This window comes from Agromyces sp. NPDC058104, from assembly GCF_042884835.1.
Lineage (GTDB): Bacteria > Actinomycetota > Actinomycetes > Actinomycetales > Microbacteriaceae > Agromyces.
The window spans coordinates 1-41,998 of record NZ_JBHVTD010000001.1; the positions used below are offsets into that span (position 1 = coordinate 1).

A 41,998-nucleotide genomic window follows, 5' to 3' on the forward strand; every position below is an offset into this window, starting at 1 on the left:
CGATCGGCGCCGACGATCGCCCGCGCGACCTCGGTGCGGCCGGCGCCCATGAGGCCGGCGAAGCCGAGGATCTCGCCGGCGTGGACGTCGAAGCTGACGTCGCGCAGCAGGTGCCTGGTGCTGAGGCCGCGCACCGAGAGCACGGGTTCGCCCTCGGGATGCCTCGGCGCGGGCCGCTGCTCGCCGGAGATCTCGCGGCCGACCATGAGCGAGATGATCTCGCTCGGCTCGGTCTCGGCGGTGACGCGGGTGCCGACGTAGCGGCCGTCGCGCAGCACGCTGATGCGGTCGGAGATGCGGGCGAGCTCCTCCATGCGATGCGAGATGTAGATGACGCCGGTCGCGGGGGTGCGGAAGCGTTCGATGAGCTCGAAGAGCACGTCGACCTCGGCGTCGTTGAGCGCGGCGGTCGGCTCGTCCATGATGAGCACCTTCGCGTCGAACGAGAGCGCCTTCGCGATCTCGACCATCTGCTGGCGGGCGACCGTGAGCTGCTCGACGCGCTCGGCGGGGTCGAGCGCGAGCCCGAGCCGGTCGAAGAGCTCCTGCGCCCGGCGGTTGAGTGCCCGGTCGTCGAGGAACAGCCCGGCCTGGCGGTGCTCGCGGCCGATGAAGATGTTCTGCGCGACCGTGAGGTCGGGCATCAGGTTGAACTCCTGGTGGATGATCGAGATGCCGAGCTCCTGCGCGTGGCGGGGCCCCTCGATCGTGAGCTCGGCGCCGTTGAGCCGGAACGTGCCCGCGTCGGGCGTGTAGATGCCGGCGAGCAGCTTCATGAGCGTCGACTTGCCCGCGCCGTTCTCGCCGACGAGCGCGAGCACTTCGCCGTGGTGCAGTTCGAGCTGCACGTCGGCGAGCGCCTGCACCCCGGGGAACCCCTTGCTGACGCCCTCGAGCCGGAGGAGCGGAGCGGTGCCGGCGGTCATCGTTTTGCTCCCCTCGGACGTTCACTGTCGACGACGCGGTTGCGCCGCATGAGAGCTCGATCGGGCCCCGGCTCGGCATCGCGGAGGACGCATTCTGCTGCGCCGCCGTGGCCGGGCCTGTCGTGCTCGGCGAGCCGTCCGCGAGTGTGGGTCAGGTGGATGCCGCTGCGCACCGGGACCTCTCTTCCTGATGAGTGTGTGGGAACGAGCGTATCGAATCATTAGATGATTCGCAAGAAATTCGCTTGATATCGCTACTAGTCGGCATCTATCATCAGGATTCATTCAATGATGAACGATGGGAGCCCGGCTCGTGGGTCATCCACTCGAGCGGCCCCAGGGATGAGGACGAACGTGAAACTGTTCGAGGAAGTCACCATGAACCGCCGAGGCTTCATCGGCGCCGCGACGATCGGGGCCGGCGCGGCGCTCCTTCCAGCGAACGCGGCGGCAGCGCTGCCGGTTCGCACCACGATCGCCGGGTTGACCGTCCCCGCGATCGGCTCGGTCGACACGAGCCCGGCGACGAATTGGGCCGATGGCTTCGTCTCCGGCAACGGCGAGATGGGCGCGGTGTTCCACGGGGCACCGGAACTCGAGAAGGTGGTGCTCAATCATCACCTCTTCGTATTGCCGAACGGCACTCGTGAGATCCAGCCGCCCGATGCGGCGGGCCGGCTTGACGAGGTGCGGGATCTGGCGCTGTCGGGAGATTACTGGGGTGCCGCGTCGCGCTTCGCTGGCGACTGGGAGCTGCGCTGGACGCAGAGCTACCACCCCGCGTATGAGCTGCGGATCGACGGGTCCGGCATGCGAGGAGCGAGCGGGTACGCCCGCTCCGTCGACTACGAGACGGGCGAGGTCGTGCACACGTGGAGCACGGCGCAGGGTGTGTGGCGCCGCCGAGCCTTCGTGTCCCGCGCGAACGGGGTGATCGTGCATGAGCTCTCCGCGCCGGCGAACGGGCGGATCGACGTGACGCTCAGCATCGGCACCGACCTTGAGGGAGCGCCGAAGACGGTCACGTACGCGCGCGAGGCTACGGTGAGCGGGCGGAACGGATACCTCGGCCTCCGAGGCGCCTATCCGGCAGGCCAGGGTGCCTTCGGGTTCGAGGGGGTGACCCGTGCGACGATCGTCGGCTCGGGCTCGTCGATCAAGGCACAGGGCCAGACGCTCGCGATCGCCAAGGCGACAAAGGTCACCCTGCTCACGAAGCTCGCCCGGTACGAACGCCCGAACGAGTGGGACGCGAAACCGGTGCACGCGCTGCTCGGCGTGCTGCTCCCCGACTACGACGCGCTGCTTCGGAAGCACATCCCCGAGCACCAGGCTCGGTTCGGGGCATCGCGGCTTCGTCTCGACGTCTCGGACGCAGACCGCGCACTCACGACCTCTGAGTTGATCGCACGTCAGAACGCGGATCGCTCGAAGGTCGATCCCGCCCTTGTGGAGCGCATGTTCGATTCCGGTCGCTACTTCTTCGCGAGCTCGAGCGGTGTACTGCCACCGCGTCTCACCGCGATCTGGTCCGGCAGCTGGGATGCAGCCTGGGCCGACGACTTCACGACCGATGCAAACGTGAACCTGCAGGTCGCCGGCGGCAACATCCTCGACCACGGCGACGCGATGGATGGCTTCTTCGACCTCGTGCTCGGACAACTCGATCACTGGCGAGTGAACGCGACGAGGCTGTACGGTGCGCGCGGTTTCCTCGCACCGAGCCGCACCGACGGCGAGTACGGCTACATGCTTCACTTCAACGGAGGCGATTTCCCGGGCCAGACGTGGACCGGCGGCGCCGACTGGATGCTCTACCCCCTGCTCGAATATGCGCAGGTCTCCGGCGATGAGACCTTCTACCGTGAGAGCCTCGCGCCCGTGCTCATGGAGCTCGCGCTCTTCTACGAAGACTTCCTCAGTCGCGTCGACAGCGCCGGAAAGCGCATCTTCGTGCCGTCAGTCTCGATGGAGAATTCACCGTCGAACACCGGCCAGATGCTCTCGATCAACGCGACCGGCGACATCATGGCCGGCAAGCACGCGCTCCAGGCCGCGATCGATGCCGCGAACGCGCTCGACATCGAACAGGGTGCGGGCGAGGGCATCGCTCGGTGGACAGCCCTTCTCGCGGAACTACCCGAGTACCGCGTCAACTGGGATCACGATCTTGCCGAGTGGTCGTGGCCCGGCTTGAACGACCGATACAACCACCGCCACGTGCAGCACATGTACGGCGCGTGGCCGCTGCACGAGGTGAACCCCGAAGAGCGCCCTGACCTCGTTCACGCTTCTCGGCACGCGCTTCTGAAGCGCGGAGACGAGAACAACTCAGCGCACGGCGCCCTGCACCGCGCCCTCGCCTCCGCCCGCCTGAAGGACGGCGAAGGGGTGAGCGCGAACCTCCGGAAGATCCTCGGAAACAACATGGTGTGGAAATCGCTCATGACCTCGCACAACCCCGATCTGCACCTCTACAACGCCGACGCGGCGAACGCCATCCCGGGCGTGCTCGCCGAGGCCCTCGTCTACACTCGCCCCGGCGTGCTCGAGCTGCTTCCAGCCCTACCGACGGAGTTCGCGAAGGGGTCGATTACCAGGGTGCGCGGTCGCAACCGCGTGCTGGTCGAGAGTCTCACGTGGGACATCACGGCCCGTACCGCAACCGCGACATTCGTCTCCGACATTGACCAGGAACTCACAGTGATCTGCCGGCGCGGCGCGGTCGCCTTCGTCGCCGACGGCGCGACGGTCACGGAATCGCCCCTCGGCGGTCATGCCCGTGTTCTCTCGATGACCGCAGGGTCCAGGGTGTCTGTTTCGTACGAGCTGCTGCCCACGCTCGTCCGCGTCGTCAACATAGCGAGCGGCAAGGTCATGGACATCGCCGGCGCATCGGGGTCCGATGGCGCGGGGGTCATCCAATGGCCATGGACCGGGGCGGGAAACCAGCGATGGCACCTCGTGTCCGGGTACGACGGCTCGTTCCGGCTCTTCAACGTCAAGAGCGGCAAGGTACTCGACAACCCCGGGTCATCGATGACCGACGGAACCCGCCTCGACCAGTGGTCGGACGGCTTCAGCCCGAACCAGTGGTGGCGACCGGTACCGGTCGGCGATGGCGGGTACCGGCTCGTCAACTCCGTGAGCGGACACTGCGTCGCCGTCGAAGGCGCTTCGACCAGCGACGGCGCTCGGCTGGTGCAGCGTGCGATCGAGGAGAGCGATTCGAGCCAGGTCTGGAGGCTCGAAGCGATCTGACCGGAGCTCGAATTCCCCGAATCCGAAGCCGAAGCCGAAGCTGAAGCTGAAGCTGAAGCATCAATACTGAGGAGCACAACGATGAGAATCACCCCCATTACCCGCGCTTGCGCGGTCGGCGCAGGAACAGTGCTGCTCCTCGGCGTGGCTGGTATGGCCGCAGCCGAGGAGCACCCCGGCGACCACCACCTCGACGTCAACGTGGAGATCGAGGACTCCACCGGACCGGGTGTGCTCGCAATGACCGTGGCGAGCACCTCGATGACGCTCACCGAGCACGGCTCGACCGCGGTTGAGCGTCAATTCACCGGCACCCTACCGACGGTCACTGTGACCGACACCCGCGACCCCTCCGAGATAGCGCCCGGCGCTTCTTGGTATGTGGTGGGCACCTCGAGCGACTTCACGGGTGAGGCCGGGCAGCCGACGATCGGCGCCGGCCACCTCGGTTGGGCCCCGCGTCTCATCGACGGCGGCGAGTCGGGCGTCGTATCCGAGGGCGACGTGGTCGACACGGTGATGGACGATGACGACCCGGATGCCGAACTGCCCTTCGGACTCGTCGATCGTGAGCTCTTGGCGATGGGGTACGACTCTGCGCAAGTCCGTCCCGAGGGCCAATGGACGGCGACCGCCGACCTTTTCCTGCGTACCCCCGCGAATGTCGCGCCCGGCGCCTACACCTCGAAGCTCACGCTCTCATTGTTCGAGTAGGTCCGCCGAAGATGCACCGCCGCCATTCAGCCCGTCTCGCCGCGCTCGCTCTTCCGCTCACACTCTCCAGCGTGCTCGTTGCGCCGACCGTCGCGCTCGCGGAAGAGGTCGCCGGGGCAACCGACGGCACGACGCTCAACACCTCGGCGCCGGTGACGTGGTCGGTCGCGCCGGCCGACGCCGACGGCGCCGACGGTCGCGCCTGGGTCGAGCTCCAGATCGATCCAGGCGCGACCGCGACCGATCGCCTCGTGGTGCACAACCTCGGCGATCAGGATGTCGTGTTCAGACTCTCAGCGGCAGACGGCTACTTCACCGCGACCGGTCGTTTCAACATGCTGCCCTCCGACGAGCGGTCTCTGGACGCCGGCACGTGGATCACGATCGACGAAACCGTGACGGTCTCGGCGGGCGGCACTGTCGTCGTGCCGTTCACGGTGACCGTGCCCGAGGATGCGACGCCGGGGGACCATGCCGCGGGTGTAGCCGCGTCAATCACCTCGGTCTCGGCTGGCGACGGGGCCAAGCTCGGCGTCGAGAGCCGCGTCGGGTTCCGCGTCATGACCCGGGTGACCGGAGAGATCGAGCCCGGCCTCGGGGTCGCGGCTGACGGCGACTACCGCATCTCGTGGAACCCGTTCGCACCCGGCGATCTCGACGTCAGCGCCGTGCTCGCGAACACCGGCAACATACGGCTCGCCGTCGATCCCGCGATCACGTCGGGCGGCGAGCGTATCGCGATCGACGGCGTCACCGACGGGCAGTCGGTCGAGTTGCTGCCGGGAGACCGACGCACGGTGCACTTCGCGGTGCCCGCCGTATGGCCGCTCGGCGCAATCGGCCTGCCGCTGCGGGTCGAGGCCGTGACAGTCGAGCCCGACGGCTCGTCGACCGCGATCGAACCAGTCGAACACCAGATCACGGTGTTAGCGCTGCCGGTACCTCAGCTCGCGTTGTTGCTCGCCGTCGCCCTCATCGGCGTCGGTGTCGGTTTCGGTCATCGACATCAAAGACGCCGAGTCGAGCGCATGCTCGCGGATGCCCGTGCAGCAGGGCGTCGAGAGGTGTTCTCCGAACGGGAATGACGCGATGCAGCGCGTTCGCGTTTCCGAAGTGTATCCTCTCGCGCGGACACGTGACCGTCCGGCTCTGGCCGCGGCGAGGCATCCTTGTTAGCTGAGAGCGTCATCGGCTACTCGTTCGGCAGCGGCGCGCAGTTCCGCGACAAGCACCAGCAATTCAGACCTGAACGGCCAGCGCGGTATGGCCGAGCAGGTCGTCGAACTGTTCCTGGGATCGCCATGCTGGGCCTCCCTTTCGGCACGCTCGTACGTGACCAGCCTTGCCGTGAGAAGGAGGTGCGCCGACGACGCCGTGCCGCTCGACCGCGCCTTCAGCGCTGAAGCGCCGGCTCGACAGCCGTTGTGCCCTGCTTTTGCCCATCCTCGAGTTCGTGCATCGCGAGAACCTGATGAGCACGTGCCTCCCGCGCCCGCACGCGCAGGAGACGAACGAGGGTGACGGGACCTGCTACAAGAAGCTTGAACGCGTTCCACACGCAGAGCAGCGCGAGCACGCTGTACCACTCTTCGCCGCGCTCGGTCAGCCCGGTGAACGCGACCGCGGCGAGCAGATACGGTACCGCGAGCAGCATCGCCGGCACACCCCACCTCAGGCCGCGACGCGTGTGAACCGCATCCAGCAGGATGCTGGTCGGCATGAACCGACGAAACAACGTCGCCGTGCGGACAGTCATGGCGAAGACGATTGCGAACATGCGGCTGCTCTCCGATCGGTCAGCAGCGAGAACCAGAAGAGACGGCCTGCCAGGCGTCGTGCCATCGTGTTGAACGACGGCGAACACAGTGATTGCTGCTCGACCTGCACTTTAGACCCGAAGACCGACATCCGAAAGGCCGGGCGTGACGTTCGGCCCATGAGCCAGTGACGGATCGGCCTCGCGACCCGCGATGCGCCGGGCGGCTTCGAGGGCGGCGCGGGCGCGCACAGCATCCGCCTTCTGGGCGTCGGATGTCGATTGCTCGATGCCGAGCGGTCGACCGCCGACGATCCGGTAGCGGTCGCGGTATGCGGCGATTGTGGCCGCGCAGCGCCACCACGAGGCGGAGGCAGCGCCGGTTGGCGCGGCGCCGAGCGCACGCAACCACGACTCCCCCGCCGCTGCGGCATGCTTGGACAACGCCGTTGCTCGTGCCTCGATGAGGGTGGTGCGCTCGCGCAGGGCGCGCTCGGACTCGGCATCCATCGGGCCGCTCGCGACCGGCAACAGTCCCGCGACAAGACGTGGCCTATGCGCTGCACGTCCAGCTGCGGCATCCTGCATCATGGCGCGCACGACCCGTGCACGCAGGACCGCCGCGATGTCGGCCGCATCGTCGAACCCGCGCTCGCCGACCACGCGTCTCAGCAACAGTGCGACCTTCGCCCCGTGTGCCTCGGCGCGTCGGAGTTCGGCGCCGAGGGGCCCGAACGCGTCCGAGTTGACGGCGGCGTCTGCCTGTTCGGTGGTGAGCCCGCTGCTCCGCACGAGCGTGACCCATCGGTCGTGCTGGGCGGTGGCAGCGATGGTCTCGTATTCCGCGGCGAGTTGCGCGATCGAACCCCACGCCTCCTGCTCGGCCGTGATCATTTCGTGCGCCGAGAGCTCTGCTCCGACGTGTTGGAGTACGCCGGCGAGCACGGACTCGGCGGTGGCGTCGGTGTCGTCTCTGGGTCGGATGCCGGTGTGTGCGACATCCGGCCGGTCGAGGGCGACGTAGGCGGTGTTCGCTTCGCGGCCGCGGGTCATGGCGACGTAGAAGGTTTCGCGGGTCATACCTTGGGCGACGACGACGTGTGCGGTGTCGGTCGTCAACCCTTGGGCGCGGTGGGCGGTCACGGCGTACCCGAGCTCAACGTGCCCGGTCACGTACTCGGCGGGCAGCAGGGTGCTGCTCCCCCACCGGTGCCCGTGCCTGCGGACCTCGAGGACACCGTGGCGGTGGACGGTCAGGATGGTCCAGCGGTCGCCGTTGCGCACCCACCCCCGGCCGGCACGCAGCAGCCGGTCGTTGCGGCGGGTGACGACCGTGTCACCCACCCCGGCACGGGTGCCGTCGTGCAGGGCGACCTCATGCAAGGCGTCGACGCGGCCGTCGAGGATCGCGTCGGTACGCGCCCGTTTGTTCAGCGCTGCCACCGCCTCGTTCGAGTCACTGATCAGCACACTCACCCGGCCCGCACGGGTGTCCGCGCGCCAGCCCTCGTAAGCCGCATCCGCCATCACCTCGCTCTCGCCCTCCCGAACACGGTCGTGTGCGAGGTACCGGTCGATAGATGCCACGTCACCACGTCGCAGCCCCAGCGATGCGGTCTTCTCCCACTCGTTGACGAAGCGGTGCACGTCGACGAGCTCGGGCGGGTCGGGGCGGTCGTGCACCAGCATGGCGAACGCGCCGCCCGCGTCCACAGATTGCAGCTGCGCATAGTCGCCGACGAGCAGCACCTTCGCGCCCGCATGCACGGCGAGGGCACTCACGCGGTCGAGCGCGAGCGTGCCCGCAAGGGACGCCTCGTCGACGATCACGAGCTGGCCAGCCCGGAACGCATCACCGTGTGCGAGGTGGTTCTGCCACCACTTCGCGAGGTTCTCAGTTGCGATGCCGAGGTCTACGGCGAGCACGTGCGCGGCCGCCGCCGACGGGGCAAGCCCGATCACGGAACCGCGCCCGCGCTCGGTCTCCCAAGCACGGCGAAGGACGCCCATCACCGTGGACTTGCCGGCACCGGCCGGACCGACGAGCACATCGACGACGCGACCCGATCCAACGATCGCGTGCAACGCGGCCGTCTGGTCGGCACCGATTCGTCCACCACCGGGCTGTCGTCGACGGGCGGCCTCGCGCAGGGTCGCCGCCGCGATGGTCGGGCCGGTCGTCGTCGCCGCCCGTTCGCGGAGGCGTGCCTCGGCGTCGAGCAACGACTCGGAGGTGTACACGCTCGAGTGCTTCGGGCGAAACACGCTGGTACCGTCATCGCGTTGGAACACGGCCGGGCTCGTCGCGAGCTCGGGCGGCGTGATCCGCAGCGACGCCCGCTCGGCCACGTCCACGATCAGCCCGACGACTGATTCGCGATCGGAAGCTGTCACGAACCGGTACTGCATCGTCTGCCGTGCAGCCTCGGCCGCAAGATTCCAGTGCCGCCAAGTTGCACGCTTCTCACTCACCGCGACCAACACCCGGTCGCCAAGCGTTGCAACGACATCGAGCGGCACATCTTCGGCGTGCAACAGGAGCGGTGCAACGTCCGCGGACGCAATACGGGCCCATGCCGATGCATCCTGCCCGAGCACCGCGGTTGCACGCTCCCGCCAACCGCGCGTGCGCTCAGCGAGGGACCGCACACGTTTCTCCGGCCGCGTCGACAAGGTCGCCTGCGCTCGAAGCTTCATGATCGTCGCACGGCTCGGACGATGGCCGTGCGTTTCGAGGTACTCGGCGATCAGGTCGTCGGTCGCTGCGTCGATGTAGTGCGAGCGCGTTGAGAACTCCGCGATCAGCTGTTCCGGCACTGATGCGATCGACCAGGTCGGGTTGCGGTCGCGGCCGCGGCCGCGGCCACGCTGCTCCCACTCGACACCGAGCGCACGCGTGAGCGCATCCTGGAACAGGGCCTCGTGCAGCTCTGAGAGCGCGACGACCGCGGCGTGCAACGGGCGCCCGTCGAGCGAGCGCCACTTGCCATCGAGCACGGTCTGCACCCTGTTGCTCACCACGACGTGAGTGTGCAGGTGCGGATCGCCTGCCCGGCTGTCGAAATGATCGAACGCCGTTGCGATCATCCCCGTCACGTCGACCTGTGCAACCGCGCCGTCACCGGCCGCGATGCCGGTGCGTGTCGCGGCGATCTCGCGCTCCATGAACGCCACCACCTGCTCGACCGCTTCGTGGTGCGCGCACACGATGATCTCCTGGGTGGTGGCACCCGCGACACCCCAGAGCAGGCTCGCCGACTTCGGCACCGAGAACGTGAAATCGAACCCCGCCACCGCTCGCTTGCTCCCTTCGTACTGCGGGAAGGCGCGGCCAAGTGGATCACCGGTGACCGGATCACGACCGAGGCCGATTAGCAATTGAAGCTGCTCCTCGGTGACCTCGCTGCCGGCAACGAGCAGACCACCGGCGATGCCTCGAACGCCGCCGCCCATCCATCGGCCCGGCGGCGTTCCCTTCGCCTCGTAGTACTGCGTCAGCGGCGTCGCAAGCAACCGCTCACCATCGTCGGCAACGACTGTTCGAAGCAGATACCGGAACCCGTCGCCGGCGCTCATCACCCGCATCGACACCGTCATCCCGCGCCACCCCCGATCACGCCGAGAAGGTGCGCGCCCTCAAACTGCAAGAGGCGTGGCAAAAACATACTGCAGCATGTTTCTGCCACTAGCCCACGCGGCTCGCTGCTTGTCCTTGTATTCGCCTTGTCAGGTGTGCGGTGGGCCTGACAGCAAGCTTGGCTCGGATCATACGCATCCGAAGTCGATCACGAAGATGACATCGATACGCCAATGCCGACGGATGAGCATGTCTATCAAACCCGCGGCGACATCACAGGCCGCGCTCCGGGAGATGTGCGAGCTCCTGCGCCGCGACAACGTCGACAAGCAGAATGTCGATCAGTCCTGCGCGCAGTGCCGCGGCGATGGCCGGAGCCTTCTCAGGGCCAGCAGCAAGGGCAACGACCAATGGAACGCGGCGCAGCTCTGAAAGCGACGTACCGATAACCCTGTCTTCAAGGAGGCTATGGATTTCCTCGCCCGACGCGTCGAGAAAGCGACCCACGACATGTCCAACGGCGCCGAGGTTGTGCATTCGACGCACCATCTCAGCGGTAAGCGCCCCACTGAACACGGACGCCGGGTGACGGAATCCCGCTCCGATGCCGATCAGCGCGACATCCACTTCGGACGCGCTCTGCAGCACCGCCCGCACCTGCGGCGTTGCGCGCAGGTCACGGGCGGCTTGCGCGCTCGGAGCGAGGAGAGGGGCCGGCATCGTCACCGCACGGCCTCCCAGGCGATCGGCGACCCGCTCGATGAGGTCGGCGCCGTCGAGGATGCGCGAACTCTGCCCGGCTCGGCCGGACATCTGCACCACTTCCACGGCGCGGTGCCGAACGCCGACGAGTGCGTCGGGGAGGAGCGAATGCACCCGACCATTCGTGAGCCCGAGTCGCATGCCGCCGACGAGCAGATCGTCGAGCAGCGCCACACACTCACCGGCGACGGCACGGAACCCGCTCTCCTGCGGCGCCTGCGCTGAGGCCCGGACATGCTGCACCCCGTATCGCGAGTGGATGGCTCGTTCGAGCGCGACACTGCGCTCGAACGGATGCGACACCTGGATCCGCACGATCCCGACCTCGCGGGCTTCTTTGAGCATCCTTCCGATGGTCGGGCGCGAAAGCCCCGCGGCTTGGGCGATCTCCGCCTGCCCCATTCCGTGCTCGTAGTACAGCCGGGCGATCTCGAGGAGCCGCATCCCGCGGTCTCGGGCGGGGTCCTCCGCCCACAGCGATGCGGTCAGCTTCGAGCGGATGCTCAATCTGCGCGCGAGTATCTCGTTCGAATCCTGCGGCATAACTCGGATTTTAGGCAGGCTCCGGCGGTGAAGCAATGAGCGAATGCTCAGGGCTCACTACCCGTCGGCCGCGGGCGCGGCATACCGTTTCCGCAATCCGAGGACGATCATTGGGATCGGACGACTCAACTCGAAGGAGAGCTGGGACATGCCTGCACTTTCCAACACGGGATCGACGACGATCCCGGACATCGAGCAGCTCCCGCTGTCTCGACGGCAGAAGGCGCTCGTCGGCGCGGCAGTGGTGAGCAACACCGTCGAATTCTTCGACTTCTTCATCGTCGGCTTCATCCTGTCGATGATCGCCGGCCCCTGGGAGCTGACCTTCGGCGAGAGCGCTGCGATCCTGCTCGCGGGCGGCCTCGGCACGACGCTCGGCGCGTTGTTCTGGGGCCGGATCGCGGATCGGATCGGTCGGCGCCCCACCTTCCTCTGGACGGTGGTCACGTTCTCGGTCGCGACCGGCCTGTGCGCGGTCATCCCCGAGGGCGCGTGGCTGCTGTTCGCCATTCTCCGGGTCGTCGTCGGCTTCGGGGTCGGCGGTCTCCCCGTCGTCGACATCCCCCTCATCTCGGAGTTCGTGCCCACCAAGGTGCGTGCCCGGCTCGCGGGCCTCACCGTCGTGTTCATCCCGGTGGGCTTGTTCCTCGGTGCACAAGCGTCGGCGCTCTGGGGTGAGACGCTCGGTTGGCGAGGGCTTCTCCTCCTCGGCCTCATCCCGGTGCTGCTCGTCTTCCCGATCCGCATGATCGTTCGTGAATCGCCACGCTGGCTCATCCAGCAGGGCCGCATCGAAGAGGCACGCGCGAACGTCGCTTGGTATCGCAATATGGACCCGGCCGATGTCGAACTTCCGTCGGTCGAGGCCTTCCAGAACCAGAAGACGGGTTTCGCCGAGATTTGGCGCAACCATCGCAAGCCCCTGCTGATCGCGACTATCGGTTCGTTCTGCTTCATCACGGCCTCCGCATCGGTGCAGGCCTGGGGCCCGACCCTGTTGACCGAGCTCATGAGCATCACGCCAGCGCAGGCGGCTCAGATGTTCGTCCTCGTCAGCGCAGCGTCGCTGGTCGGCCGTCTGCTCTCGTCGAACGCGGCGGATTGGATCGGGCGCCGTCCCGTCATGATCGTGTCGGCACTCGTGGGCGCCGCCTTCGTGACCGTGGCGGCCCTCGCCGGCGATACGCTCATCCTCGGCGTCTCGCTGTTCTACCTCGGCATCGTCGGGATGTTCCTCTTCGCCGACGGCGCCTTCGGCGTGATCAACACCTACAGCTCCGAGATGTTCCCGTCGAACGTCCGTGCGACGGGCCTCGGAATGGCGTACGGACTCGGCGCCCTCGGCAAGGTGTTCGGCCCGCTGCTGCTCGCCCTCGTCTCCGGGAGCAGCAATCTCATCACCCCCGCCGCCACGCAGGCGGCGGTGACCCCGGCCTTCCTCATCATGGCGGGACTCCTCGTGCTCGGTGCCGTGATCTACGCGATGGCGCCCGAGACGAAGGGCAAGAGCATCGAAGACCTCGATACGGCTGCGCTCGCCCGCATCAACCTCGACCGCCGCTCGGGCAGGGCCCGGGCCTGAAGCACCCCGACCACACAACAGCACGAACAGGAGCACCACCATGACTGTCTTCCGCACGATCCTCGGCGATGTCGACATCTCCGACATGGGGTACACCATGCCCCACGAACACATCTTCACCCATCCTCAGGGCCACGGTTCGAAGGTCGAAGACGACCACCTCCTCAATGACTTCGACAAGGGCGTGCAGATGCTCAAGGAGTACAAGGAGATCGGGGGCGGCACGATCGTCGAAGCGACCCCGAAGACCTGGGGCCGTGACGCCAAACGCATGGTCGAGGCGTCGAAGCTCACCGGAGTGCACGTGATGGCGTGCACCGGCTACATCTGCCAGGAGCACGGGATGGAGCCCAACATCACGGAACGAGGTGTCGAGGACATCGCGAACGAGATGATCGGCGACCTCACGGTCGGCATGGACGGGACCGACGCGAAGGCCGGATGGATCAAGGTCGGCACCGCGTACCTGCACGTGACCCCAGGTGAGGACATGGTCATCCGCGCCGCCGTGCGCGCCGCCCAGACGACGGGCGCCCCCATCAGCACGCACACCACGGGCGGCACGATGGGCATCGAACAGCTCGAGATCGCCGCATCCGAAGGCTTCGATCTGACGAGGATGACGGTGGCCCACGTGGACCGCAACCCCGACCTCTGGTACCACCGGAAGATGCTCGAGACCGGCGCCTCGTTGATCTACGACGGCCCGGGCAAGGCGAAGTACTACCCCGACAGCGTCCGGGTCGACCTGCTCCGCCAGCTCATCAAGGACGGCTTCGAAGACCAGCTGATGATCTGCAACGACATGGGCCGGCGCTCGCACCACACGGTGTACGGATTCGGCCCGGGTTGGCAGTGGATCAAGCAGCGCTTCATCCCCAGGCTGCTCGAGGAGGGCTTCACGGAGGAGCAGATCCACAAGTTCATGTACACGAACCCTGCGAAGCAGTATCACTGGGCGGAGCCGGTGAAATGACCCGTATCCAACTCGCGCTCGATACTCGGACCATCGAGGAGGCGGTCACCGCCGCCTCCTCGGCGGCCGCGAGCATCGACGTCGTCGAAGCCGGCACGGTGCTCTGCCTCTCGCAGGGCCTCGGGTCGATCTCAGCGCTGCGGGCTGCGGCGCCCGGCCTGCCGATCGTCGCCGACATCCGTATCGCGCGGGCCGGCCGCAAGTTCGCCGATCTCGCGTTCGATGCGGGCGCCGACCGGGTCACTGTCGTCGGCGAGGCCGGCCTCGCCGTGGTCAACGGTGCGGTGGCAGCGGCGCGAGCCGCGGGTGGAGAGGTCGAGGTCGAGCTCTGGGACGGGTGGCATGAGGACGACGTGCGCGGCTGGGTCGATTCAGGCGTCGCCGCCATCATCGCCCACCGCTCGGGCAGGTTCGACGCGGAGCACGACGATGCGATCCGCACCGATCTCGCGCGGCTCGCGACGCTCGAACTCGGGAGCACGGAGGTCACCCTCGCCGGAGGGATCTCGGCCACCGACCTGCAATGGTTCGACACGTCGCAGTTCGACACGATCGTCGCCGGCTCGGCGATCGTCCAGGCCGCCGACCAGTCGGCTGCGGCACGCGATCTGCGCGAGGCGCTGCGACCCGAGGCGGTGGCGCGGTGACTCGATTCGATGTGACGGCGATCGGCGAAGGCGGAGTCCGGCTGAGCGTGCCGTCCGGTGAGCGACTCGAGCGGGCGCAGTCATTTGACATCGCCATCGCCGGCACGGAGGCCAACGTGCTCGCGGGGCTCAGCGCGCTGGGCTGGTCGAGCTCGTGGTGCAGTTCGCTGCCCGACTCCCCGCTCGGACGCCGGGTCGAGAACGAGCTGCGCATGCACGGCATCGACCTCTCCCTCGTGCGCCGCGTGCCGGGGGCCCGCCTGGGCACCTACTACGTCGAGTACTCTGTGCCACCGCGCCCCACCCAGGTGACCTTCGACCGTGCGAACACGGCGTTCGCGCTCATGCGTCCTGATGAGGTCGATTGGGAGGCGCTGCTCGACACGCGCGTGCTGCACCTCACCGGCCTGACCGCGGCGCTCTCGCCGAGCGTCATGTCGATCGTCGCCGAGGCGTTCGATCGGGCTGCGGACGCCGGGGTCGAGGTCTCGTTCGACGTCAACTACCGGGGGAACCTCTGGGATCCGGGGACAGCGGCCGAGGCGCTGGCGCCGCTGATCCGGCGCGCCGACATCCTCTTCTGCCGCGCTGAAGACCTCGGCACGCTCTACGGGGCGGGTCCAGACTGCGACACCGCGATCAACGACCTGCTCGAGCGGACGAATGCCCGGTGGGTGCACGTGACCGACTCCGAGCGCGGCATCCGCTCGTCCATCGACGGGAAGATCGTGTCCACTCCGGTCGTGCCGGTCTCCGTCGTTGACCGGCTCGGTGCGGGCGACGGATTCGCCGCGGGCGCACTCCACGGCCGGCTCATCGGCGAGCCCGAGAACGCCCCCCGCTACGGGGCGGTCATGGCAGCGCTCGCACTCTCGCAGCGGGGCGAGCAGATCTACACCACCAGGGCCGAGGTCGAGGGCATCCTCGCCGATCCCGCGCAGCGCCTCGCCCGCTGACCGACTCTTCGAAAGGACCGAAAGGACCATCATGACCGACACCACGACTGCGACCGACTGGCAAGTCGAGACGCATCGGGTCGCGCAGCGCATCAGAGCGCGCGTGCTTGAACTCACCATCCTGAAAGACGGGTGCTACCTCAGCCAGGCGCTGTCGTCCGCCGACATCCTCGCTGCGCTCTACACCCGCATCCTGCAGCTCGCGCCGCTCGATCGTCCTCTCGACTCCCCGCCGTTCGGCGGCGTGCCCGGAGCGCCCGACGAGTCGCCCTCGGGCGGGCGCTTCCACGGCGTGAAGGGGCCGGACCTCGACCGATTCCTCATCTCCCCGGCCCACTACGCGGTCGCGATCTACGCGGCACTCGAATCGGTCGGCCGCCTGCAGGAGGGCGCGCTCGAGAGCTTCAACACCGACGGCTCGACGCTGGAGATGATCGGGGCCGAGCACTCGCCAGGCTTCGAGCTGACGACCGGCTCGTTCGGACAGGCGCTCTCGCAGGCCGGCGGCATCGCGTTCGCCCGTCGTCTCAAGAGCGACACGGGTCGCACCGCCGTGTTCGTCTCCGACGGCGAACTCGAGGAAGGACAGACCTGGGAAGGCGCACAGGCGGCCGCCTTCTACGGCCTCGACCGACTAATGGTCTTCGTCGACGTGAACGGGCAGCAGGTCGACGGCTGGACCAAGGACGTCATGAATATCGAACCGATCAACTCGAGATTCCTCGCATTCGGCTGGGACGTCGCGACCGTCGACGGTCACGACCTCGACCAGATCGTGAATGCGGTGGAGGCGAAGGAAGCCAACGGGAAGCCTCTCGCGGTGCTCTGCTACACCGACTCGGCCCGGGGCATCCCCTACCTCGACGATCGCAAGCCGAACCTGCACTACGTGCGCCCGAAAACCGACGAAGACCGCCGCGCATTCGAGGCGGCGCTCGAGAAGCTCCAGGAGGAATCCCGATGACTGAAACCCAGGTTCATTCCCGCACGATCGTCGAGTGGGCCGCCGACAAGCCCGAGGCCGTCGTGCTCTCGGGCGACCTCACCGGCAGCGTCGAGATCGCCGAGTTCAAGCGCACCTATCCCGAGCGCTTCTTCTCGCTCGGAATGGCCGAGCAGAACATGCTGTCATGGGCCGGCGGGATGGCGCGCGAGGGGCTTGTGCCTTACCTGCACACGTTCAGCGTGTTCCTGGTTCGGCGACCGTACGACCAGTTGGCCATGTCGGTCGCATACCCGAATCTCCCGGTGAAGCTCGTCGGATTCCTGCCGGGCATCATGACGCCGGGTGGCGTGACGCATCAGGCGATCGAGGACATCAACCTCATGCGGGGGCTCCCGAACATGACCGTGCTCGAGACAGGTGACGCCGCCGACATCGAGTCGGTCCTCGACGTCGCCCACGCGGTCGACGGCCCCGTCTACATCCGCATGCTGCGCGGCGCCGTGCCCCGTCTGTTCGAGGGACCGATGGAGCTCGACAAGATCCGTCATCTCACCAACGGAGCGGACATCACGATCTTCTCGAGCGGGATCTGCACGGAGGAGGCGATCCGGGCGCGACGGGTGTTGGAGGACGCCGGCATCTCCGTCACGCACCGCCACGTCACGACCCACAAGCCGTTCCGCGACCCCGCGATCGCCGACGCCATCCGCGCCGCGGGCAAGGCTGTCATCACGATCGAGAACCACAACGTCATCGGCGGCCTCGGCACCGCCGTGGCCGAGCGGATGGCCGAGATCGGAGCCGGCGTCCCGCTGGTGCGCATCGGTATCGATGACGCATTCGGGCAGGGCGCCTCGGCGCGCTACTTGATGGAGAAGAACGGCTTCACCGCAGGACGCATCGTCGAGCGGGTCGCCGAGCACCTCGGAGTGCGGATCGCCGTGCCCGATGACATCGATGAGTTCGACGTTTCAGTCTCCTTCGGTGCCGACCAGCTCGAAGCGCTCTAGGAGGCCGCCATGCTCGAATCACTCAAGGATGAGATCTGGCGGGCCAACCAGGAGCTCGCCGCCTCGGGCCTCGTCGTCGGCACGTCCGGCAACGTCTCGGGCCGAGATCCGGAGTCGGGTCTCTTCGTCATCAAGCCCAGCGGAGTCGGATTCGCTGAACTCCTGCCCGAGCACATGAGCGTAGTGGGGCCGGACGGCGCACAAGTCGAGGGACCCATGAAACCCTCCGTCGACACGTTGTCACACGCCTATGTCTACCGGGCCCGTGCTGACGTCCAGGGCGTGGTGCACACCCACTCGCGGTACGCGACAGTCTTTGCGGTGCTCGGCGAGGACGTCCCGGTACTCACGACAACCCATGCGGCCCTCTTCGGTGCGCCAATTCCCGTCTCGAACTACGCCGTCATCGGCGAGGAGGAGATCGGGCGCGAGATCGTCGACAACGTGGGTGATGGCACGGCTGTGCTCATCCGATCGCACGGTGTCTTCAGCATCGGTTCCGATTGGCAGCGCGCTCTTCGCTCGGCCCAGTACGTGGAAGAATGCGCAGAAGTGGCACATCTGGCCAGGCAGGTTCGGGAACCACAATCCCTCGATCCGGAAACGGTTGCCGCATCACGTGAGTGGTACCTGCACGGCTATGGCCAGAGGGCGATCCTGAGCGGATCATGAGTCGTCGTACCGGAATGCCGCTATTCGACGCGACTGCCGTCGGAATCTACGAGAAGGCGCTCGCTGGTGAGGATTGGGCGGCGAACTGCGAGCAGGCGGCAAGCGCCGGATACTCCTTCGTCGAGCTCTCGGTCGACGACTCACCGGAACGGCTAGCACGCCTGACATGGTCCAAGTCAACGCGCCGGAAAGTGCGTCAAACAGCAGCCTCGGCGGGCGTGCACGTTGGCACGATCGTGCTGAGCGCGCATCGCTCATTCCCCTGGGGCTCAGCGGACTCCGCCGTGCGACAGCGGGCGGACGAACTTGCTGCTCAAGCCATCGACCTCGCTGCGGATCTCTCTGCCGATCGGGTACAGATTGCAGGCTACTTCGCCTTCGACGGCCCCCGCCACAATCGGGCCCGAGACTGCTTCATCCATGGCATTCAACGCGCCGCCGACGTGGCCGAAACGCGCGCGATACGCCTCGCAATCGAGAACATGGATGGGTCCGACGTCATCTCCGCATCCGACGCGATCGCGCTGATACGCGATATTGATCGCGAGAACGTTCGGTTGTATCCGGATCTGGGCAACTTCGCCGGAAATGGGTTGGATGCGGCGAGGGAGTTGAGGGCCGCGCTCCCATGGGCCGATGCAGTACAACTGAAAGACGCGAAACGCGGTGCGTTTCGTCGAATACAGTTCGGCGACGGCCTCGTCGACTGGCCCGCGGCGATTCGCGTCCTTCTTGCCGACTCATGGCACGGGCCAATCTCGATCGAGATGTGGAACGACTCTAAAGATCCCGAACTGGCCGGAGCCGCCCTCAACTGGCTCCAGGATCAGGCACGGGGCGTCACGTCGCCGGCAGGCAAGCACTACAGCAAGTAGCCCAACACACCGTGGTCCAGCATAACCGTGGACACACAAGATCGTGATGACCGACCAGCCTGATGCCGGGGTGGTTACGGCCGCGCGCTCAACGAACTGAATTCAAGCCTCGCGCACGGCGATCCAGCGTGGCGCCGCTCACGGCACAAGGCCAAGTTACGAGAGCGAAGAGAGCCAGCCGGCGACGATCGCTCTCCAGCGACGTTCATCTGAGTTCCACGTCATCGTGTGGTCGGCTTCGAATTGCTGGAGCCGGGTGGCAGCGCCTGCCTGGGTGCTGGACCGCTCTGCGAGTTCGACCGGCGCCGAGATGTCGTCTCTGCCATGGAGCACGAGGAGCGGTCGCTGCGGCTCAGACAATCGCCTGCGCGCGGTATCGAACTGACTAAGTCCAACCGGGGCGGCGAGCCCCACCGTATGAGCGAGCGCTCGCCAGTTCAGCCAGGGCACAGCCAACCCGCCAGCTCCCTTAGGCAACCCAGCCTGAGCGCAGTTCGCCTTGATCGTCTCGACCCAATCGAGCACAGGCGACTCGAGGACGAGGCCAACCACGCGATCGCGCACACCTGGTCGTGTGGCAAGTTGCAGCGCGATCGCTCCACCCATCGACCAGCCGAACAGGACCACGCGGCTCGCGCCGCGGTCGACCGCGTAACGAATAGCTGCTTCGACGTCGTCGGTCTCCGTCGCGCCAAGCGTCGATCGTCCGGATCCGACCGTCGGCCCTTCACCGTCGTTGCGATAGGTGACGACCAAGGAGGTCAGTCCGGCCTCGGCAGCGACCTGTGCACCGCGCAGCGTCCCGGCTCGAGTACTTCCGAGCCCGTGGATGTGGATCGCCCAGATGTCGCCGACTCCAGTTGTTGGTTCGATCAGCCACGCGGGCGCGGGTCCGAACTCCGTCGGCACCTCGACGTCGACGGCATCCAGTCCGGCATCCGCCGGCATCTGGAAGTACATTCCGCTCCACGAGGCGCGGATTCCAACGGTGAGCTCCCCAGGCGCCAGTTCCCCCACGACCTCGCGGCCGACGAGTTCGGCGCTGACGTCGAGCACCTTTTCACTGAACTTGACCCACGTGCCGTTCTCGAGGATCAAGTTGAACAGGCCGGGCGTCGCGGTCTGCGCGGTCCGCGCCAGGATGACGACAGCTCGCTCCCCTGAGACGTCGACGCCACGCACGACGAGATCGAATCGACGCGGGCCAACTGGCGCAGTGACGCGTCTGGCGATGACGTATCCGAGCCCGCCGAGTACTGCGGAGACGACCACGCCGCCGGCGATGACGGCGCCGGCGACCCGACCGGCCTTCATGCCGCCACCCACGTCCGCTGCGGCGACTTCGAATCATCGCCGACAAGGTGGCGCTCTGCCCGCTCGAGCACCTGACGATCCGCGTCAGTTATCGAGAACGCAACCCGTGTGTCGATCATCGCGTCGCGGATCTCGACGACCTGGCGATGCAGCAACGCTTCGGGGTCGGTGGCGTCGAACGCGGTATCCGAACGCTGGCTGATGCCGGGATGCACAGCCGAGGCCGCATGCCAGATGGGCGCGAGCTCGCGAGTCAGCGTTCGAGTTGTACGGGCCCGGGAGCGCGCCCGGAAGGCGCGCGCGGCTGGTTGGCTCGCGAAACCGCTGCACAGGAACATGAAGGTCAACAGGTACAGCATGCTGTAGGGCATTGCGGCTGCAGCCATGAGGTCTGTACGACCGGTGAAGTGCGCAAGATCCATCACGATTACGTCGATCGTCAGCGCGATGCCGAGTCCGCATCCGATGACGAGCAGAATCGGTGGCGCAACGAGGGCGCCACGGCTGACACGGGCCTGCCGAGTTGCGACAGTAGCCATCGCTGCGAGCACGACCGCGTAGTACACGAACAGCGTCATCGAATAGACCATGGCCGCCGGTTGGGCTCCGAAATCGAGCATGAAGTTCGTCGTCGTCGTGTCGCGATCGATTAGGAAGAACGCACCGGCCGCACCCACGGCCGCAACACCGTAGGTCACACGGCTCAGAGCGATGCGTACCGGCCGAGGCGGTTGATCTGCGGCCTTCATCACGCCTCGTCCGAGGAGGAACACGCCGGTCATGAGCGCGAGATCGGCGACGAGCGTGACGACGTTCGAGCCGCCAAACAGACGGTCGAGCTCGACGTACACCGCGTCGATGTTGAGCGTCATCGCAATCGCGATCGTCAACGACGCCCACGTGATCGCACGCTCGACTCGCCCTCGGCGCAGGATCAGCAAGCTCGCGACGAGGAGCCACATCAAGCCCGCGACGATAGTTGCAGTCACCCGAAAATCTCCACGAACCGAGTATCGCGCGTAGCCGACGAGCGAATCGCTGCAGCGAGCTGGTCAGCAAGGTATTCGGCCTCGATCTCGATCGGGTCGTCGAGATTCTGACGCCGAAGCAACCGTTGTCGAGTCTCACGCGGGATGTCGGGCAGCAGGAAGTCGGGGGCGCCGGCGTCTTCGCTGTCGATGTGTCCGAGGATGAGATGGGCGCACTCGTGCAGAACGAATTGCTGGCGGTGCAGCGCCGACTCGGTCGGCGCGTGGAAGATGAGGTCTTCGCCTTCTCGTTCGACCAGCAGCGCACAAAGGCCGGCCTCATCGCCCAACTCGGGGATCTCGACGATGTGGATCGTGGTCTCGCGATGCCGCTCGATCGCGCCGATCAACTCGTCGAACGTGAACGACGCGCCGAGTTCGAGCCCCGGTAGCGTCTCCGACACCGCCCCTTCACTGTTCACGGCCTCGTCCTCCCCTTCGGACGTGTACGGCTCGTGACCCACGACGCTCACGCGTCGCCGGTTCACGTATGCGCGATCTCCTCATCGAGGTACCTGCTGATCGCGTTGAGTGCGTTGGGCGAGATGTCGCCCAACGCACGAGCTGCGTATGCCTTGACGCGCGCGGCTCGCATCGCTCGCACGAGGTCGAGCTGTGCACTCACCCGCTCGGGCGTGGCAGCACCACTCACCCCGGAGAGAAACTCAGGCTCGATATCGAAGAACGCTGCCAGCCCTTCGAGGAGTCGTCGATCTTGCACGGAGCGATGACCGTTGACCATGTAGGTCCAACGCGAGCGCGAGAGTTTGATGCCGCGTTCGCCGAGGAACTCGGCGATCTGCGTGTACGTCGGCTCCGAGCCGGTTTCCGCTGTCGCGACATCGATGAGCAACCGGAGGCGCTTCGCCAGGTCTTCGGCTGCCGCGGTGCTGTCGTATTCGGTCATGTGATTCAGTCCTTCTCCCCCTCGGGTCAGGCAGGGCTGATCGTCACCTCCCGCTCATACTGAGCAACACTCACCCTAGCAATTGAGCATGCCCAACGCAAGGGTTGCGCATGCTCAAATCGAGTGCTAGAAAGACCTCGAAGTCAGCTTTTGAGCATGCTCAACATGCAGCGGTCAGCCTGTGCTGAACGTGCCCCGGTGCCGCCTACCGCGCCCACCACACGCCAGGCGGCGCCGGTTCTCGGTTGTGCCCGAGGATGCCCCGCGCGCAGGCGACACACCTCTGTGTCAGCCGCCCAGCTCGAGCGGCCGGCGCTTGCGAAAGGTGATGGACGTGCCCACGAATCCAGAATCGAGACCTGACCACGAAGCCAAGCTCGCGGAACTCCACGAGCGCCTGACCGCTGCTGTCGAAGCCCTCGTCGCGGGTGACAGTTGGAAGCAGGCGCTGGAGTTCGCAGCGCGCTTCCGGACCCGGTCGTTCAACAACATGCTGCTGATCCAGGCTCAGCATTTCGCCGCGTTCGAGCGCGGTACGGTGCCCGAGCCGATGCCGACGTACCTCGCCGGATTCAAACAGTGGCAGACGCTCGGCCGGCGCGTGAGCGCCGGCCAGCGCGGGTACGCGATCCTCGCACCGCGAACCGCCCGCTTCGCCTCCACCGATCCGACGGATATCGCGTCCTGGCGACGTCTCAGAAACGGCGAACGTCCGAGGCCTGGTGAAGTCGTCCGGCCGAAGCTGACCGGCGTTCGTCCAGCCTACGTCTGGGATGTCTCGCAAACCGACGGCCGACCGATCCCAGTGCGGCCGGCCCCGCAGCTCCTCCGGGGCGAGGCTCCGCCCGGCCTCGAAGCCGCGCTCGCGATGCTCATCCGCGCCGCGGGTTTCGAACTCACGACGGCGAAGGATGCCGCGGCAATCGCCGGTGCGAATGGGATCACCGACTTCGTGAAGCGCACGGTCGTCGTCCGCGGCGACCTCGACGCAGCCGCGCAGGTGAAAACGCTCGCCCACGAACTCGCGCACGTCCGCCTCCACGACACCACCGAGAACGCCGAATTGCCACCTCACCGTGGCATCGGCGAGGTGGAGGCCGAGTCGGTGGCACTCATGATCGGTGCCGCCCATGGGATGGATACGACCGAGTACACGATCCCGTACGTTTCCGGGTGGGCGTCGACAGTGCCCGACAAGACCCCGGTTGAAGTCGTACAGGCCACGGGCGAGCGCGTCCGCCGAACCGCCCGCGACATCCTCGACGTGCTCCCGACTACGAAGTTCAATGGCGGCGACCCGCCCGGACTCACGCATGCGCCCTCCCGCGCTTCGGCTTCGTCGGTTGCGCGGACGGCGACGCGGAGCCGCACGCTCGAGCGCATCCAGTCGAGGCGGCTCGCATGAACATCGCAGAGTTGATGCTCGCCGTAGCATCGCGCAGACCTCGTGATGCGGCTCTGGTGTTCGCGGAAGCGGGGGTGCCGGTGTTCCCCTGCCTGCCTGACGGCAAGCGACCGCTGACGTCGGCCGGCTTCCACGACGCGAGCTCCGATCTCGAAATCGTCCGGGTGTGGTGGGTGCAGTGGCCGGCAGCGAACCTCGCGATGCCTACCGGGCCGGCCTCGGGATTCGATGTCGTCGACGTCGACATCACCGATACCGGGTCCGGACTCGCCGCACTCGAGGCAGCACAGGCAGCCGGCCTTGTCGACGGTGACGCGATTCGCGTTCGGACCCCCTCCGGAGGGCTGCACATCTACTTCCCCGCCGAGCCGCGTCGACCGCAGCGCTGTTGGCAGTCGGCCAGCGCGCACATCGACTTTCGCGGCGATGGTGGGTACGTCGTCGTACCGCCGTCCACACTCGTCAGCGGCACCCGACGTACGAGTTATCGAGTCTGCGCGATCAACTCCTCCCCGCAGCAACCGGTCAACGCATCGGCACTCCGTGAGCTGATCGATCCTCGGCCTGAACCGACGAGCTGGTCGACACCGAGCGAACCAGCAGACCTTGCCCGCCTCGCCGCCTGGGTGAGCCGACTGCGGGAAGGTGAGCGCAATCACGGGCTGTTCTGGGCATCGTGCCGACTCGCTGAGGCCGGCCAATCGCCCGGCGGAATCATGCGGGCCCTGGGTGATGCGGCAGCGAGTTCCGGACTCTCCGACCGGGAGATCGCCGTCACGATCCGCTCTGCAGTTCGTCGTGCCGCTCTACCGCGGGCGTCAGCGGACAACTGGCGTGATCCTGAGCACAGCTCCCGACGAGCAGGTGAGGCACCATGCCTGCGCTGAACGCCTATTGCGCCGACGGCGTCCGTCTCGCCATGATTACAGCGATCATCGGCACCATCTTCATCGCCGCGGGCGCGTTCTGGCTCTCGTTCACATCGCTCAGCGACCTCGCTCGCCGCTCCGGAGTCGCGACCGACCAAGCATGGATCTGGCCGCTGATCATCGACGGCATCATCGTGGTCGCGACCGTCGCGGTCGTCGCTCTCGCCAGCTCCCGCGCGGCGTGGTACCCGTGGATGCTCCTCGTGGCCGGCGCAGCGATCTCCGTCGCGGCGAACGCCATCCATGCCGTCGTCACCGAGACCACCGAGGTGCCGCTCGCGCTCGCCGCGTGCGTCGCGTCGGTGCCGCCCATCGTGCTGCTCGCGATTACGCACCTGACCTCGATCCTGATGTGCACCCCACGAGCCACGGCTCCAGCGACGGCGGCAGCACCGGCTCCCTCGAAATCGACTGCTCGAGTCTCAACGGCAGCGAGTATTCCGAAGAAGCCCACGACCGTCCTCGCCCCTCGCGAAGACGCGTCCTCTCTGCGAGCACTCGGCTGGTCGAACTCGGCGATCGCCCGTCAGCTCGGCGTGCATCCCTCGACCATCGGCCGATGGCTCCGCGACCACGTCGGCGCACCTACCTCGCAAAACCCCACTGTGAGGGAGGGCGCGAACGATGGATGAAGACGACTTCGAGCAGAACCGCCGCCCCTGGGATGATCGGCGGCCCGGAAGCCCGCACGCGGAATCCGAGACCGACGACGTCGGCCACCGCATTCGCGCTTCGCTCGCTGCACGAACCAGGACATTCGAGGCCAACCCGACAGACACGGTCGACCCAACCGGCGGCGCCAATCGGCCCGGAATCGTGTGGGTCCGCGCGTCCGATCTCTTGAACACGGGCACGGGGCGAGTCGCCGGCCGTGGTCTCGACCTCGAAGCCGAGCTCGCACGGCGACTCCGCCGCGCACCCGCAACGACCAAGCGCGCCATTCGCGAGCGGGCAGCGAAACTGCCGCCCCTCTCCGAATTCGGACGGACGCAGGAGCGCACTCATTTCACCCGCCCAGGACTCGGACGGAGGTGAACCATGAGCATCCTGCTGACCGCGGCAACACGCACCGATCCGACAGGAGGTGCCGCCGTGGAGTGGAGCTCGACGCTCGAACGCGAGACAGAAGCCTTCCGAGGGCCAGAAGGTCTGCGAAGACTCCTCAAGCGCCTGCAGGAATCCGACGGCGCCGCGTGGCGCACCGACCCCGAGGCATCCGCCCTGCTGCAGTACGCCGCCCAGAAGTACTCGGCGCTCGCCCGCAAGCACCACCTCGACCCGTGGGAGGCCGCGTCGGCCGCATTCGATGCGATGCGGGCACCCGCGACGCTGCGAGCGGATGACCCATGGGCGCTCGTGACTCGCGCCGTGCAGGTCACGTGCATCGCCGAAGAGCGCGCACAGGGCTTGCTGTGCTCCGTGCACCAGGCACGACGCGCAAAGGTCTCAGCCTTCCATGATGCCGAACGGTTCAGCGACCGGGAGCACGAACTGCCCGAGTACCACCCGGCGTTCCGCACCGAGCCGGCAGACGCCGTGCTCGACGCAGGCTCCGCACCCCGTGAAGACGTGCGGGCCGCCATCGCCGACGCGATCACGCTGTTCACCCTGCTCGGCTGGCCCGGCGACCGCGCGCGCACCGGCGTCGAGTACGTGTGCGGGCGCCTCGCGGATGCCCCGTCCCGAGCGTCTGCATACGAGTCGTTGCGTCGCGACTACGCGGCCCGCGCGCAACTCGACCTGCCGCAGCACGCCTGGCACGCCATGCGGCAGCCAAGGTCGGCCTTGAAGTCGCTGTCCAGGGTCTCGAATGATGACATGTTCTGCGGCGTGAAGCCCACGCCGTCGTCCGAGACCGTGAACCCGATGATCGGTTTCATGGGGGCACGCCCGGGGCCAGCCGGCCCGAAGTCGAGCTCGGCCTGGGAGTCGCGGTGGACCCTCACGTCGATCCGACCTGGATCGTCCGACCGTTCGGGCCGCGCGTCGATCGCCTGTATGCCGTTGACGATCGCTTCGAGGAGCGGAAGGAGCGCGTGACTCTTGGGGAGGCTCGTGTTCCGGACTCTGCCTGCAAGAGATGTCGTCAGCGCCATGATCCGTCCCTTCCCGGCCGTCGAGGCGACCCTAGCGACGGCCACCGACGTCGGTGCACGTGCCCGATCGGAGCTGGTCGCACAGTCAGCCTTCGTCCCTGAGCTCGAGCTTCAGGCCGAGCGCCTGCGCCACCTTCGCGATAGTCGCCGTCGTGACGTCGTTGTTGCCCTCGATGCGAGCGATGGTCGGGCGGGACAGCCCGGACTTCTCGCCGAGCTCCGCCTGCGACCATCCCTGCTTCTTCCGGGCCTCGCGGATGACGTCGCCGAATCCGCTCTTTCTGGATACCTCTGCCGACTCGGCCACGCGTGCTCGTCCCTGCTCGTCGCGATCGTCTCTTGTATCAAGGACTTTACACGGATCGGTGTATCAGTAACGTGACATTCGCTGTCGTGTCCCCGATCGGACAAGACCGTACGAAAGCCGTTAGGTCGACCGTGCGATCAAGCGCCTGTCCGCCAATCACGGGCGAGCCGAGGTGTATCTTGTCTCAACCACCGCTACCCCATGCCGGGCTCGTCGGACGCCACCTCAACACGCTCCGCACTATCAACTTTGAGTGGGAAAGGGACACGCTCAACGGTCCCGTCTATCGACCACCTACTGTCCTCGAACCGACCTGCCCGGCAGTCCTTAATTGAGGTCTTCGCGTAGCGGCTTGCCTCCGCAGCCTCCCTGAACGTGGTGGACATGCACCGACACGGATACCCGTCTCGTGCGAGGTGGGCTTGAACGCCTTGGTGGTCGTGTAAGCGAACCTGGCAAGCAACGAGCTGTCGCAGGCTCGGCGGCGACCACTTTCGAGTTAGTTCAGCCGGAGAACCCGATCAAGAATGTCGGCCGTCGCCGGATCAACCCGCTCCGCGCTGACGACATAGCTCGCGCGGGTGACCTGTTCGCTCGCGTGGCCGAGCAGCCGCGAGGCGAGTGTGATTCCAGCGGCGCGCTCGACAAGAGTGGCGGCGGTACGGCGGTAGAGGTGGGTGCTGTACTCGTCGATGTCGACGCCACACGCCGCTAGGCCACGACGCTCGTCCTCGACGAATCGGCGCAACAACCGCTCGTAGTTGCTGACCGACATGGGGCGCCCAGTCTTCGTCGGAAAGAGGTAGGCCTCATGACCTGTCGGGGCGAGGGCGAGTCGCCGGCGTATTGCGTCGGCCGTGATTGATGGGAGCACGATGGTGCGTCGCTGCCGCGAGCGCTTCGGTGCGCCCTTACGGTGGGTGCCCTGGGCGCGCGTGCTGACGATCGTGCCACTGACGAGCACGGTTGGTGGGTTCGACGTGATGTCGACATCGCAGCGACGCAGACCGAGACACTCGCCGATGCGCATCGACGTGCCGAGCATGATGTCCATCCCGTCGATGAGCGCCCGGTAGTTCGGCCGCGGTCCGTCGGCGCCCATCCGCCACTGCCCCATGAGTTCCCTGATTCCTGAGACCTGCACGGGAGTGAGCACCGACTCCTTCTTCGGTGTCATCGGCAGCCGCTGAACATCCCGGATAGGGTTGCGCGGCATGGCATCATCCCGCACGGCATACCCGCACACAAGGCTCAGCACGGCGCGTGCGCGGCGTGCGGCCGAGACCGACTCTTCCTCGAGGATGCGCTGCAGAATGCGATCACATCGACCGACGGTGAGCTGCTCCAGCCTGACCTCACCGCACCGTGGCACGAGCAGCATCCGTGCCGTGGTCTCGTACCGTTCGTAGGTCGAGAACTCCAGGCTGCCAGCCTTCGCACGGGTGAGTATCTGCTGCAGCCAGGCCGCGACGGCATCCGCGAGTGTGCTCGAAGGCGCGAGTCCGGATTCTCCGCCGGTGCTGAGCACGCCAGCTTGTCGGCGCAGTTCGGCACGCACGGCGTCTTCCGTCGCGGCGGTCGCGATCAACCGGTGTGGGCGCCCCGAGTCGTCACGGGTGGATGCGCGGCCTCGGAACCGGCCGCTCGCGAGCGGCGTGATGGTGACCTTTCCGAGCTCACCGGCCGGGATCCTGGGCCTAGGCATGCTCGCGCTCCTTGGCCCAGGCGAGCACTTCGGCGATGTCGTAGCGGACGTGCCGGCCGAGCTTCATGTATCGGGGCCCGGTCTGGAAGAGCCGCCAGTCTTCGATGGTGCGCTCGGGCACCTGCAGCAGTTCAGCGACCTCGTGCTGCGTCAGGAAGGGCTGTACGTGCGGTGCCTCGTTCATACCCGAGAGGTGCACGCACTCCGCCGTGACTGCCCCGAACGAAACGTGATCAACACGGGCCAGCCGTGGCAATAGCGCAGTGCGATCCGCCCGAACGGGGGTTTCTGGCAGGTTTCTGGTAATCGGGCCCGAAAAACGCTGAAGGCGCGAGCTGGGCAATGAATGATACTGCCGCGGAATCTCGCGCCTACAAGAGCTGGGGTACCTGGACTCGAACCAAGAACAACTGAACCAGAATCAGCCGTGTTGCCAATTACACCATACCCCAATGGCCTGGAACCGGAGTTCCGCGCCGAGAGTCAACTGTAGCCGATTATCGGGAGACTCCCAAACTGAGCGAGGCTCGGCGCGTCGGCGGGTGATCGGGGCGGCCACGAGACGCCCGTTGCGCTCGGCTCCCCGACCACCGACTCGCCCCGCGGACGACGGATGCCCCGGGGCGAACCCCGGGGCATCCGTCAGTGCAGCGCGGTGTTGCAGACCGCGAGCCGTCAGCCGATGAGCGCGGCGAGCCGGTCGACGCGCGCGAGCGAGTCGACCTTGCCGAGGATCTGCATCGACTCGAACAGCGGCGGCGAGACGCGGCGGCCCGAGACGGCGGTGCGCACGGGGCCGAAGGCCACGCGGGGCTTCAGACCGAGGCCGTCGATGAGGGCGGCGCGCAGGGCCTCCTCGATCTCGGCGGTCGTCCACGCCTCGGCGGGCAGTGCGTCGAGGGCGTTGCGGGCGGCGACGAGCACGGCGGGCGCGTCGGCCGGCAGCGCGCCCACGGCGGCCTCGTCGAACTCGAGCGAGTCGGCGTCGGTGAAGAGGAAGCCGAGCATGCCGGGCGCCTCGCCGAGCAGGTTGATGCGCTCCTGCACGAGCGGGGCGGCCTCGGCGAGGATCGCCTCTTCACCCGGGGTGATCGGCGTCGAGACGGCGCCGGCGGCCTGCAGGTACGGCACGGTGCGGGCGGTGAAGTCGGCCACGTCGAGCTGGCGGATGTGGTCGCCGTTGATCGCCTCGGCCTTCTTCAGGTCGAATCGGGCCGGATTCGGGTTGACGTTCGCGACGTCGAAGGCGGCGACGAGCTCGTCGCGGCTGAACACGTCGCGGTCGGCCGAGAAGCCCCAGCCGAGGAGCGCGAGGTAGTTCAGCAGGCCCTCGGGGATGAAGCCGCGGTCGCGGTGGTGGAACAGGTTCGACTCGGGGTCGCGCTTCGAGAGCTTCTTGTTGCCCTCGCCCATGACGTAGGGCAGGTGGCCGAAGCGCGGCACGAAGGTGGTCACGCCGATGTCGATGAGCGCGTGGTAGAGCGCGATCTGGCGCGGCGTCGACGAGAGCAGGTCTTCGCCGCGCAGCACGTGCGTGATGCCCATGAGCGCGTCGTCGACGGGGTTCACGAGCGTGTAGAGCGGGGCGCCGTTCGGGCGCACCACGACGAAGTCGATCGTGTTGCCGACGGGGAAGGTGATCTCGCCGCGCACGAGGTCGTCGAAGCCGAGGTCGACCTCGGGCACGCGCAGGCGCAGCGCCGGCTCGCGGCCCTCCGCGCGGAACGCGGCCTTCTGCTCGTCGGTCAGCTCGCGGTCGAAGTTGTCGTAGCCGAGCTGCTTCGGGCGGCCGTTCGCCTCGTTGCGCGCGTCGATCTCTTCTGCGGTCGAGTAGCTCTCGTACACGTGGCCCGAGGCCTTCAGCTTCTCGATGACCTCGGCGTAGATGCCCGCGCGCTGCGACTGCCGGTACGGCTCGTGGGGGCCGCCGACGCCGACGCCCTCGTCCCAGTCGAGGCCGAGCCAGGTGAGCGCGTCGAGGATCTGCTCGTAGCTCTCCTCGCTGTCGCGCGCGGCGTCGGTATCTTCGATGCGGAAGACGAAGGTGCCACCGGTGTGGCGCGCGTAGGCCCAGTTGAACAGGGCGGTGCGCACGAGGCCGACGTGCGGCGTGCCGGTCGGTGAGGGGCAGAAGCGCACACGGACATCGCTGCCGGTGGCCTGGGTGAAGGGGTGAGCTGTCTCGGACATCGCCTCAATGCTACCGATCGGCGCGCGCGGGCCGCTCGCCGGCGAGGCCATCGAGCGCGGCGAGGGTGGCCGCGACGGCGGGCACCCGCCCCGCGCCCTGCGCGGTCACGAGGTGCAGCGAGCGCACGTCGGCGCGCGCGGTCGGCCGCGCGACCACGTCGGGATGCCTCGGGGACGCCGCGAGCGCGAGCGCCGGCAGCAACGCCACGCCGAGGCCCTGCGCGACCATGCCCTCGACGGCGACGAAGTTGTCGGTCTCGAAGGCGATGCGCGGCGTGAAGCCCGCGGCATCCGCGAGCTCGAGCAGGTGCCCGCGGCAGCGCGGGCAACCGGCGATCCAGGCCTCGTCGCCGAGGGCGGCGAGTTCGATGCGGTCGGATGCCGCGGCCGGATGCCCGGCGGGCAGCACGAGCTGCATCGGCTCCTCCCCGTAGCCGCGCACGTCGAGGCCCCGTGCGCTCGCGCGGTGCGGGTCGTCGCGGTCGCCCGGGTAGCTGAACGTGATCGCGACGTCGGCCCGGTCGGCGCGCACGGCGGCGACCGCCTCGGGCGGCTCGGCCTCGACGTAGGTGACGGTGACCCCCGGATGCTCCGCCGCGAGCGCGGCGATGAGCCGGGGCACGAGCGTCGCCGACGCCGACGGGAATGCGACGAGGCGCACGCGCCCGGCGCGGAGTCCGCGGAGCTCGGCGAGCTCGCCCGCGGCCGCCTCGAGGGCGGTCGCGACGGCGTTGGCATGGCGCGCGAGCACGCGCCCCGACTCGGTGAGCCGGATGCCGCGGCCGACGCGCTCGACGAGCGCGATGCCCGTGCGCTCCTCGAAGCGGCGGAGCTGCTGGCTCACGGCGGGCTGGCTGTAGCCGAGCGAGGTGGCGGCGGCGGTGAGCGACCCGTGCTCGGCGATGCGGCGGACGACTCGCACCGTCTGCAGGTCGAGCGCGGCCGCGAGGGCTTCGATCGAGGCATCCGACATGCCGCTATCATAAGCCCCGCTTATGCATGCCATAGAACACTGGACCTTGTTGAATGAGTCGAATGGGTCGACGCTGGAGGCATGCACGAGCTCCGAGACCGATTCGCCGCGGGCCGCGGCTACCTCGCCGCCTGCACCCTCGGCCTGCCCGCCGACGTCACCCGCGAGGCCGTGCGCCGCGACCTCGAGCGCTGGTCGCTCGGGGCGGCGAGCGCCGCCGACTACTCGGCCGCACTCGAGCGGGCGCGCGGGCACGCCGCGGGCCTGCTCGGCACCGCTCCCGAGCGCATCGCGACCGGTTCTCAGGTCTCGGTGTTCGCCGGGCTCGCCGCCGCGGCGGCGCCGGCCGGCGCCGAGATCCTCTGCGTGGACGGCGACTTCTCGTCGGTCGTCGCCCCCTTCCTCGCGCGCGGCGACCTCGACGTGCGGCACGTGCCGCTCGACGCCCTCGCCGACGCGGTCACCCCGTCGACCTGGCTGGTCTCCTACTCGCTCGTGCAGTCGGCCACCGGCGAGGTCGCCGACGAGGCATCCATCACGGCCGCCGCGCGCGAGGCCGGGGCGCTGACGCTCGTCGACACCACGCAGGCGACCGGCTGGATGCCGACCGACCACGTCACCGGCGACCTCGTCGTCTGCCACGCCTACAAGTGGCTCGGCGCCCCGCGCGGCGCGGCGTTCGCGGCGTTCTCCGACCGCGCCGTCGAGTCGTTCACGCCGCACACCGCGGGCTGGTACTCGGGCACCGATCCGTGGGCGTCGTGCTACGGGCCCGAGCTGCACCTCGCCGACGGCGCACGCCGCTTCGAGGTCTCCCCCGCGTGGCACGCCTGGGCCGGTGCCGAGGCCGCACTCGGCTTCGCCGCGTCCCTCGACATGGCCGCGGTGCAGCAGCACGACGTGGGGCTCGCGAACGCGTTCCGCGAGCGGATCGGGCTCCCGGCCTCGAACTCGGCGATCGTCACCTGGCCCGACGAGACCGGCTGCGACCTCGCGGCGCTGACGACCGCGGGGCTCGTCGCCTCCGGGCGGGCGGGGCGGGCACGCGTCGCGTTCCACCTCTGGAACGACGACGAGGATGTCTCGCGCGCCGCCGACGCCGTGATGAGCAGCGCCGCGCACCTCAGCCTGCGGCGCTGAGCCCGGGCCGCAGGACGGAGCGGCTCAGCCTTCGCCGGGGCCGGCACCCGGCCCGTCGATCGTTCCGTCGGCCTCGAGTCGTTCGCGGGTCGTGATCGTCTCGAACGCCGACCCGCTGCCGCCCGCGAGGCGGCGGCGGATCGAGGCGGCGATGCGCTCGCCCTGCACCTTCGCCCGGTCGGCGACCGGGCCCCTGAAACCGTCGTCGACGGTCTGGCGCCAGAGCACCAGCCAGCGATCGAAGTGCGCCTCGGTGAGCGGATGCCTCGCATCGAGCGCCACGTGCAGCGCGAGCGCGTTGCGGCGGTAGGTGCCGGCGTCGAAGAGCACCGACTCCCAGAAGTCGCACATGATGGGCAGGTGGTGGGCGAGGTCCATCTTCGCGACGTCGGTGAAGATCGGCCCGATGAACGGATCGGCGAACGCCCGGAGGTAGAACGCCTCGATCAGCGCGGCGAGGTCGTCGCGGTCGCGAAGGTCGTGGTGCCCGTCGCCCGGCGCGGGCTCGATCGTCAGCGGGTCCGCGGTCTCGCCGGCGGCATCCGCGCCGTGCCCCGCGATCTCGTCGCCCATGCCGACCGCTACCCCGCCGAACGCACCGGGTTCGACAGCACGCCGAGCCCCGAGATCGTGACCTCGACCGTGTCGCCGTGGACGATCGGGCCGACGCCCGCCGGCGTGCCGGTGAGGATGACGTCGCCGGGCAGCAGCGTGAAGACGCTCGACGCGTACGCGACGATCGCAGGCACCGAGTGCACGAGGTCGGCGAGGCGCCCCTCCTGCTTGCGCACCCCATTCACGCTCGTCTCGATCATGCCGCTCTCGAAGTCGACGTCGGTCGAGATGACCGGCCCGAGGGGGCAGAACGAGTCGAAGCCCTTCGCCCTGGTCCACTGCCCGTCGCGCTGCTGCAGGTCGCGCGCGGTCACGTCGTTCGCGATCGTGTAGCCGAAGATGACCTGCTCCGCGTCGGCCTCGCTGACATTCTTGGCGATGCGGCCGATCACGACCGCGAGTTCGCCCTCGTGCTCGACCTGCTCGCTCTGCGGCGGCAGCACGATCGCGTCATCGGGGCCGATCACCGAGGTGTTCGGCTTGAGGAAGAGCAGCGGTTCGGCCGGGGCCGCGCCGCCCATCTCGGCGGCGTGGTCGTGGTAGTTCTTGCCGACCGCGACGACCTTCGACCGCGGGATCACCGGCGCGAGCAGCTTCGCCTCGGCGAGCGGCACCCGCTCGCCGGTCGGCTCGTAGCCCGCGAACATGGGGTCGGCCTTCAGCACGACGAGCTCGTGCTCCTCCTCGTCGATGATGCCGAACGAGATGGTCTCACCATGGCTGAACCGCGCGATCTTCATGCCGTCAAGCCTATCGGCGGGCGGCGCGCGCGGGCTGGATGGCGCGGTCCGTGGGGGCCCGCGAGACACCCGACGCAGCGGCGCACGCAACGCACACGACCCGCGCGACGCGCACGACGCACACCGCGGACACGACGCACCCGACGCACACGACGCACACGACGCACACGACGCACACGACGCACACGACGCACACGACGATGAGGGCATCGCTCGCACCGCTCACGCGGCGTCGCGCAGCTCGAAGCGTGCTCGCCCGCCGAGTCGCGGGCGCTGCTCGGGGTCGACGTGCGGCGGTGGAACGAACCGGATCTCGTGCCGGCGCGCGATGATGCGCCACCCGTCTCGATGCACCTGATGATGGCAATGGGTGCAGAGCAGCGCGCCGTTGTCGAGGTCGGTCGGGCCAGTGTCGCGCTCCCACCATCTGATGTGATGGGCGTCGACGTAGCCGATGTTGCGGCCGCAGCTCGCGCACCCGCCATCGCGCTCGGCGAGGGCGATTCGCTGCGCACGGGTGAACAGTCGCTTCGCCCGGCCGACATCGAGCGGTTCGCTCCGGCCGCCGAGTACGACCGGGATGATCTCAGCGTCCGCTGCCATCCGCCGAAGCGTCGCGGCCGACATCGTTCGATCGAATCCGTCGATCGAGCCGAGCCTGCCCGATGCCGTCGGCCCGACCTGGCCGCGCATGAGAGCCTGTGCTTCGACCGAGCCGTCGGTCGCGGCACCTGGCCGCTCGAACGCCAACGCCGACTCGAGCGCGTCCGCCTGCATCCGCACGATGACGGTCGTCTTGGAGACCGTCGGCATCTCGGCGCAGCCGAGCGCATGCCTGGCGAGATCGGCCAGCGCATCGGCCTGCAACTGCGAGATGGAGCGCCGGTCGTCGATGACCGGTCCACCCCCGTCGGTGCCGTCGCCCGGAGTCGCCTGACGCCGCCGCTGCAGCACGTCGGTGACCAGCTGTTCGACCGCGGCCCTGATCGGCGCAGCGGTCACGACGTCGAATCGCCCGTGCAGTCGCACCATGCCCGACGCCTCTTCGGTGATCGTGAGCGAACGCTGCTCGTGCAGCGCCTCGTCGCGCGGCTCGACGCCGTCGGGATCGAGCCTCGCCTCGGCATGCGTCACGGCGCGCTGGAGCAACGAATAGGGCACCGACGCGGCGAAGGCGGCCAGCTCACCGTCGTACGCCTCGGCACGCGCGGCACTCGTACGAGGAGCCACCCGGTCGAGCATCGTGCAGATCGCATCGGCGGCCTCGAGGCCGATGGCACCGCTCGCGAGCGCACCCGCGACTGCGGGCCGTCGCGGGGGCAACGACTCGCCTACGAACGACGCGCGCGGCCGCGTCGCCACCCCGACCCGCACGAGCATCGCGGCCTGCCGCGCCGACGCTCCGACCGACGACGCGACGAGCTGGATCGCGTTGCGCTGCCCGTGCTGCTTCGCGAGCCCGTCTGCACCGAACACGGCGTCACTGCGTTGGTCGACCTCCGCGGCGAGCGCCGCGAGCAGCGCATCGATCTGGCGCCGCAGCTCGCCCGCGACCTCGAGCACCCGCACGAGACCGGCATCGCTCATCGCGACGACGTCATCGAGCCCGCGCTCGGCCCCTGCCTCGACCCCCGCGTCGAACGCCGGCGCAGCGCCGACCCACTCGGTACGCAGCGCGCCGAGATCGGTCTCGAGGGCGGCGAGCGGGTGCGTCATGCTTCCACTCTGCCACCACCCACCGACATCCGAATTCGGGCAGAAACCCAAGCTGATCAGCTATTCAAGTTGTGGAGAACTCGTTCTTGATGCCCCTTGCGGAGGAGGAGTCGCGCGGTCAGCAGCCCGCGGCGAGGCATCCTCGATCAGCCGCCCGGTGGGCACAGTTGTCGAGGCCGGTCGCGCGCGGCAGCTACCAGTTCAGAGCCGTTCCGAGATCCAAGGAGTCCCGTACTCGTCCAACGCGGCCGTCACCGCGTTCACAACTTCCGAGAGATCCGATCGAGGCGACACACTCCACCAGGCGTCCCTGCGGTCCGGAGCGGCCAGCATACCCAGACGCTCCCAATACCAGGGCCGCCCGGATGCATCGACGCAGTCGGAACTTCGCTCAAGCCTCGGCTCCGGCGAAGTTCGGTCCAGTCGGCGCGGCGCACCACCATGAGGTTGATCACGAACAACACCTCGTTGCGGTCGCTGAATGCCGACTTCTGCACACCGGCGAGCACCCAGTGCGACTCCGAGGGAAACCGGTACTTCCCTCCCGAACCTCCCCAGCCGCGTGCGCGGAACCCTGGCGAGAGCCCGGTCTTCACCATGGCCGCGAATGCCTGCTGGGCCGTCTCCATGTCCACGAGTCGGGCCTGCCGCTCAGGGAGCCGGGTGCGGGGCCTGCCCCACCCTCAACGCATTGAACTTCTCGGTGATCCTGTCGATCTTCGAGTACGAAGGGCGGAACAGGCCGGAATTCGCGATCGGGCAAACACGGATGATTCGTTCGTCGCGGAGAGCGATGACGATCAGGGGATCATCGGGCACCCCGCTCGAGTCGACGCGGATACTCCGGATCTCGTCGGGAGCGAGCTCGAACATCACCCCGGATCGGTCATGAATCAAGAATCCCGACTCACCCGCGACGACGACGACCAGTTCCTGCGGCTCGAGGCCGGACCACATCATTCCGATGAGGCCCACGCCGTTCTCCTGGCCTGCGAGCAGCTCCCTGAGGCGAGCCCGCGCCCAGGATGTTCCGAAGAACGCAAGGGCGAACCAGGCGAACGCCGCCACCACCAAGAAGAAGGTGGTGACGCCGGTCCAGACCGGATCGCCCAGCAGACCGGACGCCACTTCCACAACGGGCAAGACCAGACCTGCGACCAGGATGTACCACCCGACGCCGAGCCGTAGGCGGGGTCTTCCGGTCATGCGTCAAGTCTCCCGAGTCGACGAGGCGTTGACAACGACCAACCAATCGCTCAGCGGCTCGCCGCCGGAGCATCCTCGATCAGCCGCTTGCCGAGGCTCACCGCGTCGTCGACCGCGTACCCGAGTCGCTGGTAGAACGCGATCACCTCGGTGTTCGAGGTGCGCACCTGCAGGTTGAGCTTGGGGCATCCCCGCTCGAAGAGCAGCCGCTCGGCCTCATCCATGAGCAGCCGCCCGAGCCCGGTCCCGCGCGCGGGATCGGCGACCGCGAGGTAGTTCACCCACCCGCGGTGCCCCTCGTACCCGACCATCGCCGTGCCGACGATTTCCGACGAGCCCACCGAGCCGGGCGAACCCGCCTCGGCCACCAGGAACAGCTCGGGCTGCACCGTCAGCTTGCGCTCGATGTCGAGATACGGGTCGTTCCACGGCTTCACGAGCCCGGCCGCACGCCAGAGCGCGACGACCTCCTCGGTGTCGGCGACGGCGAACGGCCGGATCGAGATCGATCCGGCCGCCGCCGTGCGGGCCTCGGCCGACGAGGCCGCGGCCGATGAACCAGAGGAGACGCTCACGCGTCGAGGCGCAGCAGCCAGCCGTGCCGGTCCTCGACGCGACCGTACTGGATGCCCGTGAGCTCCTCGCGGAGCGAGAGCGCCAGCTCGGCGGCGGCGTCGCCCTCGTGCACGATCTCGAAGTCCTCGGCGAGCAGGCGCCCGATGGGCGTGACCACCGCGGCGGTGCCGCAGGCGAACGCGCCCACGATCTCGCCGGATGCCGCGCCCTCGCGCCACTCGTCGATGGTGACCTTGCGGCTCTCGACGTTGTGGCCGCGATCCTTCGCGAGCTGGAGCACCGAGTCGCGCGTGATGCCCTCGAGGATCGAGTCGGACTCGGGGGTCACGAGCGTGCCGTCCTTGTAGACGAGCACGACGTTCATGCCGCCGAGCTCCTCGAGGTACTTGCCCTCGTCGAGGAAGAGCACCTGCTGGCAGCCGTGCTCGGCCGCCTCGGCCTGGGGCAGCAGGCTCGACGCGTAGTTGCCGCCGGTCTTCGCCGCACCGGTGCCGCCCTTGCCCGCGCGGGCGTAGTTCGTCGACAGCCAGATCGACACGGGCTGCACGCCGCCGTGGAAGTAGGCGCCTGCGGGGCTCGCGATCACGTAGAACGCGACCTTCTTCGCCGGGCGCACGCCGAGGAACGCCTCCTTCGCGAACATGAACGGGCGCAGGTACAGGCTCGTCTCAGGCGCCGAGGGCACCCAGTCGCCGTCGACCGCGATGAGCTTCTTCAGCGACTCGATGAAGATGTCGCTCGGCAGCTCGGGCAGGGCGAGACGCTTGGCCGAGCGCTGCATGCGGGCCGCGTTCTGCTCGGGGCGGAAGGTCCAGATCGAGCCGTCGGCATGCCGGTACGCCTTCATGCCCTCGAAGATCTCCTGGGCGTAGTGCAGCACGGCGGCGGCCGGGTCGAGCTGGATCGGGCCGTACGGCGTGACGCGGGGGCGGTGCCACCCGCCCTTCTCCGACCAGCACACGTCGACCATGTGGTCGGTGAAGTGGTTGCCGAAGCCGGGGTCGGCGAGGATCGCCTCGCGTTCCTCGGGCGACTTGGCGTTCTCGTTGCGGACCGTCTGCCAGATGAGACCGGCGGCGGAGGGGGCCTGGAGCGGGAGGTTGATCGTCATGGTGTGTCCTTCGATGCGCGTGCGCGTGATCAGTCGAGTGCCGCGATGCGGGCGGCGATCGCGTCGCCGACCTCCGAGGTCGTGCGCGTCGCCCCGCCGCGTTCGGCGATGTCGGCGGCGACCGCCCGCGAGACCTTCGCCGAGGCCTCCGCGCGACCGAGGTGGTCGAGCAGGAGGGCGACGGAGAGGATGGCCGCGGTCGGGTCGGCGATGCCCTTCCCGGCGATGTCTGGAGCCGAACCGTGCACCGGCTCGAACATGCTCGGGAATCGGCCGTCGGGGTTGATGTTGCCCGAGGCTGCGAGGCCGATGCCGCCGCTGATCGCGCCGGCCAGGTCGGTGAGGATGTCGCCGAAGAGGTTGTCTGTGACGATGACGTCGAATCTAGCAGGGTCGGTGACCAGGAAGATGGTCGCGGCGTCGACGTGCAGGTAGTCGACGGTCACGTCGGGGTACTCGGATGCCACGGCGTCGACCGTGCGCTTCCACAGCGAGCCGGCGAACACGAGCACGTTGGTCTTGTGCACGAGCGTGAGCTTCTTGCGGGGGCGGCCGTTCGCCGCGGCGAAGGCGTAGCGCACGACGCGCTCGACCCCGTAGCCGGTATTGACCGAGACCTCGTTGGCGACCTCGGCGGGAGTGCCGACGCGGATCGCGCCGCCGTTGCCGACGTACGGGCCCTCGGTGCCTTCGCGCACGACGACGAAGTCGACCTCGCCCGGGTTCGCGAGCGGGCTCGCGACGCCGGGGTAGAGCACCGACGGCCGCAGGTTCACGTAGTGGTCGAGCTCGAAGCGCAGCTTCAGCAGCAGGCCGCGCTCGATGTTCGCGCCGGCGAGGCGCGGGTCGCCCGGCACTCCCCCGACGGCGCCGAGGAGGATCGCGTCGTGGCCCTTGATCGAATCGAGGTCGGCGTCGGTGAGCACCTCGCCCGTCTCGAGGTAGCGCGCCGCGCCGAGCGAGAACGGCGTCTGCTCGAATACCGTGTCGCCGCCGGCCGTGACCGCGTCGAGCACCTTCAGCGCCTCACCCACGACCTCGGGGCCGATCCCGTCACCGGGAATGACCGCGAGCTTGACCGTTCGACCCATGAATGCTCCTTCGTGCGACAACCCCTCCAGCGTACTGCGGTCGCCCGCCGTGCCCCGTTTCGTGACGGGGCACGGCCGGCGACGGGCACGGCCCGGCGACGGTGCGGCTCGCCGGGTCAGTCGTGCTGCGAGGGGTTGCGCAGGGTGATCGCCGCGATCGTGGCCGCCGCGACCATCAGGCCGACGCCGATGAGCGAGGTCACGAGCACGCCGCCGTCGAACGCGACGGCCGCCGCGTGCATGAGCTCCTCGGCCTGCGCGGCGGGCAGTTCGGCCGCGACGGCGGCCGCGCCCGCGAGGGTCTCGCGCGAGGCATCCATCTGCGCAGCGGTGAGCGAGGCGGGCAGCTCGATCGCCTTCGCGTAGTGCGCCGCGATGATGCTGCCGAGGCCGGCGGTGCCGAGCACCGCGCCGAGCTCGTACGCCGTCTCGGAGACCGCGGATGCCGCGCCGGCCTTCGAGGCCGGGGCGCTCGAGAGGATGAGCTCGTTCGACACCGTCTCGGCCATGCCGATGCCGACCCCGAGCATCGTGAAGGCGAGGATGACCGCGCCGAGCGAACCCTCGGACGCGCCGAAGGCGACGACGAGGTAGCCGCCCGCCGAGAGCGTCAGCGCCGAAGGCACGAGCACCCGCGGAGCCACGCGGCGCGAGATCGGCACCACGACGAGCCCGGCGACGATCATCGCGACGAGGCCGGGCAGGAGCGCGAGGCCCGCGTCGACCGGCGAGAGGCCGGCGATGATCTGCAGGTGCTGCGACACGAAGAACAGGAAGCCGACGAGCGAGACGACGCTCAGCAGGTTCACGAGCACGGCGCCGCCGAACGGGCCGACCGTGAACAGGCGCACGTCGAGCATCGGCGACTCGCTCGCGAGCTGACGACGCACGAACAGCCAGCCGGCGACGAGGCCCGCGACGATGAACAGCGGCCCGAGCGCGTCGAGCCCCTCGGTGGCGATGTGCTTGATGCCGAAGACGATCGGGGCCATCGTCGCAAGCGAGAGCAGGATGCTCCAGACGTCGATGCGGCCCGGGTTCGGGTCGCGGCTCTCGGTGATGAGCAGCGGCACGAGGATGAGCATCGGCACGAGCACCGGCACCGCGAGCAGGAACACCGAGCCCCAGGCGAAGTGCTCGAGCAGGAGGCCGCCGACGAGCGGGCCGAGGGCGCTGCCGGCGGCGAACGCCGAGGCCCAGATGGCGATCGCCAGGCGGCGCTGCTCACGATCGGTGAAGATCGAGCGCAGCAGCGACAGCGTCGAGGGCATGAGCATCGCGCCGAAGAACCCGAGCGCGGCGCGCGCGGCGATGAGGAGCTCGGCGGTCGGGGCGAACGCGGCGCCGACCGACACGAGGGCGAAGCCGATCGAGCCGAGCATGAGCATGCGGCGGCGGCCCCAGCGGTCGCCGGCGCTGCCCATCGCGACGAGCAGCGCGGCGAGCACGAGCGGGTAGGCGTCGATGATCCAGAGCTGCTGGGCGGCGGTGGGCGCGAGGTCGGTCGAGATCTCGGGCAGCGCGAAGCTCAGCACCGTGTTGTCGATCGAGACGAGGAGCGCGGGCAGCATGAGCACCGCGAGCGCGATCCAGGCGCGCCGCGGCGCGCGGCCGTCGGCGGGCGCGCGGCCCGCGGGCGCCGCCGTGCGGGGTCGCCGCAGCTCGGTGCGACGCGACGCGTCGGTCGTGGGCGTGGTCGACGAATCGGTCGTCGGGGTCGTGGTGGCCGTGTGATCGGTCATGTTC

General features: G+C 68.2%; 38 protein-coding genes and 1 tRNA gene. 17 read left to right on the forward strand and 22 right to left on the reverse strand.

Annotated elements, in window-relative coordinates; all coding sequences use genetic code 11:
* The coding region (locus ACFVTH_RS00005) for a sugar ABC transporter ATP-binding protein (RefSeq protein ID WP_387085253.1) at positions 1-926 on the reverse strand (926 nt) is incomplete at its 3' end.
* A 342-nt stretch (positions 927-1,268) separates the two neighbouring features.
* Between ACFVTH_RS00005 and ACFVTH_RS00010 the strand changes: the two genes are divergently transcribed.
* The 3 genes from ACFVTH_RS00010 (at position 1,269) to ACFVTH_RS00020 (ending at position 5,986) form a co-directional block, all read left to right on the forward strand.
* A complete protein-coding gene (locus tag ACFVTH_RS00010) occupies positions 1,269-4,187 on the forward strand; it encodes a glycoside hydrolase N-terminal domain-containing protein (protein ID WP_387085256.1) in 2,919 nt (972 codons plus the stop codon).
* Between the two features lie 81 nt (positions 4,188-4,268).
* A complete protein-coding gene (locus tag ACFVTH_RS00015; protein WP_387085259.1) occupies positions 4,269-4,901 on the forward strand; it encodes a hypothetical protein in 633 nt (210 codons plus the stop codon).
* A 71-nt stretch (positions 4,902-4,972) separates the two neighbouring features.
* Positions 4,973-5,986: a WxL protein peptidoglycan domain-containing protein gene (locus ACFVTH_RS00020; RefSeq protein WP_387085261.1), complete on the forward strand. Its 1,014-nt coding sequence runs from the start codon at positions 4,973-4,975 to the stop codon at positions 5,984-5,986.
* A gap of 308 nt (positions 5,987-6,294) precedes the next feature.
* Here ACFVTH_RS00020 and ACFVTH_RS00025 read toward each other — a convergent pair whose 3' ends face one another.
* The 3 genes from ACFVTH_RS00025 to ACFVTH_RS00035 form a co-directional block, all read right to left on the reverse strand.
* Positions 6,295-6,678 carry a sulfate permease gene (locus ACFVTH_RS00025; protein WP_387085263.1) on the reverse strand — a complete coding sequence of 128 codons (384 nt, stop codon included), beginning with the start codon at positions 6,676-6,678 and terminating at the stop codon, positions 6,295-6,297.
* A gap of 111 nt (positions 6,679-6,789) precedes the next feature.
* The gene (mobF, locus tag ACFVTH_RS00030; RefSeq protein WP_387085266.1) at positions 6,790-10,254 is read right to left on the reverse strand and encodes a MobF family relaxase; all 3,465 of its coding nucleotides are present in this window, start codon (positions 10,252-10,254) and stop codon (positions 6,790-6,792) included.
* A 253-nt stretch (positions 10,255-10,507) separates the two neighbouring features.
* Entirely contained in the window at positions 10,508-11,539 is a 1,032-nt protein-coding gene (locus ACFVTH_RS00035; RefSeq protein WP_387085269.1) for a sugar-binding transcriptional regulator, read from the reverse strand.
* Between the two features lie 148 nt (positions 11,540-11,687).
* Between ACFVTH_RS00035 and ACFVTH_RS00040 the strand changes: the two genes are divergently transcribed.
* The 8 genes from ACFVTH_RS00040 to ACFVTH_RS00075 are packed head-to-tail and all read left to right on the forward strand — an operon-like array spanning position 11,688 to position 19,203.
* The gene (locus tag ACFVTH_RS00040) at positions 11,688-13,121 is read left to right on the forward strand and encodes an MFS transporter (RefSeq protein ID WP_387085272.1); all 1,434 of its coding nucleotides are present in this window, start codon (positions 11,688-11,690) and stop codon (positions 13,119-13,121) included.
* 40 nt (positions 13,122-13,161) lie between these two features.
* Entirely contained in the window at positions 13,162-14,097 is a 936-nt protein-coding gene (locus ACFVTH_RS00045) for a phosphotriesterase (protein ID WP_387085274.1), read from the forward strand.
* Positions 14,094-14,744 carry an orotidine 5'-phosphate decarboxylase / HUMPS family protein gene (locus ACFVTH_RS00050; RefSeq protein ID WP_387085277.1) on the forward strand — a complete coding sequence of 217 codons (651 nt, stop codon included), beginning with the start codon at positions 14,094-14,096 and terminating at the stop codon, positions 14,742-14,744. Before ACFVTH_RS00045 ends, ACFVTH_RS00050 begins: the two co-directional genes overlap by 4 nt.
* Positions 14,741-15,700, forward strand: coding sequence for a sugar kinase (locus tag ACFVTH_RS00055; RefSeq protein ID WP_387085280.1), 960 nt, complete (start codon positions 14,741-14,743; stop codon positions 15,698-15,700). The genes ACFVTH_RS00050 and ACFVTH_RS00055 overlap by 4 nt, the downstream gene beginning before the upstream one ends.
* A gap of 31 nt (positions 15,701-15,731) precedes the next feature.
* Complete coding sequence (locus ACFVTH_RS00060) at positions 15,732-16,664, forward strand: transketolase (RefSeq protein ID WP_387085283.1); 933 nt, start codon at positions 15,732-15,734, stop codon at positions 16,662-16,664.
* Positions 16,661-17,656 (forward strand): transketolase family protein, encoded by a 996-nt coding sequence (locus ACFVTH_RS00065; protein WP_387085286.1) that lies wholly within the window; start codon positions 16,661-16,663, stop codon positions 17,654-17,656. Before ACFVTH_RS00060 ends, ACFVTH_RS00065 begins: the two co-directional genes overlap by 4 nt.
* Positions 17,657-17,665: 9 nt before the next feature.
* Entirely contained in the window at positions 17,666-18,328 is a 663-nt protein-coding gene (locus ACFVTH_RS00070; protein WP_387085289.1) for a class II aldolase/adducin family protein, read from the forward strand.
* Positions 18,325-19,203 (forward strand): L-ribulose-5-phosphate 3-epimerase, encoded by an 879-nt coding sequence (locus tag ACFVTH_RS00075; RefSeq protein WP_387085292.1) that lies wholly within the window; start codon positions 18,325-18,327, stop codon positions 19,201-19,203. Before ACFVTH_RS00070 ends, ACFVTH_RS00075 begins: the two co-directional genes overlap by 4 nt.
* Before the next feature lie 156 nt (positions 19,204-19,359).
* On the opposite strand, the gene ACFVTH_RS00080 is transcribed toward ACFVTH_RS00075, so the two are convergent.
* The 4 genes from ACFVTH_RS00080 to ACFVTH_RS00095 are packed head-to-tail and all read right to left on the reverse strand — an operon-like array spanning position 19,360 to position 22,452.
* Positions 19,360-20,517, reverse strand: coding sequence for an alpha/beta hydrolase (locus ACFVTH_RS00080; RefSeq protein ID WP_387085295.1), 1,158 nt, complete (start codon positions 20,515-20,517; stop codon positions 19,360-19,362).
* A complete protein-coding gene (locus ACFVTH_RS00085) occupies positions 20,514-21,479 on the reverse strand; it encodes a DUF6545 domain-containing protein (RefSeq protein WP_387088648.1) in 966 nt (321 codons plus the stop codon). Before ACFVTH_RS00085 ends, ACFVTH_RS00080 begins: the two co-directional genes overlap by 4 nt.
* Before the next feature lie 23 nt (positions 21,480-21,502).
* Positions 21,503-22,033, reverse strand: coding sequence for a hypothetical protein (locus tag ACFVTH_RS00090; RefSeq protein ID WP_387085298.1), 531 nt, complete (start codon positions 22,031-22,033; stop codon positions 21,503-21,505).
* Positions 22,030-22,452 carry a hypothetical protein gene (locus ACFVTH_RS00095; RefSeq protein WP_387085301.1) on the reverse strand — a complete coding sequence of 141 codons (423 nt, stop codon included), beginning with the start codon at positions 22,450-22,452 and terminating at the stop codon, positions 22,030-22,032. The genes ACFVTH_RS00090 and ACFVTH_RS00095 overlap by 4 nt, the downstream gene beginning before the upstream one ends.
* A gap of 334 nt (positions 22,453-22,786) precedes the next feature.
* Here ACFVTH_RS00095 and ACFVTH_RS00100 point away from each other — a divergent pair, with 334 nt between their 5' ends.
* The 5 genes from ACFVTH_RS00100 to ACFVTH_RS00120 are packed head-to-tail and all read left to right on the forward strand — an operon-like array spanning position 22,787 to position 26,826.
* Positions 22,787-23,857, forward strand: a complete 1,071-nt coding sequence (locus ACFVTH_RS00100) for an ArdC-like ssDNA-binding domain-containing protein (RefSeq protein ID WP_387085304.1) — start codon at positions 22,787-22,789, stop codon at positions 23,855-23,857.
* Positions 23,854-24,744, forward strand: a complete 891-nt coding sequence (locus ACFVTH_RS00105) for a bifunctional DNA primase/polymerase (protein WP_387085307.1) — start codon at positions 23,854-23,856, stop codon at positions 24,742-24,744. The genes ACFVTH_RS00100 and ACFVTH_RS00105 overlap by 4 nt, the downstream gene beginning before the upstream one ends.
* Positions 24,732-25,418: a DUF2637 domain-containing protein gene (locus ACFVTH_RS00110; protein ID WP_387085310.1), complete on the forward strand. Its 687-nt coding sequence runs from the start codon at positions 24,732-24,734 to the stop codon at positions 25,416-25,418. The genes ACFVTH_RS00105 and ACFVTH_RS00110 overlap by 13 nt, the downstream gene beginning before the upstream one ends.
* Entirely contained in the window at positions 25,411-25,821 is a 411-nt protein-coding gene (locus tag ACFVTH_RS00115) for a hypothetical protein (protein WP_387085313.1), read from the forward strand. Before ACFVTH_RS00110 ends, ACFVTH_RS00115 begins: the two co-directional genes overlap by 8 nt.
* A 3-nt stretch (positions 25,822-25,824) precedes the next feature.
* Entirely contained in the window at positions 25,825-26,826 is a 1,002-nt protein-coding gene (locus ACFVTH_RS00120) for a hypothetical protein (RefSeq protein WP_387085316.1), read from the forward strand.
* 141 nt (positions 26,827-26,967) lie between these two features.
* On the opposite strand, the gene ACFVTH_RS00125 is transcribed toward ACFVTH_RS00120, so the two are convergent.
* The 6 genes from ACFVTH_RS00125 to ACFVTH_RS00150 form a co-directional block, all read right to left on the reverse strand.
* Positions 26,968-27,189 carry a helix-turn-helix domain-containing protein gene (locus ACFVTH_RS00125; protein WP_387085319.1) on the reverse strand — a complete coding sequence of 74 codons (222 nt, stop codon included), beginning with the start codon at positions 27,187-27,189 and terminating at the stop codon, positions 26,968-26,970.
* Positions 27,190-27,688: 499 nt separating this feature from the next.
* Complete coding sequence (locus ACFVTH_RS00130; protein WP_387085322.1) at positions 27,689-28,894, reverse strand: tyrosine-type recombinase/integrase; 1,206 nt, start codon at positions 28,892-28,894, stop codon at positions 27,689-27,691.
* Positions 28,887-29,078: a helix-turn-helix transcriptional regulator gene (locus tag ACFVTH_RS00135; RefSeq protein WP_387085325.1), complete on the reverse strand. Its 192-nt coding sequence runs from the start codon at positions 29,076-29,078 to the stop codon at positions 28,887-28,889. The genes ACFVTH_RS00130 and ACFVTH_RS00135 overlap by 8 nt, the downstream gene beginning before the upstream one ends.
* 196 nt (positions 29,079-29,274) lie before the next feature.
* Positions 29,275-29,346, reverse strand: a tRNA-Gln gene (locus ACFVTH_RS00140).
* A gap of 223 nt (positions 29,347-29,569) precedes the next feature.
* On the reverse strand, positions 29,570-31,084 hold the full coding sequence (gene gltX, locus ACFVTH_RS00145; protein ID WP_387085328.1) for a glutamate--tRNA ligase: 1,515 nt from the start codon (positions 31,082-31,084) through the stop codon (positions 29,570-29,572).
* Positions 31,085-31,094: 10 nt separating this feature from the next.
* Positions 31,095-32,057 carry a LysR family transcriptional regulator gene (locus tag ACFVTH_RS00150; protein ID WP_387085331.1) on the reverse strand — a complete coding sequence of 321 codons (963 nt, stop codon included), beginning with the start codon at positions 32,055-32,057 and terminating at the stop codon, positions 31,095-31,097.
* Positions 32,058-32,138: 81 nt separating this feature from the next.
* Here ACFVTH_RS00150 and ACFVTH_RS00155 point away from each other — a divergent pair, with 81 nt between their 5' ends.
* The gene (locus ACFVTH_RS00155) at positions 32,139-33,197 is read left to right on the forward strand and encodes an aminotransferase class V-fold PLP-dependent enzyme (protein WP_387085333.1); all 1,059 of its coding nucleotides are present in this window, start codon (positions 32,139-32,141) and stop codon (positions 33,195-33,197) included.
* A gap of 24 nt (positions 33,198-33,221) precedes the next feature.
* On the opposite strand, the gene ACFVTH_RS00160 is transcribed toward ACFVTH_RS00155, so the two are convergent.
* From ACFVTH_RS00160 to ACFVTH_RS00195, 8 genes are all read right to left on the reverse strand, one after another.
* Entirely contained in the window at positions 33,222-33,770 is a 549-nt protein-coding gene (locus tag ACFVTH_RS00160) for a group III truncated hemoglobin (protein ID WP_387085336.1), read from the reverse strand.
* 8 nt (positions 33,771-33,778) lie between these two features.
* Complete coding sequence (locus ACFVTH_RS00165; RefSeq protein ID WP_387085339.1) at positions 33,779-34,552, reverse strand: fumarylacetoacetate hydrolase family protein; 774 nt, start codon at positions 34,550-34,552, stop codon at positions 33,779-33,781.
* A gap of 222 nt (positions 34,553-34,774) precedes the next feature.
* A complete protein-coding gene (locus ACFVTH_RS00170; protein ID WP_387085342.1) occupies positions 34,775-36,268 on the reverse strand; it encodes a DUF222 domain-containing protein in 1,494 nt (497 codons plus the stop codon).
* A gap of 651 nt (positions 36,269-36,919) precedes the next feature.
* A complete protein-coding gene (locus ACFVTH_RS00175) occupies positions 36,920-37,474 on the reverse strand; it encodes a hypothetical protein (RefSeq protein ID WP_387085345.1) in 555 nt (184 codons plus the stop codon).
* Positions 37,475-37,524: 50 nt separating this feature from the next.
* Entirely contained in the window at positions 37,525-38,049 is a 525-nt protein-coding gene (locus tag ACFVTH_RS00180; protein WP_387085348.1) for a GNAT family acetyltransferase, read from the reverse strand.
* Positions 38,046-39,161 (reverse strand): branched-chain amino acid aminotransferase, encoded by a 1,116-nt coding sequence (locus ACFVTH_RS00185; protein WP_387085351.1) that lies wholly within the window; start codon positions 39,159-39,161, stop codon positions 38,046-38,048. Before ACFVTH_RS00185 ends, ACFVTH_RS00180 begins: the two co-directional genes overlap by 4 nt.
* 29 nt (positions 39,162-39,190) lie before the next feature.
* Positions 39,191-40,252 (reverse strand): 3-isopropylmalate dehydrogenase, encoded by a 1,062-nt coding sequence (locus tag ACFVTH_RS00190; protein ID WP_387085354.1) that lies wholly within the window; start codon positions 40,250-40,252, stop codon positions 39,191-39,193.
* Positions 40,253-40,368: 116 nt separating this feature from the next.
* Complete coding sequence (locus ACFVTH_RS00195) at positions 40,369-41,913, reverse strand: MFS transporter (protein WP_387088651.1); 1,545 nt, start codon at positions 41,911-41,913, stop codon at positions 40,369-40,371.
* Positions 41,914-41,998 lie beyond the last annotated feature (85 nt).

Excerpts from the sequence above, each read along its gene's own strand:
- ACFVTH_RS00135 (WP_387085325.1), bottom strand. The coding sequence starts at position 29,078 with ATGAACGAGGCACCGCACGTACAGCCCTTCCTGACGCAGCACGAGGTC.
- ACFVTH_RS00105 (WP_387085307.1), top strand. The coding sequence starts at position 23,854 with ATGAACATCGCAGAGTTGATGCTCGCCGTAGCATCGCGCAGACCTCGT.
- ACFVTH_RS00120 (WP_387085316.1), top strand. The coding sequence starts at position 25,825 with ATGAGCATCCTGCTGACCGCGGCAACACGCACCGATCCGACAGGAGGT.
- gltX (WP_387085328.1), bottom strand. The coding sequence starts at position 31,084 with ATGTCCGAGACAGCTCACCCCTTCACCCAGGCCACCGGCAGCGATGTC.
- ACFVTH_RS00110 (WP_387085310.1), top strand. The coding sequence starts at position 24,732 with ATGCCTGCGCTGAACGCCTATTGCGCCGACGGCGTCCGTCTCGCCATG.
- ACFVTH_RS00040 (WP_387085272.1), top strand. The coding sequence starts at position 11,688 with ATGCCTGCACTTTCCAACACGGGATCGACGACGATCCCGGACATCGAG.
- ACFVTH_RS00050 (WP_387085277.1), top strand. The coding sequence starts at position 14,094 with ATGACCCGTATCCAACTCGCGCTCGATACTCGGACCATCGAGGAGGCG.
- ACFVTH_RS00085 (WP_387088648.1), bottom strand. The coding sequence starts at position 21,479 with ATGTGGCTCCTCGTCGCGAGCTTGCTGATCCTGCGCCGAGGGCGAGTC.
- ACFVTH_RS00080 (WP_387085295.1), bottom strand. The coding sequence starts at position 20,517 with ATGAAGGCCGGTCGGGTCGCCGGCGCCGTCATCGCCGGCGGCGTGGTC.
- ACFVTH_RS00025 (WP_387085263.1), bottom strand. The coding sequence starts at position 6,678 with ATGTTCGCAATCGTCTTCGCCATGACTGTCCGCACGGCGACGTTGTTT.
- ACFVTH_RS00015 (WP_387085259.1), top strand. The coding sequence starts at position 4,269 with ATGAGAATCACCCCCATTACCCGCGCTTGCGCGGTCGGCGCAGGAACA.
- ACFVTH_RS00170 (WP_387085342.1), bottom strand. The coding sequence starts at position 36,268 with ATGACGCACCCGCTCGCCGCCCTCGAGACCGATCTCGGCGCGCTGCGT.
- ACFVTH_RS00185 (WP_387085351.1), bottom strand. The coding sequence starts at position 39,161 with ATGACGATCAACCTCCCGCTCCAGGCCCCCTCCGCCGCCGGTCTCATC.
- ACFVTH_RS00130 (WP_387085322.1), bottom strand. The coding sequence starts at position 28,894 with ATGCCTAGGCCCAGGATCCCGGCCGGTGAGCTCGGAAAGGTCACCATC.
- ACFVTH_RS00175 (WP_387085345.1), bottom strand. The coding sequence starts at position 37,474 with ATGACCGGAAGACCCCGCCTACGGCTCGGCGTCGGGTGGTACATCCTG.
- ACFVTH_RS00075 (WP_387085292.1), top strand. The coding sequence starts at position 18,325 with ATGAGTCGTCGTACCGGAATGCCGCTATTCGACGCGACTGCCGTCGGA.
- ACFVTH_RS00150 (WP_387085331.1), bottom strand. The coding sequence starts at position 32,057 with ATGTCGGATGCCTCGATCGAAGCCCTCGCGGCCGCGCTCGACCTGCAG.
- ACFVTH_RS00065 (WP_387085286.1), top strand. The coding sequence starts at position 16,661 with ATGACTGAAACCCAGGTTCATTCCCGCACGATCGTCGAGTGGGCCGCC.
- ACFVTH_RS00045 (WP_387085274.1), top strand. The coding sequence starts at position 13,162 with ATGACTGTCTTCCGCACGATCCTCGGCGATGTCGACATCTCCGACATG.
- ACFVTH_RS00160 (WP_387085336.1), bottom strand. The coding sequence starts at position 33,770 with ATGGGCGACGAGATCGCGGGGCACGGCGCGGATGCCGCCGGCGAGACC.
- ACFVTH_RS00115 (WP_387085313.1), top strand. The coding sequence starts at position 25,411 with ATGGATGAAGACGACTTCGAGCAGAACCGCCGCCCCTGGGATGATCGG.
- ACFVTH_RS00155 (WP_387085333.1), top strand. The coding sequence starts at position 32,139 with ATGCACGAGCTCCGAGACCGATTCGCCGCGGGCCGCGGCTACCTCGCC.
- ACFVTH_RS00060 (WP_387085283.1), top strand. The coding sequence starts at position 15,732 with ATGACCGACACCACGACTGCGACCGACTGGCAAGTCGAGACGCATCGG.
- ACFVTH_RS00070 (WP_387085289.1), top strand. The coding sequence starts at position 17,666 with ATGCTCGAATCACTCAAGGATGAGATCTGGCGGGCCAACCAGGAGCTC.
- ACFVTH_RS00190 (WP_387085354.1), bottom strand. The coding sequence starts at position 40,252 with ATGGGTCGAACGGTCAAGCTCGCGGTCATTCCCGGTGACGGGATCGGC.
- ACFVTH_RS00010 (WP_387085256.1), top strand. The coding sequence starts at position 1,269 with ATGAGGACGAACGTGAAACTGTTCGAGGAAGTCACCATGAACCGCCGA.
- ACFVTH_RS00165 (WP_387085339.1), bottom strand. The coding sequence starts at position 34,552 with ATGAAGATCGCGCGGTTCAGCCATGGTGAGACCATCTCGTTCGGCATC.
- ACFVTH_RS00035 (WP_387085269.1), bottom strand. The coding sequence starts at position 11,539 with ATGCCGCAGGATTCGAACGAGATACTCGCGCGCAGATTGAGCATCCGC.
- mobF (WP_387085266.1), bottom strand. The coding sequence starts at position 10,254 with ATGACGGTGTCGATGCGGGTGATGAGCGCCGGCGACGGGTTCCGGTAT.
- ACFVTH_RS00095 (WP_387085301.1), bottom strand. The coding sequence starts at position 22,452 with ATGACCGAATACGACAGCACCGCGGCAGCCGAAGACCTGGCGAAGCGC.